Origin of the sequence: Xylanimonas oleitrophica, assembly GCF_003244315.1 — a bacterium.
GTDB lineage: Bacteria > Actinomycetota > Actinomycetes > Actinomycetales > Cellulomonadaceae > Xylanimonas_A > Xylanimonas_A oleitrophica.
Genome location: NZ_QKWH01000002.1, coordinates 341,921 through 399,591 on the forward strand (window position 1 = coordinate 341,921; position 57,671 = coordinate 399,591).

Genomic DNA, 57,671 nt, shown 5'->3' on the forward strand with positions numbered 1-57,671 from the left:
GGCGGTGTGGACCGCCGTGCCGTTCATGCAGGGGATGGGGCGTCCGGACCGTATGCCCCAGACCTGGGACGCGGTGTTCCACCTCAACGCGGCTCGGTGGGTCCTCGACCACGGGGACGCCTCGTCCCTCGCGCTCGGCGGCATGACCAGCCCGGTCACCGGCAGCGGGTTCTATCCCGCGGCCTGGCACACGCTCGTGGCGCTCTCGACCACCTCCTCCGTGGTGGTGTCCACGAACGCCGTGGTGATCGTCGTGGCAGGGCTCGTGTGGCCGCTCGGCGTGGCTGCGCTGGCCCGTGCCACCCTGCCGCGCTGGTCCTGGTTCCCTCCCGTCGCGGCGGTCGTGAGCGTGGGCTTCACGGCGTTCCCGACCGGCCTCGTCACGTGGGGCACCGTGTGGCCCAACGCCCTGGCCTACGCGCTCGTCCCGGGAACGGTCGCCGTCACGATGCGTGCGCTGGCGCCCGGGCGTGGCCGGGCTGCCGCAGCGCTCACGGCCGTGGCGGGGACGGGGGCGATCGCGCTGAGCCAGCCCAGCGCCCTGCTGGTCTACGCGTCGATCGCGACCTTCCCGGTGCTCACGGCCTTCGGGCGCACGCTGGTCCGCGGTACGCCGCTGCAGCGTGCCGCTGCCCTGGGCGGCATGGTCGTCTGGTCCGGAGGGTGGCTCGTGGTGTGGCGGACGTTCGCCTCGGCGATCCGCACCACGGCGTGGCACGGCTCGGCCGGGTTCACCACGGGTGCTCTCAGCGCGCTCGGTGACCGGTATGCGCCGACGCCGCCGGAGACCGGGGTGGTGGCGCTCGTCGTGGTGGGTGTCCTGGTCTCCTTCGCCGTGCGCGGGGCGCGGTGGGTGCCGCTCGCGCTCGCGGGCCTCCTCGCGCTCGTCGGGGTGGCGCAGCAGGAGTCCGCCTGGTCCTGGTGGGTGCATCCCTTCTTCGCCGACCCGGCACGGCTCAGCGGTGCCGTGCCGCTCGTGAGCGCGCTGCTCGTCGCGCTCGCGGTGTGCGGGTGCGCCGTCGGCCTCGGTCGGCTCGTCGGGGGAGCTGGCCGACGGCCGCGCGGCGCGGTGCTCGGTGCGGTGACCGCGTTGGCGCTGCTGGGTGCCGTCGTCGTCACGGGCGGGCTCCAGCAGGCTGACCGGTCAGGGGTCCTGCGTGCGTACTACGTCGACGCGGCAGCCCCCGAGCTTCCCGACTCCTTGGTCTCTCCGGGGGAGATGGAGATGCTGGAACGGCTCGGGGAGGAGCTGGGGCCCGGCCAGGTCCTGCTCGGCAGCCCGTTCAGCGGAGCGGCGCTCGCCTACGCCGTCGCCGACGTCGACGTCGTGTTCCCCCACATGCGGGGGGCATGGTCCCCTGCTGCGCGGTTCCTCGGCCAGCACTTCGGCAGCATCGGGGAGGACCCGCGGGTCTGTGACGCCGTGCGCGAGCTGGGGGTCGGCTACTACTACGCCGACACCGACGTCTACTTCCCGACCCACAGGGACCACGCGCTCTACGAGGGGCTCACCCCTGACGTCCCCTCGGACGGCTTCGAGCTGGTCGACTCCGGCGACACCGCCGCGGTCTACCGCATCACGGCGTGCGGCTGAGACGGTGTCCGAGCACCGCCTGCGGGTGACTCCGGGCAACCGGGCCGCCGCTACACTCGCGCCGACGTCTGGCGGCAAGGAACGAGAAGGGCTTCGACGATGAAGAGACTGTTCGGCGCGATCAAGGACGAGCTGCCTGGAGCGGTCCGGCGTCAAGGTGGCGGGCGCACGGTCTACATCGTCGCGACCAGCGGACATCCCAACTACGGCGACGAGATCATCCTCCGCCGCTGGCTGCGGCTGCTCGCCAAGACGGAGCCGGACGCCACGGTCTGGGTCGACAGCCCCGCTCCGGGGCCCACGGCGGCGCTCATGCGTGACGAGCACCCGGGGCTGCGGACGACGGACACGCTCTACCGCCTGTCGTGGGAGGCGCCCAGCGACGACTCGCGGGAGGTCGCCGAGTTCGTCCGTGGCGCTCTCGACGACCCGGGGTCGGCGCCTCGCTGGATCCCTGGCATCGAGGTGCTGCGCGGTCTCGGCGCGGGCGACGTCCTGCACGTGGTGGGCGGTGGTTACGTCAACTCGGTGTGGCCTCGCCACCTGGGACTGGTCGCCGGCGCGGCGTGGGTCGCCGAGCGCACCCGCGCCTCGGTGGCAGTGACCGGTCTGGGCCTGCTTCCCGCCGACGACGCCGCGCGGGAGGTCTGGAAGAACGCGGCCCGCCGGATAGGTGTCCTGACGGTGCGCGACCAGGCGTCGCTGGAGGTCGTGCGTGCCAACCCTGACGCGGTGGTCGCCCCGGACGACGCGCTCCTGGGTGGTGCGGCCGGCCTGCTCGCGCGGGACGCCGCGACCGCGCCGGACGTGATGGTCTGCGTCCAGACGGACATGCTCGCGGTGCCGTTCGACGACGTCGTCGAGACCGTGCGCTCGACCCTCGCGGGGTGGGGCGTGACCTCGGGGGCGCAGGTGGGGTTCGTCGAGTGCATCCCGCGCGTGGACCGCGCCATCTACGACGCCCTGTCGGACGAGCTGCCGGGCGCGCGGTTCTACTCCCTGTGGGAGATCCTCCGTGACGGCCTGCCCGCACGGCCCGGTCAGCGCTGGATCTCCTCCCGGTACCACCCGCACCTGGTGGCGGCTGCCGCGGGAGCGTCGGGCGTGGCGCTGAGCGTGAGCGAGGACTACTACGCGGTGAAGCACGGCGCCGTGGCCGCGCTCGGTTCCGGTTGGACGCAGGCGCGGGTCGGGGACCGTGGTCTGGTCGCGGGCGACGCGGGCTCGCTCCCCGCTCGTGCCCAGGATCACGGAGTGCGTCTGCTGGCGACCGCGCGGCGAATCTACGCCCCTCACGCACGCTAGGCTGGTCGGCGCTGTCCCCCAGTCTCGAGGAGTTGTGTACGTGGACGCGGATCTTGTGGTCGTGGGTTCGGGCTTCTTCGGCCTGACCGTCGCCGAGCGGATCGCCGAGGAGCACGGCCGGAAGGTTCTCGTCATCGACCGGCGGTCGCACATCGGCGGCAACGCCTACAGCGAGGCCGAGCCGACGACGGGGATCGAGGTCCACCGTTACGGCGCTCACCTGTTCCACACCTCCAACGAGCGGGTGTGGGAGTACGTGAACCGCTTCACGCAGTTCACGAGCTACGTGCACCGGGTGTACACCACGCACAAGGGCGAGGTGTTCCCGATGCCGATCAACCTGGGCACCATCAACCAGTTCTTCCGCGCGGCGTACGGCCCTGACGCGGCGCGCGAGCTCATCAAGGAGCAGGCGGCCGAGCTGGGCGGCAAGAAGCCGGAGAACCTCGACGAGCAGGGCGTGAACCTCATCGGCCGCCCGCTGTACGAGGCGTTCATCCGCAACTACACCGCGAAGCAGTGGCAGACGGACCCGACGGAGCTGCCGGCGTCGATCATCTCCCGCCTGCCCGTGCGCTACACGTACGACAACCGGTACTTCAACGACAAGTACGAGGGCCTGCCGGTCGACGGCTACACCGCCTGGATCGAGCGGATGGCCGACCACAAGAACATCGAGGTGCGGCTCGGCGTCGACTTCTTCGACGAGTCGCAGCCCGTGAGCAAGAACAACGTGGTGGGCAACGTGCCGGTGGTCTACACGGGCCCGGTGGACCGCTACTTCGACTACGCCGAGGGCGACCTGTCGTGGCGCACCATCGACCTGGAGGAGGAGGTGCTCCCGGTCGGTGACTTCCAGGGCACCTCGGTGATGAACTACGCCGACGCGGACGTCCCGTACACCCGCATCCACGAGTTCCGTCACTTCCACCCCGAGCGTGACTACCCGACGGACAAGACGGTCATCATGCGCGAGTACTCGCGCTTCGCCGAGCACGGCGACGAGCCGTACTACCCGATCAACACGGCCGAGGACCGCGCCCGGCTCCTGCGGTACCGCGACCTCGCCGCCAACGAGAAGGACGTGCTGTTCGGCGGCCGTCTGGGCACGTACAAGTACCTCGACATGCACATGGCCATCGGTTCGGCCCTGTCGATGGTCGACAACAAGCTCGCGCCGTACTTCGGCAAGGGCGAGGCGCTGGTGAGCGGGGGAGTGGACGCGTGAGCACGACGGTGAGCACGGGCAGCCGGGTCCTGCAGCGGGTGGTCCTGCCGGTCGACCCGGACCAGGACATCCTGCCGCTGTACGTCGAGGGCGAGCTGGGGCAGCCGCCCGTCGTCGCCGAGGACGTGACGACGCCGGTCTCGGCCCCCGCCGAGCACCAGGACGTCGCACAGGTGCTCTCGCGCCGCTCGTTCGGCGTCGAGCCGCGCTCCCGCGCGTCGTTCGGCACGTACTTCAACGCCTTCCCTGCCGCGTACTGGCGCAAGTGGACGGTCGTCGAGCAGGTCACGCTCGCCACGAAGGTCTCCGGCACCGGTCAGGTGCTCGTCTACCGCTCGAACGCGCGGGGCAACATCTACCGCGTCCAGGGCGAGGCGTTCGAGGGTGCCGCGGGCCAGACGTTCACGTTCACCCTCCCGCTGTCGTCGTTCGCCGACGGCGGCTGGTACTGGTTCGACGTCGTGGCCGGTGCCGAGGGCGCGACGCTCGACGAGGCTCACTGGGAGGCGGAGTCCGACCGCCCGCAGGGCACCGTCACGGTGGGTGTCACGACGCTCAACCGTGCCGACGACGTCGTCGTCCTGCTCAAGCAGCTGGCGAGCGACCCGGCGCTGCTGGAGATCCTCGACCGCGTGACCGTCGTCGACCAGGGGACCCAGCACCCCGAGGACGCCGACGGCTTCGCCGCCTCGGAGGCCGGCCTCGGGGGCCGGCTCCGGATGATCCGCCAGGCCAACCTCGGCGGCTCGGGCGGGTTCTCCCGCGGGATGAGCGAGACGCTCGACGAGGGTGTCAGCACCTACCACCTCATCTCGGACGACGACGTGCGCACCGAGCCCGAGGGCATCCTGCGGGCCGTGACGTTCGCCGACCTCGCGCGCCGTCCCACGATCGTGGGCGGTCACATGTTCTCCATGTTCGACCGCTCCTACCTGCACTCGTTCGGTGAGCGCATCAACCCGTGGCGCTTCTGGTGGGGCCCCGTCCTCGACAAGTACGAGGGCCACCACCTGGACCAGGGGTCGCTGCGCGGGACGGCGGCGCTGCACCGTCGCATCGACGTGGACTACAACGGGTGGTGGATGGAGCTCATCCCCACCGACGTCATCCGCGAGGTGGGTCTGTCGCTGCCCGTCTTCATCAAGTGGGACGATGCCGAGTACGGCCTCCGGGCGCGCGAGCACGGTGTCCCGACGGTGTCGCTGCCGGGTGTCGCCGCCTGGCACGTGCCCTGGACGGACAAGGACGACTCCCTCGACTGGCAGGCGTACTACCACGAGCGCAACCGGTTCGTGGCGGCCCTGCTGCACTCCCCGTTCGAGCACGGTGGGCGCCTGGTGCGCGAGAGCATGTACCACCAGCTCAAGCACCTGCTCGCCTCTCAGTACTCGGTGGCGGAGCTGCGCCTGCAGGCGCTGGAGGACCTGCTTTCCGGGCCGGAGCACCTCCACGCGCAGATCGACACCCGTCTCGCGCGGATCCGGGAGACCCGTGCGCGGTACGACGACGCGCGGGTCGAGCGGACGCCGGGGGCGTTCCCGCCCGTCAAGCGCAAGAAGGTGTCCAAGCGGGGCGACGGGTACGCGCTGCCCGGCGGACGCCTCGGCAACTACCTCGGCGCCGCGCTCGGCATGGTCAAGGCGGTGCGCCCGCCCAGCGACCTGAGCCGGGAGCACCCTGAGGTCGAGATCGCCGCCCAGGATGCCCGCTGGTTCCTGCTCGCGCGCTTCGACTCGGCGGTGGTGTCGCTGGCCGACGGCTCCGGTGCGAGCTGGTACCGGCGTCAGCCCGCTGAGTTCCGCCGTCAGCTCACCCGCTCGCTCGAGCTCCACAAGCGGGTGCTCGAAGAGTGGCCCGAGCTCTCGCGGCGCTACAAGGCAGCGATCGACGACCTGGTGGGGCAGGAGGCCTGGAAGGCCACGTTCGCCCGCACCGAGGCCGACGACAGGTGAGCGCCGCGGCCGGCCTCCCCCTGACCACGCCGGGTCAGGGGAGGGGCCTGCTCGACGTGCTCGACCGGCGTTACCTCCTGCGGCTGATCGTCCGCAAGGAGCTGCGCGTCCGCTATCGCGGCTCCGTGCTGGGCATGGCGTGGACGTACGTGAAGCCGGCCATCCAGTTCGGCGTGTACTTCCTCGCGCTCGGTGTGTTCCTGGGGCAGCGGGAGGCGGTGCCCGACTACGCGGTATACCTGTTCTCGGGCATCATCGTGATGAACTTCTTCGGCGAGGGGTTCGGCAACGCGACCCGCTCGATCCTGTGGAACGCCCCGCTGGTCAACAAGATCTACCTGCCGCGCGAGCTGTTCCCGGTCGCGTCGTTGTGGGTGTCCGCCGTCCACTTCTTCCCGCAGTTCCTCGTGCTGCTGGTCGCTGCGGTCGTTGCCGGCTGGCGGCCGACGCCCGCGGAGCTCGCCGCCGGCGTGGTGGGCTTCGTGATCGTGGCGCTCCTCGCGCTGGGGCTGGGCCTGCTGTTCGGCGCGGTGAACGTGTTCTACCGGGACGCCGAGAACTTCGTGGACCTCATCGTCATGGTCGCGACGTGGGGTTCCCCGGTCCTCTACACGTGGAACCTGGTGCACGCCGCGCTGCCCGAGTGGCTGTGGCGGATCTACCAGGCCAACCCGCTCACGGCCGCGGTGGAGCTGTTCCACTACGCCTTCTGGTACGGCGGCACGGGGCGGCCCCAGTCGCTGCCGGCCGGCGGTGCTCCGCTGCCGCCGGACCTGTGGACGTGGGCGGGCATCGCTCTCGTCGTGTCGCTGGTGGTCGTCACCGTCGGCCAGATCGTCTTCCGGCGCCTCGAGGGGCGCTTCGCGCAGGAGCTGTGAGCATGTCCACCACCGTCATCGAGGTCTCCGACGTCGCGAAGCGGTTCACGCTGCGGCACAACCGCTCGCTCAAGGAGCTCGCCGTCGCCGCGTTCCGCGGCCGCCCGACGGGGGACACGTTCCTGGCGCTGGACGGCGTCTCGTTCGACGTGGCCGACGGCGAGTCGGTCGCGCTGCTCGGGTTCAACGGCTCCGGCAAGTCCACGCTGCTCAAGCTCATCTCCGGCGTGCTCAAGCCGGACGTCGGGGCCATCCGCACGCGCGGCCGCGTCGCGGGCCTCATCGAGGTGGGCGCCGGGTTCCACCCGGACCTCACCGGACGCGAGAACGTCTATCTCAACGGCGCCATCCTCGGGATGAGCGAGCAGCAGATCGCCGCCCGCTTCGACGAGATCGTCGCGTTCAGCGAGATCGAGCGCTTCATCGACACCGAGGTGAAGTTCTACTCCTCGGGCATGTTCCTGCGCCTGGCGTTCGCGGTGGCAGTGCACTCGGACCCTGAGGTCTTTCTGATCGACGAGATCCTCGCGGTCGGGGACGAGCCGTTCCAGCGCAAGTGCATCGACCGCATCAAGCAGCTCAAGGGGGAGGGCCGCACGCTCGTGATCGTCAGCCACGACCTCGACATGGTGGCGCGCCTGTGCGAGCGGGGGATCCTCCTGGAGAAGGGGAAGATGGTGGCGGACGGCACCGCGACCGACCTTGTGAGCCGGATGCGCGGTGAGCACGAGTGACCGAGCTGCGCCCGGCGGACTGGCTCCCCTTGGTCCTGCCGGTGCTCGTCGCCGTTGCGGTGCTGGTGCTTCCTGGCCTGGCGGTCATCGCTGCGACGACCCGCCTGCGCCCGTGGCTGGTGGCGGTCGCTCCGGCGGTCAGCGTCGGTCTCGTCACCGTCAGCGCGATCCTCTGGGGGTTCCTCGGGTTCTCGTGGAACCTCGGGGCCGTCGCGGTCATGACCCTGGTGGTCGCCGCCGTCGCGTATCTGCTGCGGCGCGTCCTGCGCGCCGACGGCGGTGAGCCCCCCGCCTCGCGCGCCCAGTGGCTGTGGCCGGCGGGCGGTCTCGTCGTGGGCGGGCTGATTCTCGCCGCCCAGACGGTCCGGGCCATCGGCGCACCGGACAACGTCTCCCAGACGTTCGACGCCATGTTCCACCTCAACGCGGTGCAGCACATCCTCGAGTCGGGGAACGGTTCCGCGTTCGGCCTCGTCGACTTCACCGGCAACACGTTCTACCCGCTGGGGTGGCACGACGTCGTCGCGCTCGTCGCCCAGCTGACCGGCCTGGGCGTACCGGAGGCGACGACGGCGGTCAACGTCGCGGTCGCGGCGCTGGTGTGGCCGGCCGGGGCTGCTGCCCTCGCCGCGGTGATGCTCCCCGAGCGCGCATGGACCGGGGCGGTCGCCGCGGTGGTCTCCGGCGCGTTCGCGGCGTTCCCGTTCCGGCTGCTGGAGTTCGGGGTGCTGTACTCCAACTTCCTCAGCTTCGCGCTCCTGCCGGCCTGCCTCGCTCTGGTGGTGCGCGTGCTGGGGCTGCCTTTCAGCGCTCCTCGGACCACGCGCGGCGAGCACACGGTGCGCGTCCTGCTGCTGCTGGTCGGCGCCTCGGGTCTGGCGCTGGCGCAGCCCAACGGCCTGATGTCGCTCCTGATCATGTCGGTGCCGCTGCTGCTGTGGTCGGCCACGGTGCGCGTGCGCCGGCTCCTCGGCCAGGGCAGGCGCCGCGCCGCGGTGTGGGTCGGTGCCCTCGCCCTGGTGGCCGTGGCGCTCCTTGCAGTCGTGTGGGACGTGGTGCGTCCTCCGGAGGAGGCGGCCGGCTGGCCTCGGTACCACTGGGGCGGGCAGGCGCTCGGCCTGGCGCTGACGGTCTCCCCGTGGTCGGGCATCACGGCGTGGGTCGTCCTCCTGCTGATGGGGGCCGGCGTCGCCGTGCTGTGCCGGCGACCGGAGCGGCTGTGGGTCGCGGGGCCGTACGCCGTGGCCACCCTCCTCTACGTGGTGGCCAGCTCGCGCCCGGTGGAGTCCGAGCTGCGGCTGTACCTGACGGGCGTCTACCTCAACGACACGCAGCGTCTCGCGGCGCTCCTGCCGATCGGCGCGGTCGTCGTGTGCACCCTGGGTGCCGTGGCGCTCCTGGACGGGACCCTCGCGCTCATGCGCCGCGTGCGGCCGGGGCTCGACCCCCGGCTCTCGCAGGCGGGTGCTCTGGTGCTGGGCGTGCTGCTCGTCGTCGGGGTCGCCACGAGCGCGAGCACCGACGAGGGAGTCCACAACACCCGCGGGACGTACGAGCCGGGTGCCCTGCTCACCGCGGACGAGCGGGCGCTGCTCGAGCGGCTCCCGGAGCTCACGCCGCCGGACTCCGTCATCGCCGGCAACCCGCTCACGGGGGCGTCGCTGGCGTACGCGCTCGGTGAGCGCAGGGTCACGGAGGTGCACGGCTTCACCGAGGTGCCTCGCGAGGTGCTGTACCTCGACGCGAACCTCGACCGGATCGACGACGACCCGCGGGTGTGCCGTGCGGTGGACCAGGCCGACGTCGACTACGTGCTCGACTTCGGGACCGATCTCGTGCTCGGCTGGTCGCCTGCGGGGATCGACTACTCGGGCTACGAGGACCTGCGTCCGGGCAACCACCTCGAGCTGGTCGACCGCGAGGGCAAGGCCGCCCTCTACCGCATCGTGGGTTGCTGAGACGCATCGTGGGCTGCTGAGACGCGGGTCCAGTCAGAAGAGCGTCGGCTCTGCCTGACCGGCTCCTGCCGCTCGGCCTTCTGACTGGCGCCTGGTTCAGCCTTGTCCCCGGTCCAGCCTTGCCATCGGCTCAGCCTTGTCGCCGGCTCGGCCCTTCTGGCCGCTCGGCCCTTCTGGCCGGCGTCCGATGTTCAGCCGAGCTGCTCGTCGGCGCCGGGGCGCGGCGGTACGCCTGCAGGGTCGGCCGGCGGGCGCAGCGTCGACGCCTCGACCTGGAGGCGGAGGATCGCCACCTCCTCGGTGAGGGTGCGCACCTTCTCGTCGAGCTGCGAGACGCCGACGCTCAGCTGGATGCACACGACCAGGAGCGTGACGATCGCTGTCGCGAAGACCAGGTTGGCCGGCACCTCGACGCCTGCGAGCCGGGAGACGCGCACCGCGAGCTGGGGGAACGCGCCGAGGACGGCGACCCCGACGGCCAGCACGATCCAGATGCCGGCGTACTTCTCGCGGATCCAGCGCCGCCGCAGCAGCTGGAGCAGGAACACGACGAGCAGCACGCACATGGTGAGCGCGAAGACGTAGCCGCTCACGAGCGGGCCCCCTCGCCGGCCGGCTCGGGCAGGGGTTCCGACGGTCTGGACAGGGAGATCACGAGCGCGAAGAGAGCACGCAGCAGGAACACTCCGGCCTTCCAGGGGTTGTGGGACGGCGTGCCGCCGGCGCGGGGGCGCATGGCGACCCCGACCTGGCGCACGCTCAGGCGCGCTCGGGAGGCGATGACGAGCGCCTCGACCGTGTCGCCGAGGTACTCGGCGGGGTAGTTGGAGGCGAAGACCTCGAGCGCGCGGGCGTTCATCAGCTTGAACCCCGACGTGGTGTCGGTGAGCCGGGTGCGGCTGACGCGGGAGAGCACGGTGGCGAGCAGGCCCATGGCCCACTTGCGGGGGCCGCGCACGCTGTAGTCGCCCTCTCCGGCGAACCGGGCGCCGATGACGATGTCGGCGCGCTCCTGCTGCATGGTCTCCCAGAGCCGGAGCACGTGACGGGGGTCGTGCTGCCCGTCACCGTCGATCTGCACGACGGCGTCGTACCGCTCCCGCAGGGCGTACTTGAAGCCGGCCCGCATCGCGCCGCCGACGCCGAGGTTCAGGGGCAGGTCGAGGACGGCAGCCCCGGCCGCGCGCGCGACGTCGGCCGTGCGGTCCGTCGAGCCGTCGTTGACGACGAGGACGTCGGCGCCCGGCACCTCCTGCTGGACCTCGGCGACCACCGCGGCGATCGTCGACTCCTCGTTCCATGCCGGGACCACGACGAGCAGACGGGGCAGTTCCGCGGTCATGCCGGCGATCCTACCCGCGCGGGTGCTCGCCTCGGTGCGGCCGGAGGGGCGGGCAAGGCCGGTCGGGGGCGCCGTGTGGGCTAGCATCGAGGGTCGTCGCCGGCGGCTCGTGCCGGCGCGCCTGACCTGGATCCGGTGGGAGAGAATGCCGCTCGACATCATGCTGCCCTACTGGGGCGACCCGGCGATCCTCAAGAAGACCGTGGAGAGCGTCTTCGCCCAGACGTCGGACGACTGGCGGCTCACCGTCGTGGACGACGCGTACCCGGACCTGACGGTCAAGGAGTGGTTCGCGACGATCGACGACCCGCGGGTGCGGTACGTCCGCAAGGAGCAGAACGAGGGCATCACCGCCAACTACCGCACGTGCCTGGAGCTGGCGACGCAGGACTACATGATGTTCCTGGGGAGCGACGACATGCTCCTGCCGAACTTCGTGGAGGTCGTCACCGCGGCGGTGGCGGCGCACCCGGGCGTCGACGTGGTGCAGCCGGGGGTCCAGGTGATCGACGAGCACGACCGCGTGGTGCGCACCCTGGTCGACGAGGTCAAGCAGTGCGTGACGATGCCCCGCGGCTCGGGCACGCGGGTGGTCGGCGGGGAGAGCCTCGCCACGAGCCTGCTGCACGCCGACTGGATGTACTGGCCGTCGCTCGTGTTCCGGACGGAGACTGTTCGCCGGACGCCGTTCCGCGACGGGTTCCCGCTGATCCAGGACTTGGCCTTGGTCATCGACATGATCTTGGCCGGCGGCCGGATGCTGCTGCTGCCGGCCGTCTGCTTCTCCTACCGCCGTCACCAGGCGAGCGCGTCCTCGGCCACCCTGCTCGACGGGCGGCGGTTCCAGGGCGAGCGCGACTACTTCGCCTTCGCCGCGCAGCAGATGCGCGAGCACGGGTGGAGGCGCGCCGAGCGGGCCGCGCGTCTGCACGTCACCTCCCGCCTGCACGCCTTGACGCTCCTGCCGCGGGCCGTCCGTGAGCGGGGCGCCTCGCCGCGCCCGCTCCTGCGGCACGCGTTCGGCAGCTCCTCCTCCTGAGCGCGCAGCACCTCCTTCCACGAAAGGCAGCACCGTGTCCACAGTCCTCGTCACCGGCGGCGCCGGGTTCATCGGCTGCGCGATCAGCACCGCGCTGGCTGACCGGTACGACCGGGTCGTCGCGTTCGACAACCTGCACCCGCAGGTGCACCCCCAGCCCGTGCGGCCCGCTGCGCTCGACGCACGGGTCGAGCTCGTGGTCGGGGACGTCACCTCGGCCGAGGACTGGGACTCCCTCCTCGCCGGCGTGGCTCCGGACGTCGTCGTCCACCTCGCTGCTGAGACGGGCACGGGCCAGTCGCTGTCCGAGTCGACGCGGCACGGCGCGGTGAACGTGGTGGGCACGACGCAGATGCTGGACGCGCTGCGTCGCACCGAGCACCTGCCGGGCCGGATCGTGCTCACCAGCAGCCGCGCCGTCTACGGCGAGGGTGCGTGGCGCCAGGCGGACGGGAACCTGTTCTACCCGGGCCCGCGCCCGCACGCCATGCTCGAGGCGGGGCGCTGGGACTTCCCGGACGCCGAGCCGACGGCGATGCGCGCCGACCTCGTGGAGCCGCGCCCCGCGAGCGTGTACGCGGCCACCAAGCTCACCCAGGAGCACGTCCTGTCGGTCTGGTCCGACGCGCACGGCGTCGACCTGCGCGTGCTGCGCCTGCAGAACGTGTACGGGCCCGGCCAGTCGCTGTCCAACCCGTACACGGGCATCATGTCCCTCTTCTGCCGCATCGCGAAGCGTGGCGAGTCGATCCCGCTGTACGAGGACGGCGAGGTGCGCCGTGACTTCGTGCTGATCGACGACGTCGCGGACGCCGTCGTGCGTGCCACGACCGCCGAGCAGGTGGGGCCGGAGCCGATCGACATCGGTTCGGGGGAGACGCAGACGATCCGCACCGCTGCCGAGACCATCGCGGCGCGCTACGGCGCCCCTGCCCCGCACGTGACCGGGCAGTTCCGTGACGGAGACGTGCGCCACGCGTGGGCCGACGTCGCTCCGGCCAGGGAGCGGCTGGGCTGGGAGCCGCAGTTCTCCCTCAAGGACGGCGTCGAGCGCCTGGCGGCGTGGATCGACGACCAGCCCGGCGTCGAGTGATCGGCGCGCGCCGGCCGGCTCAGCCGGCCTGCGCGCGCACCGCCGTCGCGTCCGGTGCGGGCGACGTCGGGGCGGCGTCCACCTGGGCCGCCGTCTGACGGGTGCGTCCGGCGCTCGCCGCGCGGGTGGCCCGCATGACGGGGCGCTCCAGCCAGAACCAGCTGGCCGCGGCGAGCGCGAGAGCCGGCGGCAGCGTGACGGCCACGTGACCGGCGACGCCCAGGGCGCCCGCGCCGAGGAGCGTCGCCATCTGCTGGCAGGGGAACGCGTAGACGTACAGCCCGTACGAGACGTCGTTGCGCTGGAACCAGGCCGGCGAGGGCACCACGCGCCCGACCCACAGCAGGACGACGGCGACCAGCGGGGCGGTCAGCTGGCCGCCCCAGGACGGCGCCAGCCACACGGCGACCCCGACCACCGCTGCCGCGGGGAGCGCGACCTGCCACACGAGCGGGATCCGTTCGCGCAGCATGTAGACGATGGCGCCGCCGAGAAAGTACGGCAGCAGCTTGAAGAGCCAGTGCGCGTCGGTGTTGCCGCCGAAGAGCTGCAGCACGCGACCGTCGGCCACGTGGGCCGCCACGCTCAGCAGGAACATCGCGCCGAGCACCAGGGGGCTGCGGCGGGTCACGGCGGCGCAGGCCGCGACCCCGACGACGAGGTAGCAGAGGAACTCGAAGTACAGCGTCCACAGGGAGCCGTTCCAGGCACCGGCGTGCGGTACGTCCGCGAGCGTGCCCGCGACGCTGTAGTCCGACATCCGCAGACCCGCGTTGGCGAGCACGTAGTTCAGCGGGGTGTTGGCCGTGGTGAGGAAGCCTTCGAGCGTGCCGCGCTCGATGCGGTAGGCCACGGGTGCGAAGCCGAACGCCACGACGACGAGGCAGGCGAGGAAGGCCGGGAAGATGCGGGCCACGCGGTGGCCGAGGTACTCGGTGAACGTCGTGCGCAGACGGCTGCCCGTGATCAGGTAGCCGCTGATGGCGAAGAAGCCGATGACGGCCCAGCCGCCCAGGTGCTCGCCCGCGAAGCCGGGCCCGCCGCCGGCGCCGGCGATCGGGTAGGCGTGCGAGACGAGCACGAGCGCGGCCAGCACGAGCCGCACGAGGTTGAGGGAGTTGTTGCGGGGGTCCAACATCGTGACGCGCCCCGGGCGCAGCGACCCGGGCGTCGCGGTGGTGGCGCTCACCGGCCGGCTCGGTCGGCGCGCAGGCGGCGGAGCGCCAGGTGTGCGGTGGCGCGCAGGAGCCGCAGGCGCGAGCGCAGCACCTGGACGAGCCCCCGGGGGCGGTCGGGCGTCTGGTTGTCGCCGTGCAGCCGGCGCTCGAGCGACCGGATCTCGAGGTGCTGGATGCTGCCCGCGAGGTTGCCGTAGAGGCCGATCCACAGGTCGTGCGACTCGGTGAGGTAGGCGGGGAACGGCAGCACGACGTCGAGCGCCTCCCGCCGCAGCGCCATCGCGCACCCGAAGTACGGGCGGTCGCCCGCGAGCACCCCGACGACGTTGCGCAGGTGGTGGCGAGAGTCGCTCGCCCGCAGGTGCCAGTCGTCCCGGCCCCACGGGCCCGTGATGCGGTCCTCGCCGCCGAGCGTCGCGAGGTTGGTGGCGACGACCTCGTGGTCGGCCAGGGCCTCGACCATCGCCGTCAGGCGGCCGGGGCGCCACACGTCGTCCTGGTCGGCGAGGAAGACGTAGCGGCCTCGTGCCTCGGCCAGCGCAGCCCCGAACGTGCGCACGTAGCCCCGGTTGACGGAGGAGCGCACCAGCCGGACGCGGGGATCGCCCACGGACTCCACCCGGGCCACCGTGTCGTCCCGCGAGCAGTCGTCCACGACGACGACCTCGTCCGCGGGTCCCAGCTGCGCCAGGATCGACCGGAGCTGTTCCTCGACGAACCGCGACCCGTTGTACGTCGCCATGCAGACGCTGACGTCTGGCGCAGTCACACCACTACCTCCTGGTCAGAGCCTCGCAGGCCGGCCCGAGGGGCGGTCCCGGAACCTCCCGTAGTGTACGGGTGCAGCCGAGCGCCGTCGGAGACGGTGACGAGGTGGACGCGCGGGGTGCGCGGAGCAGTGACGAGACGGGGTGAGGCAGCATGACCGGCGACACGGCATCGCGCCAGGGGACGGGGCGACGCGTGGTCGCGGTGGTCTCGTCCTTCAGGCCGAGCACGGACCTGGTGCACAACGCGCGACTGGTCGCGCAGCAGGTCGACGAGCTGGTCGTGGTCGACGACGGCAGCGGCCCCGAGCACACCGACGTGCTCGACGCCGTGCGTGCCGCCGGCGCGCAGGTGGTGGCCCTGCCGGAGAACGTCGGCATCGCGGCGGCGCTGAACGCCGGCCTGCGGGCGGCCGACCCGGCGCCGGAGGACCTGGTGGTGACCTTCGACCAGGACAGCGCCGTGCCCCAGGGGTTCATCGCCGCCCTGGTGGCCCAGTGGGACGACGCGGTGCGCGCGGGCGTCCCGGTGGGGATGGTCTCGCCGGCCACGTTCGCCGGGGTGCCGCAGACCATCGGCGAGCCGGACGAGCGCGGCCTCCTGCGCTCCCGCGAGCCGATCCAGTCCGGGTCGCTCGTCTCGGGCGAGGTGCTCGCCACGGCGGGGCTGCTCCGGGAGGAGCTGTTCATCGACCTGGTCGACATCGAGTACTTCCTGCGGCTGCAGCGCGCAGGCCGGGCCTGCCTGGCGGTGCCTGGCCTCGACCTGCCGCACGAGCTGGGGCGGACCTACCCGTTCACGCTGCTGGGCACGAAGGTGCGCTGGCGGGGCCGGAACCTCAAGCTCAGCCTCAGCACGCCGTTCCGCTACTACTTCCGGGCACGCAACCGCGTGATCATCAACCGCGAGTACTGGCGCAGCTCGTGGCGGCTCCTGGCACGGGACACTGCCATGGAGGTGCGGCACCTGGTGTTCGTGCTCATGTACGCCCGGCCTCGGGGCGCCGCCCTGCGGGTGGTCGTGCGAGGGCTGCGGGACGGGCTGCGGTCGCGCACGGGCGCGATCCCGGCCGACGTGGCGCAGACGGCCTCGCGGATCAGCTGGCGGATCGACCCGCTGTAGCGTCCGTCGCCGGGGGTGTGGTGCTGCGACGGGCAGGCATCCGGCGCAGGGCCGGGACCAGCAGCAGGGACACGAGGAGCACCTCGGACGCCGCGAGCCCCATGGCGATCGCCTGCCCGTCTTGGCGGGCGGCACCGAGCGCCATCAGCGCCAGGCCGACCACCGAGGACGCGAGCGTGAGCGTCAGCACCATGCGACCCTGGCCGGCCGGGATGAGCAGGTTGCGGATGAGCGGCGTCGAGAGCGAGATGAACAGGAAAGCGACGCCGTACCAGGTGGCCGTCGCGCGCTCGGCGGCGACGTCCGCGCCGAAGACCAGCGCGGTCGTCCACGGGCCGAGCAGAGCCAGGAAGGCCAGCCCGACGAGCCCGGCGACGGCGTGCGTGCCGATCGCCGTCCACTGCCGGCGCCGGGCGTCGGCGGCGGTGGGGTCGAGCACCCATCCCTGGAACGCGTTGCCGAGGGCGGCGACCACCACGGTGGTGCCGACCCGGTAGAGCCGGTCCGCGGACCCGTACGACGAGCTGTCGACCGCGGGCAGCGCGGCGGCCGCGACGGGCACCGGCGTCGAGCCGTAGGCGTTGCCGGCCGCGTCGATCCCCGCGGTCGCAGCAGTCTGACGGATCCGTGACCAGAGCGAGCGCGGCGGCTCCGCGGAGCTGTCGTAGCCCGCGAGCACGCGGCGGCTGAACAGGACGATCGGTAGCGCCAGCGCCACGATCGTCAGCACGGGGTACGGCCAGATCTCGCCGGTCAGCAGGAGCAGCGGCAGGGCGACGACGGTGGCCGCGACCCGCGGCACGACGTCGTACCGCGCCATCAGCATCGGCCTGCCGATGCCGATGCAGTACCACGTGGGCAGCATGCCCGTGAGGGCGAGCGAACCGGCCAGCAGCAGCGAGTCGAGCAGGTGCGCCGGGCCCACCACGGCCCAGGTGATGAGCAGGCAGAGCGGGAGCACGACGAGCGACGCCAGGCCGCGCACCACGAGGCTGTCGCGGTAGAGCCGCTGCCGCACGTGCTCCGACGTCGTCTGAGCCACGGCTGGGGGACCGTAGATCCCCCAGCCGAACGTCAGCGCGATGGCACCGAGCGTGCCGATGGCCTGGGCGGCGCTGATGTCGCCCCAACCCTCCGGTCCTGCCAGCCGGGAGATGACCGGCAGGACCAGGAACGGGGCGGCGGCGCTGAGGAGCGGGATCCCCAGGAACGCCCCGACCCGCGGGACGAGGTTCATCGGCGGGCGCTCGGGTGCGTCGTCACTGGCCCTGGGCCGCGTACTTCGCCTCGACGGCGGCCTTGGCCGGACGCCACCAGCCCTCGTTGGCCTTGTACCACTCGACGGTGGCCTCGAGGCCGGAGCGGAAGTCGGTGTACCGCGGCGTCCAGCCCAGCTCCTCGCGCAGCCTGGAGGCGTCGATGGCGTAGCGCAGGTCGTGGCCGGGGCGGTCGTTGACGTGGTCGAAGTCGTCGGCCGGGCGGCCGAAGATCTCGAGCAGCGTCTGGACGACCTCGAGGTTGTTCTTCTCGCCGTCTGCGCCGATGAGGTACGTCTCGCCGATGCGGCCCTTGTCGATGATGGCCCACACCGCGCTGTTGTGGTCCTCGACGTGGATCCAGTCGCGGACGTTCTGCCCGGCGCCGTACAGGCGCGGACGCACCCCGTCGATCAGGTTGGTCACCTGGCGCGGGATGAACTTCTCGATGTGCTGGTACGGCCCGTAGTTGTTCGAGCAGTTCGAGATCGTCGCCTGGACGCCGAACGAGCGCACCCATGCACGCACGAGCAGGTCCGAACCCGCCTTCGTGGAGGAGTAGGGCGAGGACGGGTTGTACGGCGTGCTCGGCGTGAACTTCGCCGGGTCGTCCAGCTCCAGGTCCCCGTACACCTCGTCGGTGGAGATGTGGTGGAACCGCACGCCGTGCTTGCGCACCGCCTCGAGCAGCGTGAACGTGCCCACCACGTTCGTCTGCACGAACGGCGACGGGTCGTTGAGCGAGTTGTCGTTGTGCGACTCGGCGGCGAAGTGGACCACCAGGTCGGACTCGCCCACCAGGCGGTCCACGAGCGCGGCGTCGGTGATCGAGCCCTCGACCAGGGTGACCTTGTCCGCCACCGGCGCCAGGGACGCGCGGTCGCCCGCGTAGGTCAGCGCGTCCAGGACGGTGACGTGGACGTCCGGGCGCTCACGCACGGTCTGGTGGACGAAGTTGGAGCCGATGAAGCCGGCTCCACCGGTGACGAGTACCTGCACGGTTCCTCCGGTGCTCGGGACGGGACTGCGGACAATCTACAGCCTCCGCGTCGCCTGCCGATCAGGTGGACGAGGGCTGCCCGGACGCCGTCCGCGGCCCCTGCGTCGCGTCGTGCCGCGCCCAGAGCGGCGGTCCGCGTGGTTCGCACGACTCGTACTTATCCTGACCGGGGCCGGCGCGGTGCTCGGTCTCCGAAGGAGGGGATTCCCATGAACCGGCAGCTGTCCAGGTCCCGCCGCATCTCGGTGGCGGTCGCGTGCTTGATCGGGGCGAGCGCCCTGACGGGCTGCGCGGGGCTCGGCGACGCTCCGGGAAGCGCTGCGGGCGACCCGAGCGCCCAGGTGCTCGAGGAGGGTGCCACGGCCGAGCCGTCGCCCGAGCCGTCGCCGTCGGACGCCGCGTCCGCCGAAGAGCCCGAGGAGCCCGCCGCGGATCCTGCAGCGGAGCCCGGCGAGGCGTCCGAGGGCACGGAGACGGCCGGGGAGCCCTCGGCGCCCGCCGCGCCCGAGGCGACGCCGGCCGCGGACGGCCGCGGTGGCGTCGAGGTGGTCGCTCTCGGCACGCCCGACGGAGCGACGGTGCGGGCCGGAGGGTTCGTCTCGGACGCCGTCGAGCTGGGCGGCACCTGCACCTACACGCTGGTGCAGGAGGCAGGCAGCGTGCAGGGATCGGCTGCCGCGGAGCCCGACGCGACCGTGACGTGGTGCTCGGACGTCGACCTCGCCCTGCCCGCGCCGGGGGCGCCGTGGACGCTCGAGCTGCGCTACGAGTCGCCGATGTCGGTGGGCACCGGGGCCACGACGTCGGAGGGTGCTGCCTCGTGAGGGTGCTGCGTCCCCTGACCGTCGCCCTGGCCACCCTCGGGATGCTGGCCGCCGGGAGCCTCGCCGCTCCGGTGGCGGCGGCCCCGGTAGTGGCCGCTCCCGTCGCCGCAGCGGCCGACGCGAGCGGCTTCAACGCCGGCAACATCATCTCGGACGCCGTGTTCTACGACTCCGGCGCCATGACGGCCGCCCAGGTCCAGGCGTTCCTGAACGAGCAGGGCAGGAACTGCCGCCCTGCTTCCGGAGGCCCGGCGTGCCTGAAGGACTACCGGACGACCACGTCGTCCAGGCCCGCGGAGACCAACCTGTGCTCGGCGTACACCGGCCGCAGCGAGAGCGCTGCCGAGATCATCGCCCGGGTGGGGCAGGCGTGCGGCATCAACCCGCAGGTGCTGCTCGTGCTGCTGCAGAAGGAGACGTCGCTCGTCACCAAGACGGCGCCGACGACCAGCAACTACAACCGGGCGACGGGCTTCGGCTGCCCGGACACGGGCCCGGGCAACACGGCCAACTGCGACACGCAGTACTACGGGTTCTTCAACCAGCTCTACCGGGCCGCGCGCCAGTACAAGGTCTACCGGGCCAACCCGACGCGCTACAACTACCAGGCGGGGCGGGTCAACCAGATCCAGTACCACCCGAACACGAGCTGCGGGCGCTCCGGCGTCTACATCGAGAACCAGGCGACGGCCGGGCTGTACATCTACACGCCGTACCAGCCCAACGCCGCCGCCCTGCGGAACATGTACGGCACGGGCGACTCCTGCTCCGCCTACGGCAACCGCAACTTCTGGCGCCTGTTCACCGACTGGTTCGGCTCGACGCAGGTCTCGGGGTCGGTGCTGCAGTACCGAGCCCACGTGCAGAACGTCGGCTGGCAGGGGTGGCTGGCGCAGGGCAACACGGCAGGCACCACCGGGTCCGCGCTGCGCGTCGAGGCGATCCAGTTCAACGCCCCGGGCCGCGCGGGCGAGGTGCAGTGCCGCGCCCACGTGCAGAACGTGGGGTGGACCGGCTGGGCCAACGGGCCGGGCACCTGCGGCACCGAGGGTCGCGGCCTGCGCGTCGAGGCGATGCAGCTCAGGCTCTCCGGCAGCCTCGCCGCCCAGTACGACATCTGGTACCGGCTCCACGTGCAGAACATCGGTTGGATGGGCTGGGCCAGGAACGGTGCCACGGCGGGCACGGCCGGTCTGGCGCTGCGGGTGGAGGCCGTCCAGGCCGTGCTCGTCCCCCGCGGAGGAGCGGCTCCCGGCAGCACCGCCAACGCCTCGGTCACCATCCCGTCAGCCCGCTACCGCGCCCACGTGCAGAACGTGGGCTGGCAAGGATGGGTGGGCCAGGGCGGGCTCGCCGGCACGACGGGCCGGTCCCTGAGGGTCGAGGGGCTCCAGATCGAGAACCCCCGGACCGTGTGGTCGGGCGGCATCGAGTGCCAGGCGCACGTGCAGAACGTGGGCTGGACGGCCTGGACCGGCGGTGGGGGCACGTGCGGCACGACGGGCCGCGGCCTGCGTGTCGAGGCGGTCACGCTGCGCGTGACGGGCAACCTCGACCAGCTCATCGACGTCTGGTACCGGGTCCACGTGCAGGACGTGGGCTGGACGGGCTGGACGAAGGACGGCAGCGGCGCGGGAACGACGGGCCGTGGCCTGCGCATCGAGGCCATCGAGATCAGGATCGACCACCAGGGATCCCGCCGGCCCTCCTGACGGGGGCGGCAGCAGCGCGGCCCCGGGGCTCTCGCCCCGGGGCCGCGCTGCGTCGTCCGGTCCGTGCCCGCCGGGGGTCAGCCCTTCAGCGAGGCGACGTACTCCTGGACGGCGTCCCACGTGGGCAGGAGGCCCTGCTCGCGCGCCTCGGCGAGCGACGGGGCGACCTCGTCCTTCTCGGACAGCTGCGGGGTCAGCGGGGACCCGTCGCGGCCCGTCGTCGGCCACTCGATGCCGATCTCCGGGTCGAGCGGGTGCACCCCGTGCTCCCGGCCCGGCGCGTAGGGGGCCGAGCACAGGTAGGTGACCGTCGAGCCGTCCTCGAGGGAGAGGAACGCGTGGCCCAGGCCCTCGGAGAGGTAGATGGCGCGGCGGTCGACGTCGTCGAGCAGCACCGAGTCCCACGCGCCGAACGTGGGGGAGCCGACGCGGATGTCCACCACGACGTCCAGCACGGCGCCCTTGACGCAGGTGACGTACTTCGCCTGGCTCGGCGGGACGTCGGCGAAGTGGATGCCGCGCAGCACGCCGGCCGCGGAGACCGACAGGTTGGCCTGGCGCAGGTCGAGCCGGTGGCCGACGGCCTCGACGAACCGCTCGTCCTTGAACCACTCGAGGAAGACCCCTCGGTCGTCGCCGAATTGGCGCGGGGTGATCTCCCACGCGCCGTCGACCTGCAGTGCTCGGATGTCCACTGGGCTGATGCTCCGTCCGTGTCGTCGTCCTTGCGGCGGCCCGCGCCGAGGCCGGCCGGGCACCGCTGGCAAGGGTAGTCGCCGCCGCGGCCGGTAGGCTCGTGGGCCGGCGCCGCGCCTCGCGGCGCGCACGGGACGCGACGACGACCGCGCCGGCCACGGCGGGGTGAGAAGGAGACACCGGGACCATGCGCTGGTTCGTCACCGGAGGCGGCGGGATGCTCGCCACGGACCTGCAGGCCACGCTCGCCGAGCGCGGGCACGAGGTCGTGACCGCCACGCGGCAGGACCTCGACATCACCGACGCCGACGCCTGCGCCGCCGCCGTCGCGGGCTTCGACGTCGTGGCCAACGCCGCGGCGTGGACGGACGTGGACGGCGCGGAGGACCAGGAGCCGCAGGCTTTCGCCGTGAACGCCGTCGGTGCCGCCAACCTCGCCCGTGCGGCCTCGGCGACGGGCGCGCGCCTGGTGCACGTGTCCACCGACTACGTGTTCGCCGGCGACGCGACCGAGCCCTACCGGCACGACGCACCGGTCGCCCCGCGGTCCGCGTACGGCCGCACCAAGGCGGCGGGGGAGTGGGCGGTGCTCGCCGCCGGCCCGGAGCACCTCGTGGTCCGCACCGCGTGGCTGTACGGGGCCACGACCGGCAAGTTCCCCCGCACCATCGCGCGCGTGCTGCGCGAGCGCGGCGCGGCCACCGTCGTCGACGACCAGGTGGGGCAGCCGACGTGGACGGCCGACCTCGCCGACCTCATGGTGCGGCTGGTGGACGCCGGGGCTCCCGGCGGGATCTACCACGGCACCTCGGGCGGGCAGTGCTCCTGGTTCGAGCTGGCCCAGGAGGTCGCCGTGACGATCGGGCTGGACGCCTCCGCCGTGAGCCCGACGTCGAGCGCCGCGTTCGCGAGCAAGGCTCCGCGGCCCGCCTACTCGGTGCTCTCGCACGACTCGCTCGAGGCGGCCGGGGTCGCCCCGATCGGGGACTGGCGCGAGCGGTTCCGCGCGGCGGCGCCGGTGATCGTCGGCTGACGCACCCGCGCCCGCACCTGCCTGCACCTGGACCTGTGCCCGGCCTCCGCCCGGGCCGGGGACGACCGACGGGACGCCACCCCATGAGGGGTGACGTCCCGTCCGTCGTGCTGCGGGCAGGGCCCGCGGCCGTCAGTGGATGTCCGGGCCGTTCGGCAGGTCGTCCAGCGCGCCCTGGGAGACCCAGGTGAGCGGGGGTGACATGCCGAGCAGCCGCTCGAGCGCACCCCACGAGCGCACCCAGCGCTTGCGGCCGTCCTGCACGAAGTAGACGCGGTCGGTGCTGTGCGAGGTCACCGCGCGGGAGAGCCGGGGGCCTTGACCGAGCCTGTCCCACTCGACGGGTGCGAGGAGGGGTATGGCCTCCGGGGTGCACGGGACGCCGAACTGCCGTACGTCCTCGCAGATGGTGGCGTGGTACAGCAGGTTGTTGTCGACGAACGCGACCCTGCCGCTGCGGTCGTCGCGGACGAACCGCCGCATCTCCGGGCCGTTGGCGAGCTGGTTGGTCACCCGCAGGTCGGCGTAGAGCAGACGGCCGAGATTGCTCAGCGACGTGAGCGTGTTGTAGTTCTTGATGTGGTACTTGGTGGTGCCGTTGACCAGGTAGACCTGCGGCGCCCCGGCACCCTGGATCAGGAACGTGGTGCCCTGCCCGAAGATGTGCTGGTACCGGCCCTGCTCGGCGGCCACGCGGGACCTGATCTCGCCCAGGCGGTTGTAGAGGGAGGCGCCCGGGCAAGACGTGGCCGCGAGGTCTCGGTGCCCGACGATGGTGTTGATGGTCCGGCCGTTGATCGACACGGTCGAGTTCGCGCGGATGCCCTGCAGCGACATCTTCCAGCCCAGCAGGCGCACGATGGCGTCCACCGCCTGGTTGGTGACGGTGGCCGTCTGGTAGTTGCCCAGCACGGAGACGCCGACGGAGTTCGTGTTCCAGCCGGAGACGTGGGCGCCGATGGTCTCCATCTCGATGCCGCCGACGCGGCCTTCCCAGATGCGGCCGAACTTGTCGACGAGGAAGTTGTAGCCGATGTCGCCCCAGCCGAGCTGCTGCGCGTGGTACGCGTAGATGCCACGGAGGATCGCGGGCACCTGGGCCGCGCTGTAGTCGTTCGTCCCCGCCGTGTGGTGGATGACGGCAGCCTTGTAGTCACCCTGCGTGGGGCGCCAGGTGGCGAGGCGCTCGTCGGCCCCCCAGTCCGCGCGCGAGAGCACGGTGGGCCCGCCGGTGAACTGGTCGGCCGGGGCGGCGGGCACGGCGGAGCGGCCGGCCGGCGAGTAGCCCGGGCCGGAGGTCGAGGCGGCGCGGGCGTCGACGGCGCCGGTGCCGGGGTCGATGACCGACAGGCGCACGTCGCGCAGACCGGCGGCCTCGGCGCCCTCGATCTTCGCCTCGGCGTGCGCGACGTCGCCGACCACGAGCGGTGCGGTGCCGCCGGTGCTGCCGCCCTCGGGACCCGGCTCGATCTCGAGGTCGGTCCACTCGCCCCACGTGCCGTCGGCGTCGGCGGTCCGCACGTGCACGGCCACGTCGGGGGTGCTGGGCCCCTCCCAGACGACGCCGACGGTCGCGAAGCCGGTCACCTCGCTGGAGGCGACGACCACGTCGGTGTCCGTCGTCGTGGCGGTGCCGTCCGCGGCCGGGCCCAGGTCCAGGACCTGGGCCTCGGTGGGTGCCTCCGCCTCGACGGCGGTGACGCTGGGCTCCACCGGCGCGACAGGCTCCGCTGCCGCCGCCTCCTGCTCCGCGGTGACCTCGGCGGCGCCGTCGGGCTCGGTGCCCGGGTCGGCTGCGGCGCCGGGTATCGCGGCGACGAGGAGCGCCGTCGTCGTCAGCGCGGCGGCGAGGGCGCGAGCGTTCCTGTGGTTTCTGCGTGGTGCTCTGCGGGTCATGGGCTGGCCCCCTGGGTCAGTGGTCCGGGCGGAACGACGCAGCCACGCTAACCCGCGTTCGCGGAGAGCCGAAGCACCTTCCCCGGCGAGGCCGGAGGCCGGGGGGTTACTTCTCGAGCAGCCCCAGCAGGTAGCTGCCGTACCCGGACTTCACGAGCTTCTCGGCGCGCTCGCGCAGCTCGTCGTCGGTCAGGAACCCCCGGCGCCAGGCCACCTCCTCCGGCGAGCCGATCTTCAGGCCCTGGCGGTTCTCGATGGTGCGGACGAAGTCGGAGGCCTCGAGGAGCGAGTCGAAGGTGCCGGTGTCGAGCCAGGCGGTGCCGCGGGGCAGCACCTCCACCTGAAGCTTGCCGCGCTCGAGGTACACACGGTTGACGTCGGTGATCTCGTACTCGCCGCGGGCCGAGGGCTCGAGGTTCTTGGCGATCTCGACCACGTCGTTGTCGTAGAAGTAGAGCCCCGGCACGGCGTAGCTCGACTTGGGCCGGGCCGGCTTCTCCTCCAGGGAGAGGGCCTTGAAGCTCTCGTCGAACTCGACCACGCCGTACGCGGTGGGGTCGGAGACGCGGTAGGCGAACACGGCACCGCCGTCGATGTCCTCGAACCGGGTGAGCTGGGAACCCAGGCCGGGGCCGTAGAAGATGTTGTCGCCCAGGACGAGCGCGGCGGCGTCGTTGCCCACGAACTCCTCACCGAGCACGAAGGCCTGCGCGAGCCCGTTGGGCTCCGCCTGGACGGTGTAGGAGATGGAGACGCCGAACTGCGATCCGTCGCCCAGCAGGCGCCGGAACTGCTCCGCGTCGTGCGGCGTCGTGATGACGAGGATGTCCCGGATGCCCGCGAGGATCAGCGTCGACAGCGGGTAGTAGATCATCGGCTTGTCGTACACGGGCACGAGCTGCTTGCTCACGCCGAGGGTGATCGGGTGCAGCCGGGTGCCGGAGCCGCCGGCGAGGATGATTCCGCGCATGCCGCGGATTCTTCCACGGATGCCGCCGCGGGCCGTAGCGAGCCGGCGCGGGCCACGAGCCGGCTGGGCGGGCCGACCGGGAGCGTGAAGAGCGCAGGTCACGACAGACTGTCCCCATGCGCCCACCAGGCCACCGCCTCCTCGACGTCCTGCTGCCGGTGCTCGTGGCCGGGGTCGCTGCCACGTGGGCGCTGCTGACCCCGCCGCTACAGGCGCCGGACGAGCCGCAGCACCTGAACTCCGTGGTGCGGCTGGCCTACGGGGGCGGCTGGCCGGCCCCGGGTGCGGCGGCGCTCGGCCCGGCGGTCGCCGACGCGCGCGAGGAGGTGGCCCTGGGCGACGACGTCCCGGGCCGCTACGCCGACCGGCCCGACGTGCCGCAGCTCGTGGACGCGACGCCGGTGCCCGCCGCGGAGCGCACCCGCGTGGACGCCGCCACCGCCCTCCCGGACGGCTCGCGGCCCACCCCGGACGACGTCGACCAGATGACGCAGCACCCGCCGCTGTACTACCTGCTGGGTGCCGCGGTGCTGCACGCGACCGGCCTGGCCGAGGGCCGCTGGGACCTGCAGCTGCTGGCGCTGCGCCTGCTCGACGTCGCGCTGCTGGTGCCGGTGGTGCCGCTGGCCTCGTGGTCGGTGCGGCGCCTGACCGGGTCGACGGCGGCCGGCATGGTGGCCGGGACGTTCACCCTGTTCCTGCCACAGGTGGGTCACATCCTGGGCTCGGCCACCAACGACGCGCTCGTGACGCTGGTGGGTGCCGTGGTCACCGCCCTGTGCGTGCGCGTGCTGACGGGCGACCGGTCGTGGCGGACGGCCGCGGTGATCGGTGCCGTGGTGGGCGTGGGCCTGCTGACCAAGGTGATGTCGGCGTTCCTGCTGCCGGTGGTGGCGATGGCGTACGTGGTGACGCCCGGAGGCGCCGCGGGGCCGGCGGCCAGCCTGGACGCGCCGGGCCGCTGGCGCGCCCTGCTGGGGGACGCGCGCCGGGTGCTGCTGATGGGTGGGGTGGCCCTCGTGGTGGGCGGCTGGTGGTGGGTGCGCAACCTCGTGGTCCTGGGCACCGTCCAGCCCGTCGGCCTCGAGCGCGACCTGCCCCCGCTGCGCCCGCGGGGGGCGCTGGTCTACGTGGAGCTGGCGTGGCAGCGGCTCGTCCGCTCGTTCTTCGGTGACCTCGGCTGGCTCGACCTGCGCACGCCCCCGGCGTTCTGGGTGACGGGCATCGTGGTGCTCCTGGCGCTGGGCGCCGTGGCCCTCGTCGTGCCCGGGACACGGCGGGCGGCGGCGGTGCTGCTCGCCCTGCCGAGCCTCCTGACCGTGGCGGTGCTCGCCAACGGCTGGGACTACTACGCGCAGACCGGCTACCTGGTGGGCCACCAGGGCCGGTACCTGTTCTCGGCGCTGGTGGCGCTCGCGGTGGTGCTCGCCCTCGCCGTGCGGGGGATGGTGGGCGGGGCGGAGAGCCGGGTGCGTGCCGCCCTGCCCGTCGTCGTCGCCGCAGGCACCTCCGTGGCGGTCTACGGCCTGGTCTTCGGGTTCACGGGGTTCTACCGCGGGCCGGGGGAGTCGGTGGCGGACGCCGTCTCCCGCTGGGAGGCGTTCAGCCCCGTGGGGCCGGTGTGGCTGGTCGCGGTGCCGGCGCTCACCGCGCTGACGGCTCTGGTGGTGCTGGGTCTCGCGGTGCACGCGGCGCTGCGGCCCCCGCGCGCAGCAGCCTGACGACGGCGGTGCAGGCCGCCGCGGCGAGCGCGACGGCGGCGACGGCGCTCACCCAGGCGGGGCCGGTGAGGGCCGGGTAGCCGACGGGCGTGTCGGGCGGCCGCGTCATGGCGGCGCCGGCGGACCCGCCCTGGCCGGTCGCGAGCCACAGCGCGAGGTCGAGCAGGACGACGGCGGTCCACGCGGGCAGCACCCAGCGGCGCCAGGCCCTTCCGCCGCGGCCGGGCCCGCCGACAGTGCCGACAGTGCCGACAGTGCCGACCGCGTCGGCGGCGTCGGCGGTGCGGGGAGCTGTGAGCGCGGAGAGGCCCGCGGCGACGGCGATCGCCAGCGGGGCGACCACCGGCAGCATGTACCGGGGGTACAGCCCTCCGCCGGAGGTGGCGTACGTCGTCTGGACCCCGACGGCCACGAGGGCCGCGACGAGGGGGACCGCCACGGGCAGCACCTGGCGCACCGGCCCCCGCAGCACCCGCCGGTGGGTGACGGCGGCGACCACCAGGGGCACCCCGAGCAGGAGCAGCGTGCCCACGGGCCGGGGCACCACCGGCCCCCACCAGAACAGGTTGGGCAGGCGGTCCCACGTGACCGGGTCCAGGAGCACCTGGGCGAGCGACCGGGCCTCGCGGCCCTGGTGGGTCAGCGCCCACTGCGGGTTGCCGCCCGTGACCGTCCCGGTCAGGCGCACGTTGCGCGCGTAGAACCAGCCCGCGGTGGCGGCGACGGCGGCCAGGGTGGCGGCGGTCAGCGCGGCGGTGCGCAGCAGCTGGCGGTGCACCAGCCCGCCCAGCCCGGCGCCCACGAGGCACACGGCGGCGACGATCATGGAGGAGGTCCGTGCCAGGGCGCAGGCGGCCGCCGCGACGACGAGGCCGGCAGCCAGGGGGCCGGACAGCCCGTGGCGTGCCACGCGCACCGCCAGGCCCAGGAGCGTCGTCGTCAGCACCGCCGCGAGCACGTCGTTGAGCACCGTGCCCGCCGCCTGGGCGACGACGGCGCTGCACGCCGTGACGTAGGCGGCCACCAGGGGGAGCGGGGAGCCCGGGCGGGCGACGCCTGCGGCCGCCCAGCGCACGGCGAGCACGAGGACGCCCGCCAGGACGGCGCCGAGCAGGCGGGCCGCGTACATCGCGCCCACCGGGTGACCCGCGTCGGCGAGCGGACCGACCAGCGGGGCCAGCAGCAGGTAGAACAGCGGGGGATGCTGGGCCGTCCACTGGACGGGAGGGATCCACGCGTGCTCGGGCCGCAGCGTCAGGCCCTCCTCGAACACCGGCAGGCGCCCGTGCCACACCTGCCACGCGTAGTCGAGGTGCGCCACCTCGTCGCCGGCCGTGAACGGGGCGACCGCCAGCGCCTGCGTCACCGCGAGGGCGACGGCGACGGCCACGCTGAGCCCGAGGGCGTGGCGCGAGGGCGCGCCCACCGTGGCTATCGTGTGCCTCACGAACTCAGCCTAGGGTGCGCCGACGTGGCGCCCGGGCCCCGAGCGAACGGAGCACCTCCCGGTGAAGCTCTTCGTCCAGATCCCGTGCCTGAACGAGGAGGCGACCCTGCCCCTCGTCCTGGCATCGATCCCTCGGGAGATCCCCGGGATCGACGAGGTCCACGTCGTCGTGGTCGACGACGGCTCGACCGACCGCACCGTGGAGGTCGCCCGGGCGCTCGGGGTGCGTCACATCGTGCGCCACACCCGCAACATGGGCCTGGCCCGCTCGTTCCGCGACGGCGTGGACTACGCGCTGCGGCACGGGGCGGACATCGTGGTCAACACGGACGGGGACAACCAGTACCCGCAGGAGCGGATCGGCGACCTGGTGGCCCCCATCCTGCGGCACGAGGCCGACGTCGTGGTGGGTGACCGCCAGACGGCCACGATCGCCCACTTCTCCCCGTTCAAGAAGCTCATGCAGCGGGTCGGGTCCAAGGTGGTGAGCGTCGCTGCTGGCACCTCTCTGCCGGACGCTGCCAGCGGGTTCCGCGCCTACTCCCGGGCGGCGCTGCTGCGCCTGACGGTGCTGACGCAGTTCAGCTACACCATGGAGACGATCATCCAGGCCGGCAATAAGCGGATGCGCATCGTGTCCGTGCCGATCACGACCAACCCGCGCACGCGCGAGTCGCGCCTGTTCAAGAACATCTGGCAGCACATGGGCCAGTCGGGGCGCGCGATCGCCCGCAGCTACGTCATGTACCGGCCCTACGGCGTGTTCCTCACGCTCGGCGGGCTGTTCGGCGTGGCGGCGGTGCTGCCGCTCGTGCGGTTCCTCGTCAAGTGGTTGCGGGGCGAGGGCGCGGGCCACGTGCAGTCCGTGGTGTTCGGCTCCTCGATGCTGGTGGGCTCGCTCCTGTGCTTCGCCCTCCTGGTCATCGCCGACCTGCTGCGGACCAACCGCACCCTGGCCGAGGAGATCCTCGAGCGCACCAAGGCGGTCCAGTACGGCGTGGGGCGTGCCGGCCACGACGACGTCGTCTCCGCCGACGCCGCTGCCGAGGACACCACGCTCACCGTGCCGGGCTCCCCGCAGGCGTCCGCGGTCGACGGAGCCGGTGCGCCCGGGACGCAGGACGCGCCGGACGGGCACGCGCCGGACGCGCACGTGCCGGACGGGCGCGCCGGCGCGGTCGCCGTCGGTGACGGGCCGGCCCGCACGGCGAACGACGGGTGACCCGAGGGTGATCGCCGCCTTCGGGACCTACGACGCCGCCCGGCACCCGCGTGTCGGCGTCCTCGTGGCCGGCCTGCGCGCCCACGGTCACGAGGTACGCGAGGTCAACCACCCTCTCGGGCTGTCCACCGCGGAGCGGGTGCGCATGCTCCGCCAGCCGTGGCGCCTGCCGCTGCTGGTGCTGCGTCTCCTGCGCTGCTGGGCGCTGCTGGTGGCCGGCTCGGTGCGCCTGCGCCTGCGTCACGGCGCGCCGCGAGTGGTGCTCGTGGGCTACCTCGGCCACTTCGACGTGTTCCTCGCCCGCCTGCTGCACCCGCGTGCCCTCCTGGTGCTCGACCACCTCGTGTTCGCCGCCGACACCGCCACCGACCGCGGCGCACGCGGGCTGCGGGTGCGCCTGCTCGCGCTGCTCGACCGGGCCGCCACCCGCACGGCCGACGTCGTCGTGGTGGACACCGAGGAGCACCGCGACATGCTGCGCGACCCGGCGCAAGGCGTCGTGGTCCCGGTCGGTGCGCCGGACGCCTGGTTCGAGGCGGCCGCCGAGCCCGCGCCCCCAGGGCCGGGCTCGCCGCTGCGGGTCGTGTTCTTCGGCCTCTTCACGCCGCTGCAGGGCGCCCCGGTGATCGGCCGGGCCCTCGCGCTGGCCGCGGCGGCGGGCACGCCGCTGCACGTCACGATGGCCGGTGCCGGCCAGGACCTCGACGCCACCCGCGCGGCGGCCCCCGCGGCCGGCGAGGGCGGCGTCCACGTCGAGTGGCACGAGTGGGTCGATCCCGCCGAGCTTCCCGCGGCCGTGGCCCGCCACCACGTCTGCCTCGGGATCTTCTCCGAGACGCCCAAGGGCCTGCGCGTCGTGCCGAACAAGGTGTACCAGGGGCTCGCGGCCGGGTGCGTCGTCGTCACCTCGGACACCGCCCCGCAGCGCCGGCTGCTGGGGGAGCACCTCGAGCTGGTGCCGCCTGCGGACGCCGAGGCGCTCGCGGCCCGCCTCGCCGATCTCTCGGACCCGGCGCGGTACGCCGCTGCGCGGGCACGAGCGGCGCAGGGCCGGGACGCCGTGCGTCCCGCCGCCGTCGTCGAGCCGCTCCTGCACGCCCTGCCTCCCGCGCCCCAGGCGGCTGGCGGTCGGGGCGGCGGGGCCGGCGAGGCGAGGGCCGACGGCACCGCCGAGGACGCCGGGGCGCGGCCGTGAGCCTCGTGCCCCGCACGCTCGCGCTGCTGCGCTCGCCGGTGGTCCGCTGGGCGTTCCTGCTCGCCGCGGTGGCCCTGGCCGTCGTCGCCGTCGCCTCGTCCTGGGACGAGGTGCGGGCCGCGGCGGCCGGCATGCCCGCGGCGCACCTGGCGGCGGCCGCGGCGGCGGCCGCGGTGTTCGTGTGGTGCACGTTCCAGTCGTGGCGCGCCCTGCTGGCCGACCTCGGCTCGTCGCTGCCGCTGGGGCCCGCCGTGACCGTGTTCGGCGTCAGCCAGGTGGGCAAGTACGTGCCCGGCGGCGTCTGGAACGTGGTGGCCGCGGCGGAGATCGGCGCCGACCACCGGGTGCCGCGTGCCCGCTCCCTGGCCGCCATGGCGCTCAGCGTGCTGGTGGGCGTGGTCTCCGGCTGCGTCGTGGCCGCCGTGAGCCTCCCGCTCGCCGGGGCCGGTGCGCTGGGCCGCTGGGAGTGGCTCGTCTGGTGCTCCCCCCTGCTCGTGGTGCTGCTGCTCCCGCCGGTGCTCGGCAGGCTCGTGGGCCTGGCCCTGCGGCTGCTGCGCCGCGGCGAGCCCGAGCGCCCGCTGAGCTGGGGCGGGCTCGGGCGCGCGGTGGGGTGGGCCGTGCTCGGCTGGGTGGTGGCGGGCCTGCACGTCTGGGCGCTGGCGAGCGGTCTCGGCCTCGCCCCCTCCGTGCGGTCGGCGGCGCTCGCCGTCGGCGGGTACGCGCTGGCGTGGGTGGCGGGCTTCGTCGTCGTGCTGGTGCCGGCCGGCGCCGGGGTGCGTGAGGCGGTGCTGCTGGCGCTGCTCGCCGGCTCCCTGCCGCACGCCCAGGTGCTGCTCGTCGTGCTGCTGTCCCGGGTGCTGCTCACCGCCGTCGACCTCGCCTTCGCCGTCGCGGGGCTGGCCGTGCGCCGTGACCGGCGGCGGCGTCCGCCCGTGGCGGCGGCCCCCGAGGGATAGGCTCGCCGCCGCACCCGTCCCGCTCTGCGGCGTCCTCGCCCTGCCAGATCCCTGCCAGATTCCTGCCAGATTCCTGCCAGATTCCCTGCCAGCCTCCTCTGCCGTCCGACCCCCCGGAGACCTGACGTGCCGATGCCTCCCCTGACCCCGTACGCCCACCTGCGCTGGGACGTGGTGTCCCGCGTCCTGGCCCAGCACCTGCCGTCCTCCGGCGCGCGTGTGCTCGAGGTCGGGTGCGGGCAGGGGGCCGTGGGCGTGCGGCTGGCCCGCCGCCACCGCTACACCGGGGTCGAGCTCGACGCGCGCAGCCTGGAGGTCGCGCGCGGGCGCGCGGAGGCGGCCGGGGTGGACGCCACCCTCGTCCAGGGGCAGCTCGCCTCGCTCGACGACGACGGGTTCGACCTGGTCTGCGCGTTCGAGGTCGTGGAGCACATCGAGGACGACGCGCAGGCGCTCGCCGAGTGGACCGCGCGCCTGCGGCCGGGCGGCCTCCTGCTGCTGTCCACCCCGGCCTGGCAGTCGCGGTTCGGCCCGATGGACGAGGCCGTGGGCCACTTCCGCCGGTACGAGCCGGACGCGCTGGCGGGGCTGATGCGCGACGCCGGGCTGCGGGACGTGCAGACCCGGCTGTACGGGATGCCGCTCGGGTACGTGCTGGAGGCGGTGCGCAACCGCATCGCCGCCGGCCGCCCTGACGTGCGGGAGGAGGCGGTCGAGGACCGGACGGCCCGCAGCGGGCGTCTCTTCCAGCCGTCGTCGGCGCTCCAGGGCGCGGTCATCGCGGCCGGGACGTGGCCGTTCCGGGTGGCGCAGCGGGCGTTCCCCGGCACGGGCACCGGGCTCGTCGCCTGGGGCACGGTCCCGCGGTAGCGGGCGACAGGCAGCAGCGGTCCCGGCGCCCGCCGCCCTGCTACGCCCCGCCGCCCTGCTACGCCCCGCCGCCTCCTCACGCCCCGTCGCCTTGCTCCCGCGTCGTCGGCTCAGGCGGTGACGCCTTCCTGCTCGGCGATGCGCCGGCGCCGCTCGGGGTCGGCCTCGAGCGCGGCAGCGGTGCCGGCCGAGGTGAGCACCACCGACCCGCCGACGGCCCAGGCGGCCAGCGTCCGGCGGAGCGCCTCGACGCCGGGCAGCCGCCCGTCGACGAGCACGCGCGCGTGCTCGGCGGGGGCGTCCCGCAGCGCCCAGGGGAGCAGGTCGCCGTGCAGCACCGCGCTCACGGGGGCGGGCTCGGCGGGGGCGAGCAGCGCGGGCTCTCCGAGGTCGGTCTCCGGGGCGAAGAGCACGGCGTCGGCGTAGGTCATCACGGCGGAGGCGGCGTCGAGGGCGCCGGGGGGCAGGTCGTCGCCGAACCGGCGGGCGAGAGCCGGCAGGGCGACGGCCACGACGTCGTCCGCGACGGCGGCGAGCTCCGCGGGGCGGGTGGTGATGGCGACGTCGACGGGCCGTCGGTCGGGGGCGGTCGCGGGCGGTCCGGGGGGCGCGGCAGAAGGCAGCACCACGGTGGCGCCGCAGCGCCAGGAAGCGAGCGCCCACACCGCGGTGCGCCAGTGCACGGGAAGGTCCAGCAGCACACGGCTGCCCGGTGCGGCGTCGAACTCCTCCACGAGCAGGTTGGTCGTCTTGCTCATCCAGTTCTCGAGCACGGATCCGGAGAGCTCTACACGCTCGCCGTCGTCGCCGTACCACGTCAGACGGGGACGTCCTGGCTCGCTGACCAGGGCATTCATCATCTGCGTGAGGGTCGTGGGCGTTCGGGGTGCGGCATTCACGATGCCAGGGTATAAGGCCCGTGGATTGTCTGGGTGAAATCGGTGAATCACCCGGTCTGGGCGTCCGGGTAGCACATTCTGGCTTGACGCCTCCGAAAGACACGCGTGTAATTCCACGTATGCAGTTTCCGTAACATCGTGGAGGGGCACACATGTGGAACTTGCTGGACGGGGGCGAATTCCCGTCTGACGTGGAGGTCGGCGCGGAGCGCGTCGCACCCGTGCTGCCGTTGTTCGGTCAGGGGGCCGACGACGAGACGCTGCTCGGGTGGCAGGAGCGGGCGCTGTGCGCCCAGACGGACCCGGAGGCGTTCTTCCCGGAGAAGGGCGGCTCCACCCGCGAGGCCAAGAAGGTCTGCGCGAGCTGTGAGGTCCGTTCCGAGTGCCTGGACTATGCGCTGGCCAACGACGAGCGCTTCGGTATCTGGGGCGGTCTGTCGGAGCGCGAGCGCCGCAAGCTCAAGCGCCGGGCAGTCTGACCGCACCGTCTCTCGCCCCGGCCGTCTCCGCGGCGTCGGCGAGAGCGGTGCGCACCGTCCACGTGCCGACGGCGGCGAGGAGGGCGGCGGCTGTCAGCGCCAGCGGGGCCAGCACGACGGCCCCGAACGCGTGCAGCCGCACCATCGCGTCCACCGAGGCGACGGCGGCCGGGAGGCCTGAGGCTCCGGCGGGTGCCCAGAGCACCCACCAGGCGTCGATGTGGAACGCGGTGTGGAGGGCCAGGCCCAGCGTGAGCACGGCAGCGGGCACGGCCTGGCGCAGGCCCGGCCGCAGCACCGCGGCCCCGGCGACGGCCGTCACCAGCATGCCCACGGCACCCATGTACAGGTAACGGCCCTGCTGCGCCGCGGCGACGTTCCCGAACGCCGTGAACTGCTCGTAGGAGCCCTTGGCGACGATCGCCAGCAGGCCGGCGGCGGGCACGAGCAGCACGACGGCGTCCAGCCGAGGCACCGTGCGCCGCACGAGCGTGACGACGAGCCCGGTGACGAGGACGACGAGGGCCGCACGCGCTGCCCACCACGACGCGTCCTGGCGCATCAGCGAGGCCTGGTCCTGGACGAAGAACAGCGTCACCATCCGGTCCCCGAGGCGGGCCAGCCACTCCGCGCCGCCGTCGGCCCAGCGGTAGGTCGCGCCGGCCTGCGCGAGGTAGGTCTGGTCGGTGCGGGTCCCGTGCGGCTGCAAGGTGCCGTGCACCACCACGTTCCGCACCCACCAGGCCAGGCCGGGCAGCATGGCTGCTGCCGACACGAGCGCAGAGCCGGCGGCGGCGGGGCTGCGTCGACGCCACGCGGCCACGGCGTACACGAGCAGCACCCAGGCAGGCAGCAGCAGCGCGAACCCCTTGGTGAGCAGGGCCAGCGAGGTCACGGCGCCCAGCGCCGCGCCGGTGCGGAGCGTCAGGTCCCCGGTGAGCACGCGCACGCCCAGCCAGGTCGCCACCGCCCCCAGCAGCACCACGAGGTTGTCGTTGTTGACGGCCGAGGCCAGGTGCGCCATCTCGGGCACGGCCACGACCGCGAGCGCGGCGGCGACCGGCAGCGGGTCGGGCAGGCGCAGGCGCCGTGCGGTGGCCCACGCCAGGAGGGGCAGCGGCACCACGAGCAGCGCACCGACCCATCGCAGCACCATCCACGTCCGGTCGAAGGGGACGTCGAGGCGGTCGGGGACGGCCTGCGCGACGGTGGCGCCCAGGAGGTAGTAGAGGGGCGGGTGCTGCACGAGCTGGTTGAGCAGCGGCGCACCGCCCCGGCCGGGCCACGGCTCCGCGCCGCCGGCGTCCGTCCAGGAGGGGCGCTGGTCCCGGGGGAGCGTCTCCTGGTCGGCGAGGTGCGCACGCCCGCGCAGCCGGTCGGGCGGCAGCACGGTGCCGGCCTGGACCCCGGTGGACGTGACGGCCTCGCCCGGCCCGGGCCACGGCCAGGCGCGGCCGTCGGCGACCTGGAGCACCAGGTCGACCTGCTTGGCCTCGTCGGGCGAGCGCCCGTGCGGGAACACGGCCGTCTGCAGCAGGCAGACGGTCAGCTGCAGCGCCACGACCAGCCAGACGACGGCGGGCACGCCGTCGGCCCGCACCGCCCGGAGCAGGGCGCGGGCGGAACGGGCGGGGCGGACCGCGCGGCGTCCGGCGCCCAGGGGGCCACGGCCGCGCGACAGGAGGGTGGGGGTGGCCGTGCGCACGCGAGAAGACTACGGGCAGGCGACCCGCCGCAGGCCCGGAAATCCGACGATCCGCGGCGGGGGCACCGCATCATCGTGGGGCGATGACTGCTCCCGACACCACCCAGGTCCGCGGCCTGCCGCAGGACGGCTCCCCGTCCGGCGGTGGCGCCCTCGACGTCGTCCACGCACTCACCGGGGCGATCCCCCAGGTGGTGAGCGTGACAGCGGTCGTGGTCACCCGCGGACGCAGCGCCTTCCTGCCCGCGACGCTCGCCGCCCTGCGCGGCCAGGAGCGCGCGCCCGACGACGTCGTGGTCGTGGACGTGGACGCGCCCCGCTCGACCGGTTCCACCCTGGGGCTGCGGCTCGACGACGCGCGCTTCGTGCCGGCGTCGGGCGCGCGGACGTTCGGCGAGGCCGTGGACGTGGCCCTGGCGGCGGGCGCCGTGCGCCCCGACGGGTGGCTGTGGCTGCTGCACGACGACTCGGCGCCGGCGCCGGGCGCGCTCTCGGCGCTGCTGCGCTCGGTGGAGCACACCCGGGCGGTGGCCGTCGCCGGGTGCAAGCAGCGCCGATGGCCGGTGGGGGAGGACGGCACGCCGCTCGACCCGCAGGCGGGCCGCGGCCTGCTCGTGGAGGTCGGGTCGACGGTCTCGCCGCTGGGCCGGCGCATGACGGGCATCGACGACACGGAGATCGACCAGGGCCAGCACGACGCGAAGGAGGACGTGCTGGCCGTGGGTCTGGCCGGCGCGCTCGTGCGCACCAGCGTGTGGACCGAGCTGGGCGGCACGGACCCGGAGTACGGGGCGTTCGGCGACGGGCTCGACCTGTGCCGCCGGGCCCGCCGCGCCGGCCACCGCGTCGTGGTGGTGCCCGACGCCGTGGTGCACCATGCGCAGGCGTCCCTCCTGGGCCTGCGTGACGAGCCCGGAGCGCAGCCGGACGAGGGGGCGTCGTACGGTCCGCGCCGGCGCAGCCAGCTCCACCACCGCCTGGTGCACGTGCCGCTCGGGCTGCTGGTGCCCGCGATGATCGGCATGGTCCTGTGGGCGCCGGTGGCCGCGATGTACCGGCTGGCCCTGAAGAACCCGGGCCAGGCCCGGCACGAGATCACGGCCCCCTTGTGGAACGTGCTGCGCATCGTGCCGCTCGTGCGGGCGCGCCAGCAGGCCGCGCGCACCTCCACGCTCCCGCGCCGGGTGCTGCACCCCCTGCTGGCCACGTGGCGGCAGGTCTACTCGGAGCGCCGGGACGTGCGGCTGGCCCGGGCGGAGGCCAACCGCACCCGGTGGGCGCCGAGCGAGCTGGAGCGCACGGAGCTGCGCCGTCTAGCGCTGCGCCGCCGGGCGGGCCTGACCTTCGCCCTGCTGGCCGCGGCAGCCCTGGTGCTGGCCGTGTTCGGCCCGTGGTTCGGCGTGCTGGCCCAGGGCGGCCGCATCGTGGGCGGGGCGTTGCTGCCGGCCCCGGGCACCCTGGGGGACGTGTGGGACGCCGCCACCTCCGGCTGGGTGGCCGACGGGCTGGGCACCCGGGCCGCCGCGGACCCGCTGCTGCTGCCGCTGACGGCACTGACGGCGCTGGTGGGCGGCTCGTTGCAGACGGCGGTGCACGTGCTGGTGGTCGGCGCCGTGCCCCTGGCTGCCCTCGGGGCCTGGTTCGCCGCCGGCGCCCTGACCCGTTCGCCGTGGGCCCGTGTCGCCGCCGCGCTGGTGTGGGCCGCCTCGCCCGCCCTGCTGGGCACGCTGCAGACCGGTCGCCTCGGGGCGCTCGTCGCCCACCTGGTGCTGCCGTGGGCCGCGCTGGCCCTGGTGCGCTCCGTGGGCGCCCAGGCCCGCGACGAGCTGGGCCCGATCGAGCCGCGCGACGAGGACGTCGAGGAGCCCCGCCGCGGCCCGCGCCCCTCGCGCCGCGCCCGCGCCCGCCGCGGCTCGCTCGGCGCTGCCGGCGCCGCCGGCCTGCTGCTCACCGTCGCCGTCTGCGCCGCACCCGTGCTGCTGCCGGTGACCGTGGCCGCCGTGGTCGTCGGCGTGCTCGCCGCCCCCCGCGACCGCCGCAACCTCGTCGTCGCGCTCCTGCCGCCCCTCGTCGTCGCGGCCCCCTTCTGGGTGCACGTCGCGCGCACCTGGGACCAGGGCGGCTGGCGGCTCCTGCTCGCCGACCCCGGCGCGGTCACCGGCACCGGCCCGGCGCCCGCAGGCTGGCAGCTGCTCCTGGGCCACCCGGCCGTGCCCGGTGCCTGGTTCGGGCTCGACGGCGCCCGCGGCCCGCAGGCCCTGGCGCTCCTCGGCGCCGTGGGGCCCTGGCTGCTGGGTGCGTTCGTCGTCGCCCTCGCCCTCGTCGCCCTGGTGCCCCGGCGCGTCACCGCCGGGACCCGCACCGCCTGGGCGCTGGCCGGTCTCGGCGTCCTGGTCGGCCTGCTGGCCGAGGAGCTGGGGGCCTGGCCTGGTGTCGGCGCCAGCCTCGTGCTGCTCGGCCTCGGGGGCGCGGCCCTCATGGGCCTGCCCGCCGCCGGCGACGTGCTCGCCCCCACCGCCCGGCGCTCTGGCCGTCGCACGGCGCTCGCGGTCGCAGGGGTCGTGGCCTTCCTCGCGCTCCCGGCCGCGGGGGCGACGTCGTGGGCGCTGGAGGCGGGCCGCGGCGACGCCGTCGGTGATCTGCGCGCCAGCGCGGCCGGTGTCGTGCCGGCGGTCGGACGGCAGATGCAGGACTCGGAGCGTGCCGCCCGGGTGCTGCAGGTCGCGCGGGACGACGACGGCGTCGTGGGCTACGCGCTGCTGCACGCCGACGGTTCCGCGCTGACCGACGCGTCCGTGGCCGTGCGCGGCCGGGACGCGGGCACCGTCGAGGCGCCCGAGCGCTCGGGCCGCGCCCGCCTGGACGCGCTCGCCGCCGACCTCGTCGTCGGGCAGGCGCCCCGGCTGGCCGAGCGGCTCGCCGACGTCGGCGTCGGCGCCGTCGAGGTGCCGCCGGGCGCCGACCCGGACCTGGTGACCACGCTCGACATGGTGCCCGGCCTCAGCCGGGTCACCGAGGGCGACGGCCCGCTGCTGTGGCGCGTCGACGTCGGTGACGAGCCGCCGCCCTCCTGGGCACGGCTGACCGACGGCCCGCCCGACGGCGGGGACCGTCCCACCACGCTCGCCGTGGTGGCCTCCGACGGCCGGCGCGTGAACGGTGACGTGACCGTGGCGCAGAGCCCGGACCAGCAGCGCACCCTCGTGCTCGCGTCGGTGGCCAGCAAGGGCTGGCGTGCCACGCTCGACGGGCAGCGGCTGCCCGTGGTCGAGGCCGGGGGCCTGCAGGCCTTCGCCGTGCCGCCGGAGGGCGGCTGGGTGCGCGTCGAGTTCGTGGACCCGGCCCGCCCGCTGTGGCTCGCCGGCGCCGGCTTCGTCCTGCTCGTGTACGTGCTGCTGGCCCTGCCCGTCGGGCGCCGGCGGGGGAGGTGACCATGAGGCGCAAGACTCGCCACGAGGACGGCGCGGCGGACCGCGCCGGCGACCCGGCGCCGCGGCAGGTGCCGGAGCAGGTGCCGGACGGCGCGGCCGGGCAGGCCGCCCGGCCGGGCGCCGCGGCGGACCCCTCCGAGGCCGGCACACCGGCCGCCGACACCGCCTCCGCTGAAAATCCGACGCGGGCCGTCCGCGGCGCCCGGACCCGCTCGGGGCGCGGTGTCGCGCGGACCGTCGCCGCCGCCACCACGGGGGCAGTGGTGGTCGCCGCGGTGGCCGCCGCGACCGTGCTGGCCCAGCCGTGGGCGAGCGCGCTGGCCGGCCCCGGGCGCGGCGTGGACGCGGACACCGTCCGCTCCGTCGACGTCGACCCCGCCCCCGCGCAGCTCGTGTGCCCGCTGCCCGCGCGCCTGCCCGAGGGGGCGGACGTCGGCGACGCCCAGTTCTCGGCGAGCCCCGTCGAGACCACGTCGGGCTACGTGCTCGGCCTGGTGGGAGCGGAGCGCGGTGAGGTGGCGGCCGGGCCCCTCGGCGGTGAGACGGCCGGGCTGACGGAGGGCTCGGCGGCCGCCGTCGTCGCGGGCGACCCGGCCGACCTGGCCGACCGGGGGGTGCTGCTGCAGGCGCAGCCGCTGCGCGAGGCCCCCTTCCGCGCGGCGGGCGCGCTCGCGTCTGCCACGACGGCGGGCGACCTGCGCGGCCTCGCGGCCGCGGCGTGCACCGCCCCGGCCATCTCGCACTGGATCGTCGGGGGCGGCACCGAGGTGGGGGCCAACGCCCTCCTGCTCGTGCAGAACCCCACCACGCGCACCGCGACCGTCGCGCTCGACGTGTACGGCCCGGCGGGCCAGGTGGCCCTGGGAAGCCGTGGCGCGTTCGTCGTCGGGCCCGGCGAGGCCGTCCAGGTCCGGCTCGAGGCCGTGGCCCCCGACCAGCGGCGCACCGTCACCCACGTCCGCTCCACGGGCGCCCGCGTGACGGCGAGCCTGCAGGCTCACGCCGTCGACGGGCTGGTGCCGCTCGGCACCGACCTGCTGGCGGCGGGGGCCGAGCCGTCCACGTCCGTCGTGGTGCCCGGCATCCTGTCGGCGGGCGAGGCGCTGGAGGACCCGCAGGCCCCCGCGCTGCGCCTGCTCGCCACCGGCGACGAGCCGGGCACCGCCCGGGTCAGCGTGTACGGCCCCGAGGGGCGCGTCTACCTGCGGGGCGGCGAGACGCTGGACCTGGAGCCCGGCGCCGTGACCGACCTGCCGCTGGGCGGTCTGCCCGCCGGTGCGTACGCGGTGGCCGTCGACGCCGACGTCCCGGTCGTGGCCGGGGCCCGCTACGCCCGGCAGGGATCGGCGCCGGCGGGCGGGGTCGTGGCGGGCACCCCCTACGACGCCGCCTGGGCCTCGGGCCAGCCCGCGGCAGGCCCGAGCGCGGGCCAGGCGGCGGTCCCGGCCGGCACGCACGCCGTGCTGACCCTCGCCGCGGTCCCTGACGACCGGGGCGAGGACGCCCGTCCCAGCGGCCGGACGACGGCCACGGTGACGTTGTACGACGCCGCGGGCGAGCAGGTCGCCACCACCGACGTGCCCGTCGAGGCCGGCGCGACCGCGCGGGTCGATCTGAACCAGCTCGCCGGGGAGCGCACGCCCGTGCTCGTCACCGTGGACGGTGGTGACGGACCCGCCCTGGCGTGGGCCGTCAACCTGGGCCACGAGGACGACGAGAGCCTCGTCGCCGTGCTCGCGCCCACCCCCGCCGTGGCGGCCCCGGGCAGCACCCAGGTGCGCGAGGTGCAGGCCGTCGACTGACCGGCGGCTTCGGCCACGCCCCCGCGACCCCCTACACTTCCCGGCGTGCCCGCGCGCCGTGGGCACGCCCCACGACGCCCCACGACGAGGAGCCACCAGGTGAGCGCGGAGACCGCCGGGAACAGCACGGACGACGCCGCGCAGGCTCCGTCGCACCGGTCGGACGTGGCCGTGGTCGTGGTCACCTTCAAGCGCCAGGACCTGCTCGCGCGCCTGTTCGACTCCTTCCGCGCCATGGGTGAGCAGCCCACCAGGATCGTGGTCGTCGACAACGAGGACTCCCCGGCCACGGCGGAGCTCGTGAGCGCCCTCCGGGCCGACCTGGCCCCTGCCACCGACGTCGTCTACGCCCCGCAGGAGACCAACACCGGCGGTGCCGGCGGGTTCTCCGCGGGCAGCCGGATCGCGTACGACTCCGGCGCGGACTGGGTGTGGCTCATGGACGACGACGTCGTCGTGCTCCCCGGTGCGCTCGAGCGCATGCGCCGCTGGACCGACAGGGTCGACGCCGACCTCGCGGCCGGCGTGCCGCTGGAGCGCACGCACGGGGTGCTGCAGGGCTCGCGCCGCAACTTCGACGGCAGCGCCTTCTACTGGCAGTACCACTTCTGGACCCGGCTGGGCATCCCCAACCCTGTGGCGCCGCGGCCGTTCGGCGACGACGAGCACGGCTCGCGCTCCCGCCCGATGAACACCGCCTGCTTCGAGGGCGGCCTGGTGCACCGGTCGGTGATGCAGCGCGTCGGGCTGCCGGACCCGCGGTTCTTCATCTACTGGGACGACACGATCTACGGGTACCTCGCCAGCAAGGTCACGCAGCCGCTCATCGTGTCCGACCTGATCCTCCAGCGCACCCGCGAGCTCGCGCACCACCGCATCGGCACCACCCGCAAGCTCAACTCCACGAGCGACCTGGCCAGGTACCACATCCTGCGCAACCGGGGCTACATGGCCCACTACCTGCGCACCCACGGGGACTACAACCCGCTGCTGTTCGGCCTCGGCACGGCGGCGACCCTGGCCAAGGAGGTCATCCGCCTCTCGCTGGCCGAGGACCGCCGGGCAGGGCTGTCGGAGATCCTCCGCGGCCGGCGCGACGCGCGGAGGCTGTGGCGCGACCGCACCTGGCAGCCCATGCCGCCGCTCGGTGAGACGACGAGCACGCCCCGCGGCTGACCGCTCAGCGGCCCTCGAACCCCGGGTCGATCTCCTCCGGCGTGCGCGCCAGGAGGTGCGCCACCTGCTCCACGACGACGTCGTGCACCAGGTCGGCGAGATCCTCCTCGTCCTGCGCACGCAGCTCGACCGGCCGGCGGTACACCACGACACGGGCGGGCTGGCCCGAGTCCGCGGGGAAGCACCTGCCCAGTGGCACCCCGCCGTCCTCCCACGGCGCCGGGTCCGACGGCGGCACGTCCTCCACGGCGAACTCCGTCCCGGCCATCTGGCGGGCCCAGGTGCGCTCGAGGTCCTCGACCGCGTCGAGGACGAGGTCGTCGAACTGCTCGGCGCGCGTGCGGTGCGCGGGCATCTGCGGGGGCATCAGCGGGCCGCGCAGACCACGCCCTCGCCGGTCGCGCCGGCGGCCGGGGACGACCGCGGGGGCGGCCGCCTGGACCGCGCCGTCGGCGGGACCCGGCGCGGCGTCGGGGGCGAGCGGCCGCGCGGGCTCGAGGTCCGGCACCGGCAGCGAGCCGGAGCGCTGGCGCCGCGAGCGGCCGTGCGGGCGCGGGGCCGGGGACGAGCCGCGCGACGAGCCGAAGATTCCCACCGCTCGACTCTATCCCCGCCCTCGACACCAGGGTCGCGGTACCGCTCGTGGGCGTGCCGTGGGTCACGGTGGGGTCACGGTGCGGCGTGGATCGCAGGTCAGAGGGTCGCGGGGGCGTAGGGTCACCGCGTGAGATCGGTCAGGCAGTGCTCCCGCACGGCATGCACGCGTGCAGCCGTCGCGACGCTCACCTATGTCTACGCGGACTCGACCGCCGTGCTCGGGCCGCTGGCCCAGCACGCCGAGCCGCACAGCTACGACCTGTGCGCCGACCACGCCGAACGCCTGACGGCGCCCCGCGGGTGGGAGGTCGTCCGGCTCTCGCCGCAGTTCGTGGAGCGAGGGCCGTCGCCCGACGACCTGTCCGCCCTGGCGGAGGCCGTGCGCGAGGCCGGCCGCGTGACCCCGGCCGCGGCGCCGGAGCCGGCGTCCGTCACCGAGACGTCCCGGCGCGGGCACCTGCGCGTGCTGCGCGCCGACGCCGACTGAACGCCCGGGCGTGAGAGAGGGGCCCGGCAGCCGATGGCTGCCGGGCCCCTCTCGCGTGCAGGGGCGCGCACCGGCCCGGTGGTGCGAGGTGTGGTCCGGTGTGCGCGGCGCGGGACCGGTCAGGGCACCCAGGCGCCGACGGCGCGGCCGTTGCCGACGAGCTCGACCGGCCCGGCGGCGTGGGTGACGAACAGCGAGCGGCCGCGAGGCAGCGGGCACGTGCCGCCGCCGTGCCGCAGCGCGAGGTCGCCGTCGAGGGCGAGCACGATCCGGGGGCCCGAGTCGTGCCACGGCACGGGCTCCGACGCCTCGACGTCGGCGAGCGCGAGGGCGAACTCCTGCACGGGGGCGCGGTAGGTGGTCAGGCGGCTGCGGGTGCCGCGGACGGAGACGGCCGGCGAGGCGGGGTGGCGCGGCTCGAACGAGGCGCACTCCACGAGCGCGGGCTCGTCGACGTGCTTGCTGGTGAGCCCGGCGCGGAGCACGTTGTCGGAGCTGGCCATGACCTCCACGCCCAGGCCGGAGAGGTAGGCGTGCACCTCCCCGGCGGGCACGTAGATCGCCTCGCCGGGCCGCAGCACCACCCGGTTGAGCAGCAGGGACACCAGCGCGCCCGGGTCGCCCGGGAACTGCTCGGCGAGCTGGACCACGGTGGCGTCCTCGAGCGGGTGGGGGGACCCGGCGTCGAGCCGGCTCCGTACGGACCCGACGGCGGCGGCGACGTCCTGCGCGCAGCGTGCCGCGCCGCGGACCCCGACGAGGGTGGTGAACGCGGCCCGTACGCCGCGGGCGGTGCGGTCGTGCCGCAGCGCCGCGCGGACCTCGTCGAGCAGCCGCCCCTCGAGCCCGTGCAGGAGGCGCAGGGCCGACCGGGGGGTGCGGAAACCCGCGAGCGCGTCGAACCGGGTCAGGGCGACGAGCAGCTCGGGCTTGTGCTGGTCGTCGTGGAAGGAGCGCACGGGGGAGCCCGGCGCCACCCCTTCGCGGTTCTCCCGGTTGAAGCCCGCGCGCGCGGCGTGCGGGCGGGGGTGGACCTGCAGGGAGAGCGCCTGCTGCGCGGCGAGGACCTTGAGCAGGTAGGGCAGGCGGGGGCCGAACTCGGCGGAGACCCGGTGACCCAGCGCGGCGCGCGGGTCGGCGCGCACGAGGTCGTCGAGCCGGGCGGCCTCGGCGTGCGGTGCGGGGGCGTGCGGTGCGGGGGCCGGGGTGGCGAGGGCGGGCGTGGCGAGCGAGGGTGCGCTGGGGTGGGCGCCGAGCCACAGCTCGGCGGCGGGGCGCCCGTCCGGCACGGTGCCGAGGAGCTCGTGCACGGCGGTGGGCGAGCCCCAGTCGTAGTGCTGGACGGTGTTGTCCAGCGTGAACACCCCCACGCCCACCGTCCACCTCCTCGCCGTGCCGTGTGCTCCGGTCGGTGCGCCTGCGCGGGCACCCGCTCACCAGGCGTCAGCCTCCCACACCGCCCCCGCACCGTAGGCTGTCCGGGTGACGCTCGACCTGTCCTCGATCATCAAGGCCTACGACGTGCGGGGCACCGTCCCGGACCAGCTCTCGCCGCAGGTGGCCGAGGCGATCGGCGCGGCGTTCGCGCGCGTCGTCGTGCTCCCGGAGGCGCCGGCAGGCGCCCGGCCCCGCGTCGTCGTCGGCAACGACATGCGCGAGTCGGGACCGGAGCTCGTGGAGGCCTTCGCCCGCGGGGTCACGGCCGCGGGGGCCGACGTCGTGCGGATCGGTCTGTGCTCGACCGACGGCCTCTACTTCGCCTCGGGCTCCCGGTCGGTCCCCGGGGCGATGTTCACCGCCTCGCACAACCCGGCCGAGTACAACGGCATCAAGCTGTGCCGTGCCGGGGCGCGGCCCGTGGGCCAGGAGACGGGGCTGACGGCGGTGCGCGAGCTCGCGCAGACCTACCTCGAGCAGGGGCTGCCCGCTGCGGCCGAGGAGCCGGGGACGCTCGCCGACGAGGACCTGCTGGCCGGCTACGCGGCGTTCCTGCGCGGCCTGGTGGACCTCTCGGGGATCCGCCCGCTGAAGGTGGTGGTCGATGCCGGCAACGGCATGGGCGGCCACACGGTCCCGGCGGTGCTGGGCACCGGCGCCGGCCTGCCGGAGCTGCCGCTCGAGGTGGTGCCCCTGTACTTCGAGCTGGACGGCTCGTTCCCCCACCACGAGGCCAACCCGCTGGAGCCGGAGAACCTGCGCGACCTGCAGGCCGCCGTCGTGGAGCACGGCGCCGACCTGGGCCTGGCGTTCGACGGCGACGCCGACCGCTGCTTCGTCGTGGACGAGAACGGGCGTGCCGTCTCGCCGTCGGCCATCACGGCGCTGGTGGGCCTGCGCGAGGTGCTCAAGGAGAAGGAGGCCGGCCGCGGGGCCACGGTGATCCACAACCTCATCACCTCGCGCGCCGTGCCGGACCTGCTCGAGGCCGCCGGGGCGAGGACGGTGCGCACCCGGGTGGGCCACTCCTTCATCAAGGCGCAGATGGCCGAGCACGAGGCCGTGTTCGGCGGCGAGCACAGCGCCCACTACTACTTCCGCGACTTCTTCTTCGCCGACACCGGCATGCTCGCGGCGATGCACGTGCTCGCCGCCCTCGGGTCGCAGGACCACCCGCTGTCCGCGCTGGCGGAGATGTACGAGCCGTACGTCGCCTCGGGGGAGATCAACTCCCGCGTGAGCGACGTCGCCGCGGCGCGCGCCCGAGTCCTGGAGGCGTACACCGCCGCGTACCCGGGCATCGACGTCGACGAGCTCGACGGGGTGACCGTGTCCCACTGGGACGGCCACCCGCAGTGGTGGTTCAACCTGCGGGCCTCGAACACCGAGCCGCTGCTGCGCCTGAACGTCGAGGCGGCGGACGAGGACATCATGGAGAAGGTGCGCGACGACGTGCTGTCGCTCGTGCGTGAGGTGGCCGCCCCGGCCACGGAGACGGAGCAGCCATGACCGGCATCGACATCGACCCCTGGGTGCGCAGCGTGCTGCGCTGCCCCGTCACCGGCGCCGAGCTCGTCGACGGCGTGGGCCCTGACGGCCAGCCGGAGCTGCGCTCCACCGACCCGGAGCGGCCGCTGGCCTACCCGGTGCGCGACGGCGTGCCTGTGCTGCTCGAGTCGGACGCGCGGCCCCTGCGCTGATCTGGGCTGACCGGGCTGACCGCGCGCTGACCTGCGCCGGCCGCGTGGTGGTTCAGCGGCCCGCCGCGTAGCCCTGCGCCCCGCGCGGGTTGGCGGCGGCGCCCAGCAGCCCGGTGCCCGGGTCGCGCGTGACGGCGGACAGCCGCCCCAGCGCCCAGTCCCCGGCGAGCGTCACCTGGTGGCCACGGGCCACCAGCCCGGCCACGACGTCGGCGCCCAGGCGGTCCTCCACCACCGCACCGGCCGGCGTCCACGTGCGGGGCCAGAACGAGCCCGGCATCGACGTCGTGTGCAGGGCGGGGGCGTCGATCGCCTCCTGCGGGGTGTACCCGCCGACCAGGACGCGCAGCAGCATCAGGAGCTGCCACTGGTCCTGCTGGTCCCCGCCCGGGGACCCGAGCGCCATGACCGGCTGACCGTCGCGCAGCACGAGCGTGGGTGTCAGGGTGGTGCGCGGGCGGGCACCGGGTCGCAGCGCCGACGGCGACGACTCGTCCAGCCAGGTCATCTGCAGGCGCGTGCCCAGGCAGAAGCCCAGGCCCGGCACGGTCGGGGAGGACTGCAGCCACCCGCCGGACGGGGTCGCGCTGACCATGTTGCCCCACCGGTCCACGACGTCGATGTGGCAGGTGTCGCCCCGCGTCGCCCCCAGGGCGTCGGGCACGGGGTCCACGGCGGCGTCCACGGGCACGGCCGCCACGGTGGGCTCGCCCACGCTCGTGACGGTGGGCTCCCCGACGCCCGGAGCACCCGGCAGGGAGCCGGGCGCCGCGGTGAGCGCGGACGACGTGCGCAGCGCAGGCAGGGGCGGCGTGGGCCGTCCGGGGACGGACCCGGGGCGCACCTCGGCCGAGGCACGCTCGCCGATCAGGGCACGGCGCTCGGCCGCGTACCCGTCGGAGAGCAGGTGGGCCAGCACCACCGGGTCGGCGCCCTCCCCGTACCAGGCGTCACGGTCGGCCATCGCGAGCTTGAGCGCCTCCAGCACCGTGTGCGCGCCGGCCTCGGTGGACGGGTCCAGCAGGGAGTCGTCGAGGCCCTCGAGGATCTTCAGCGCCTGCAGCAGCACGGGCCCCTGACCCCAGGGGCCGGTCTTGGCGACGGTGTGGCCACGGAACGTGACCGTCGTGGCCTCCTCGAACGAGGCCGAGAACGCAGCGACGTCGGCCGCCGTCATCACGCCCGCGTGGTCGGCGCCGTCGGAGTGGCGGTGCGGGGTGCGCACGAACTCCTCGACGGCGGGCCCGACGACGTCGCGCCACGCGTCGCGGGCGGCGTCGATCGCCGCGGCCCGCGACGCGCCGTCGGCCAGGGCCCGCCCCTCCGCCTCCACCAGAGCCTCCAGCACGCCGGCGTACTCCGGGTCGGTGACCATCTCACCGGGCTCGGGCACCCGGCCGTCCGGCATCCACCGCTGTGCCGAGGTGGGCCAGTGCTCCCGGAACAGGCCGGCCACCGAGCCGATCGTCGCGGCCACCCGCCCCAGCAGCGGGTGCCCGTCACGCGCGTACCCGATCGCGAACCGCAGCACGTCAGCCACCGACCACGTGCCGTGGTCGCGCAGGAGCAGCAGCCACGCGTCCACCGCGCCCGGCACGGCGGCGGCCAGCGCCCCTGAGCCCGGCACCAGGTCCAGGCCCTGCGCGCGGTAGTGCTCGATCGTCGCACCGGCGGGGGCCGGCCCCTGCCCCGCCAGCACCACGGGACGCCCCGGGTCGTCGGCCGTGGCGAACACCCCCGTCATGTCCCCACCCGGCCCGTTGAGGTGCGGCTCCACCACGTGCAGCACGAACGCCCCCGCCACCGCGGCGTCGAACGCCGTGCCGTCCCGCTCCAGCACGGCCTGGGCGCTCGCGGTCGCGAGCCAGTGCGTCGAGGCCGCCATGCCGAACGTGCCCCGCAGGTCGGGTCGCGTCAGGTGGGCGGGGGCGGGGACGAAGGCGCTGGTGGGGCTGCTCACGGAAGACCTCGCTCGGGGAGACGGTGCGGACAGGGGGAGACGGGGAGCAGGAGGAGACAGGGACCAGGAGAGCACAGGGCGGGTGGGTCAGGCGGGCCGGTCCTCCGAGCCGTGGCCCAGCACGGCCACGACGGCGGTGATGAGGGCCGACAGCGCGACGCCCCACGCCAGGTGGAGCTGCAGCAGCAGGGCTCCGGCCGCCGCGCCCGCGCCGATCAGCAGCACGGCCAGCGCCCGGCGCGCCCACGGCTGCCCGACGCCGCGGCCCAGCCACGAGTCGGCCGCCAGGCCCGTGATCGTCGACGTCACCACCACGGTGGTGACGTCCTTGACGGCCACGTGACGGGCCGCCGCGGCCTGCGCGCCCATCGCGAGCGCCAGCCCGGCGGCCAGGGCGACCTCCACGGAGCGCAGGTAGCCGCTGTCGGTCTCGCCCGGCCCGCTCGTGGCGGCCGTCGGGTCGGCCAGCACGAGGGCGAGGGCCACCAGCGCGTGGGCGACGGCGACGGCGGCCAGCAGCGCCGTCGTGCGCGCCGACCACCCGGCCGCGGTGCCGCGCAGCACCCGCCCGGCCACCGCAGCCCCGAGCATGAACGCCGCGAGAGCCACCAGGGGGCCGGTGACGGGCAGGTCGTCGGCACCGGCGATCCCCATGCCGAGGATGACCACGTTGCCGGTCATGTTGCCCGTGAAGACCCGGTCGAGCCCGAGGTAGCCGACGGCGTCCGCGATCCCGGTCGAGAAGGTCAGGGCCAGCATGAGGACCAGGTGGAGGCGGTCGCGGGAGAGGCGGTTCAGCACGAGGCACAACCTAACCGGCGGTCCGTCCGCCGAGGCAGCACGCGGGCCGCCGGGTCCGGACGGTGGTCCGGACCGGGCGGCCCTGGTGCGTGCACGGAGGTCAGACGCCCGCCGCCGCCTTGAGGTCGTCGACGAACGTGGGGTTCTGCTCCAGCCACGCGCGTGCGGCCTCGTCCTCGGAGGAGTACTCGTCGGAGTTGAACATCATGTTCTCCAGCGAGAAGAGCTGGTCGCTGGACATCTCGAACGCCCCGATGAGCTTGGTGAGCGTGGGGTAGCGCTCGGTGAAGTCACCGGTGCCGTACGTGCGGATGTCCTCCGCGTCGCCCAGAGCGCCCTGCGGGTCCTCCAGGTCGCGCACGGGGTACTCGTCGTACGCCCAGTGCGGGCGCCACAGCGTCACGGCGATGTTCTCGCCGGACTCGGTCGCGCTCTCCAGCTCGGTGAGCATGGCCGAGGTCGAGGAGATCACGTAGTCCATGCCCTCGAGCCCGTAGGTGGGGATGACGGCGTCCTGCGTGACCTCCGTGAGGCCGGCCCCGGCCTCGATGCCCACGAGGCGGTTGCCGTACTCGCCCGCCATGGTGGCGAGGTCCTCGAGCGACCGGGCGGGGGAGTCCTCGTTGACGGCGATGGTCAGCTTGGCGTCGTCGTACCAGGTGCCGAGCTCGGTGATCTGGTCGCCGTAGGTCTCGAGGTAGCTCGCGTGCGTCAGCGGGAGCCAGGCGTCGAAGTAGACGTCGAAGTCCCCGCCGGCCAGGGCGGTGTAGATGATCCCGTTGTCGGCGCCGTCGCGCATGTCGACGTCGTACCCCTCGTCCTCCAGGATCTGCTTCCAGAGGTAGGAGACGGCGATGCCCTCGTCCCAGCCCGACGGCGGGACGGCCACCGAGATCGAGGTCTCGTCCTCACCCGTCGAGGACTCGCCGTCGGCGGCGTCGCTCTCGGTGCCGCAGGCGGCCAGGCCGAGGGCGAGGGCCAGGGCGGCCGGGGCGACGACGGCGCGGCGCAGGCCGCGGCCGGTGGTCGGGCGGGGACGTGCGGTGCGTACGGAGGTCATGCCTGCCTTTCGTGCCCGGCGCTCGGCCGGACGGGGTAGGGGATGGGGTGGTGGCCCGGGCGCGCGTGCGCCCGGGCGCAGGGGATGCTCACGACGGTTCCCGCGAGGGCGCTCATGACCGGGCGGCGGCCAGGGCGCGCGCGACCGGGGCGCGGTCGGCGAGGGCGGAGGTGACGCGGTCCAGGTACATGGCCAGCACCACCACCGACAGGCCGGCCTCGAAGCCGAGCGCGATGTCGATGCGGCCGAGCGCTCCGAGGACCTGCTGGCCGAGGCCGCCGGCCCCCACGAGCCCGGCCATGACGACCATCGACAGGGACAGCATGATCACCTGGTTGACGCCGGCCATGATGGTGGGCATCGCCAGCGGGAGCTGGACCTGCCGCAGGATGCGGGCCGGTGTCGCCCCGAACGCCTGGCCGGCCTCGACGACCTCGGCGTCGACCTGCCGGATGCCCAGCTCGGTGAACCGGACGCCGGGCGGCAGGGCGAACACGATCGTCGCGATGATCCCGGGCACGGGGCCCGTGAGGAAGATGAGCACGACGGGGATCAGGTAGACGAAGGCGGGCATCGTCTGCATGAGGTCGAGGACGGGTCGCACGGCCCGTGAGACGCGGTCGTCGCGGGCCGCCCAGACGCCCAGGGGTACCGCGACGGCCAGCGCGATGCAGGAGGCGACGAGCACCAGCGCGAGGGTGTCCATCGCGGCGCCCCACTGGTCGACACCCGCGATGACGACGAACCCGACGAGCGAGCCCAGGGCGAGCTTCCAGCCCTTGGCGAGCAGCGCCAGCACGGCGAGCAGGATCGCCACGACCCAGAAGGGTGGTGTCGCCAGCACGGTGTCGAGGCCGTCGTAGACCGCGCCGAGCACGTCCTTGACGACGTCGAAGAGCGGCTTGAACGTCGTCCTGACCCAGGTGACGAACGCCTCGATCCAGGTGCCGAGCGGGATGCGGGGGACGAGGGCGTCGGTCATCGCGCGCCTCCTTCGGCGGGGGCGGGCGCCGCGCCGTCGTCGGCGTGCTGCTCGGGGGGCACCATCGCGGTGAGCAGGGTGACCCGGGGCACGACGCCGACCAGGCGGCCCTCGGCGTCGGTGACGGGCACCGGCAGCGGGGACTCGGCCGCGGGCGCGAAGATCTCCGCGAGCGGGGTGTCGGGGGACACGGCGGTGAGGTCGTCCCGCACCAGGCCGTCGAGCGTCTCCTTGCCGTCGCGGAGGGCGGCCACGGCGTCCTCGTCGCGCACGTGGCCCTGCAGGCGGCGCTGGCGGTCGACGACGTAGGCGGCGGACACCTGGGCGTCGCGCATGGTGCGGCTGGCCTGACGGGGGCCGCCGGTGCCGGGCACCACGGCGGCCGGGCGCACCATCACGGAGGAGGCGGTCAGGACGCGCGTGCGGTCGACGTCGGCGACGAACTGGGCCACGTAGTCGTTGGCGGGGTCCGAGAGGATCTGCTCGGCCGTGCCGATCTGCACGGTGCGCCCGTCGCGCATGACGGCGATCCGGTCACCCAGGTACATGGCCTCGTTGAGGTCGTGGGTGATGAAGACGATGGTCTTGCCGAGCGTCTGCTGCAGCTCCAGGAGCTGTTCCTGCATCTCGCGGCGGATGAGGGGGTCGAGGGCGCTGAAGGCCTCGTCCATGAGCAGCACGTCGGTGTCGGCGGCCAGGGCGCGGGCGAGGCCGACGCGCTGGCGCATGCCACCGGAGAGCTGGGACGGCAGGGAGTCCTCCCAGCCGCCGAGGCCGACGAGCTCGAGGGCGGTGCGGGCCTTCTCGCGGCGCTCTGCCTTGGGCACGCCCTGGATCTCGAGGGGGTAGGCGGCGTTGTCGAGCACGGTGCGGTGGGGCAGGAGCGCGAAGTGCTGGAACACCATGCTCACGTTCCGGCGGCGCAGCTCGCGCATGTGCTTGGCGTCGGCGGTGGCGAGGTCGGCGCCGTGCAGGAGCACCTCGCCCGCGGTCGGCTTCCACAGCCCGTTGAGCATGCGGATGAGGGTCGACTTCCCGGAGCCGGACAGGCCCATGACGACGAAGATCTCGCCCGGTGCGACGTCGAAGGTGGCGCCGATGACGGCGGCCGTGCCCAGGTGCTTGATCTCGTCCCGGGTGGCGCCGTCGCGCAGGCGCCGCACGGCTTCCTCGGGGCGGGGGCCGAAGACCTTGTAGACGTCGCGGACGGACAGCGCGGGCCGCGGGGCGGCCTCGGCGGTGCCGGGGGTGGGGCCGCCGGCTGCGGCGCCGGTGGTGGCGCCGGCCGCGGGGGCGGTGGTGCTGGGTGCCGTCATGGGGTGCGATCCCTGCCTCTCGTGTTCCGGACGCCCTCACCATGGCACCGTCTCGAGGGGTGAAGCGGTGCCGGGCGGGGGGTGTTCGGGTCTGGTCATGACCATTCCTTGGTGGGAGACCGTTGAGAACCCGCGGATCCATGCCAACCCATGATCGTTACCGGAGTGTGACGTTGCTTCATGGGGGCGGGGTCTGGTATTCGCGGGCGCGCAGGCGCGGGCCGTCGGGGGTGACCTGGATCACTCGAGGCTGTGTAGCCTCGGGCACATGACTGCGGACGACGGTGTCGGTACGGCGCGGCTCGAGGACGAGACGCCCGCCCAGAAGCTGCGATGGAAGATCGTCGGACCGGGCCTCGTGGTCGCCGCCACGGGCATCGGGGCGGGCGACCTCGTCGCCACCCTCGTGGCGGGCAGCCGGTTCGGCTACGGGCTGCTGTGGGCGGCGGTGCTCGGCGTGCTGATCAAGATCGCCCTCGTGGAGGGCGCCGGCCGCTTCTCCCTCGCCACGGGGCGCACCATCTTCGACGGGTGGAAGTCGCTCGGTGCGTGGGCCACCGTCTACTTCGGCGTCTACATCGTCGTGTGGGGCCTGAGCTACGGCGCCGCCGCGATGTCCAGCTCTGCCCTGCCGCTGGCGGCGCTCTTCCCGCAGGTCGACCTGGTGTGGTTCGCCATGGCCTCGGGCCTGATCGGGGCCGCGGTGGTGTGGCTGGGCCGGTACGCCGTCTTCGAGAAGATCGTGGCGGTGCTGGTCGGCGTCATGTTCGTGACCGTCGTCGGCGCCGCCGTGCTGACCGTGCCGAACCTCGCCGAGATCGCCCGCGGTCTGGTGCCGCGCTTCCCCGAGGGCTCGGTGATCTACACCCTGGGCCTGGCCGGTGGCGTCGGCGGCACCATCACCCTGGCCGCCTACGGGTACTGGCTCAAGGAGAAGGGCTGGTACGCGCCCGGCTGGATGCGGGTGATGCGCATCGACAACGCGATGGCCTACGTCGTCTCCGGCGTGTTCGTCGTCGCGATGCTGGTGGTGGGCGCCGAGCTGCTCTACTCCAGCGGCGTCACGGTCGCCGACGGCGAGGGCGGCCTGGTCGACCTCGCCGGGGTGCTGGCCGAGCGCTACGGCGCCGTCATGGCCCCGGTGTTCCTGGTGGGGTTCTGGGCCTCGTCGTTCTCCTCGGTGCTGGGCGTGTGGAACGGCGTCTCCCTGATGTTCGCCGACTTCGTGGCCACCGCGCGCGGGCTGCCGCAGGACGACCCGCGCCGCCGCTCCGGCGGCCTCTACTACCGCGCCTACGTGCTGTGGCTGACTTTCCCGCCCATGCTCCTGCTGCTGCTCGACCGCCCCATCGCCCTGGTGGTCGCCTACGGCGCGCTGGGCTCGCTGTTCATGCCGTTCCTGGCGATCACGCTGCTGTTCCTGCTGAACTCCGAGGCCGTACCGGTGCGGTGGCGCAACCGTGCGTGGCTCAACGTGGTGCTCGTGCTGGTCGCGGGGGTGTTCGTGGTGCTCGGCGTCAACGAGCTGGTCAAGGCCGTGGCCCCGCTCTTCGGGTGACCGTCACGGGCGGCAGGGGGAGGGGTCAGAGAGCGATGCCGGCCCGGCGGCGCGTGGTGCGGTTGGCGTGCACCGTCCACCGGGGCGCCCACCGCGCCAGCGCGGCCGCCGCGGCCGGGCCGAGCAGGCCCGCCGCCCAGATTCCCGCGGCCAGCGAGCCGAGCGCCGCGCCGGCCGACACCACCAGCGGGCCCGCCGCCGCCCCCGTGTCCTGCAGCACCCGCCACAGGCCGAGGAACTGGGCGCGACCCTGGGCCGGCGAGGCGTCCGACCCGAGCGTCATCAGCACGCCCGACCCCATGCCGTTCCCGAGCCCCAGCAGCATCGCGACGACGGCCAGCGACGGTGCCGAGTGCGTGAGGGGCAGCGCCACCAGCGCCACGCCCATCAGCAGCATGGACGGCACCCCGATCCACAGCCGGCCCATACGGTCCATGACCTTGCCCGCCGGGTAGAACAGCAGCATGTCCACACCGCCCGCCACCCCGACGACGAGCGAGGTCACCGCCGGGTCCAGGCCCAGGTGCACGCCCCACAGCGGGATCACCGTCTGGCGCGCCCCGCGCACGGCGCCCACCAGCAGGCACGCCACGCCGAGCGTGGAGAACAGGCGCCGGTGGTCCCGCAGCACGGTGCGCAGCGTGGGGGAGCCCGGGGCGGCCTGCGCGCCGGTCGCCACCGGGCGGGCGGAGGGGCGCGCGGCGCCAGTCTCGCCCGGTGCCGTGACGTCGTCCCGCACGACGGCGACCGTCACGGTCGCGGCCAGGGCGACGGCGGCGCCCAGCCAGTAGACGGCGTGGACGTCGCCCGTGCGCAGCACCAGCGCCCCCGCGAACGGGCCCACGAACTGCCCGATCCGGTGCACGCCTGCCAGCGTGGACAGCACGCGGGCCCGCTGGAGCGGCGGGGTGATCTCGGTGAGGTAGCTGTGGCGTGCGAGGTTGAAGACCGCCGCGGCGGCACCGATGGCGAGCACCGCCGGGGCGAGGGTCGCGAGGCTGGGGGCCAGCGCCGCCCCCGCGAAGCCCAGGGCGGCCACGACGCCGGCCACCAGCATCGCCCTGCGGTCGCCCAGGCGTGCGGCCAGCGCGCCGGCGGGGAGGTCGGCGAGGATCTGCCCGGCCGGCAGCAGGGCAGCCACGAGCCCCGCCACCGCCAGGGTGGAGCCGAGGTTCGTCGCCGTCGGGGCGATCACCGGGATCGCGGCGCCCACGCCGACGTCGAAGACGAACGCCGGGACGAACGCCCCGAGCACCACGGTGCGCAGCGGGAAGAGGCGGGCGGGCGGCGTCGTCGGAGAGGGCATCGGCACCATCTTGCCCCGCCGGGGCGGCCCCGGTTCAGCGCACGGGTGCCGAGGAGGCGTACGGGCCGGCGTCGGTGCGGGCCCGGGCCCCGGCGACGGCGCGGGCCCCGTCGGCCGCCGTCCGCGGCCGGCGCCGGGTGGTGAGCGCACGCTCGACGGCCTTGCGCAAGGGCCGGTTCGCGCGCTTCTCGACCGCGTGGTGGATGGCGAACGAGAGCGCGGTGCTCACCGCGAGCGCCGCGGCCAGCGACACCCAGGGGGAGACGCCGGTGCCCAGCAGCTCGATGGCGGCGTACCCGAACTGGGTGTGGACCAGGTACAGGGGATAGGTGATCGCGCCGGCGACGGTCAGCGCCGTGGCCAGCCACGGCGTGCGCACCACCGCGCGGGGGCCGGACGCCCACCACACGGCGGCGACGGACAGTGCGAAGACCGTCACCGAGACCGGCACGCTGACGGGGACGTCCTGGAGGCGTGCCGCGTGCTCCGCGCGCGGCACGAGGTGGTGCACGCCCATGGCCACGGTCGCGGCCAGGGTCGCCAGGAGCCGGCCGGTGACGCCGTCGCGCCGCATGAGGTACAGGATCATGCCGACGCCGAAGTAGGGGGCGTACGAGGCCACGAGCATGCTGGCGACGCCCGACCAGCCCAGCGCCTGGGCGCCCATGCCGGCCAGCGGCCACAGCAGCGCGAAGGCGACGACGCGGCGCGGGGTGAACCCCCCGAGCGCCACGACGACGCCCACGAGCACGTAGAACTTGAGCTCCACGAGCAGGGTCCAGAACACGACCTGCACGGGCACGGCGCCGAACAGGTCCGGTGCCATCGTGAGGTTCAGGAGGGTGTCGGCCAGGCTCGGCTGCCGCCCGCCGGGCCACCAGGCCTGGAGCAGGGCGGTGATCGCCACGGCCGCCCAGAACGCGGGGTAGAGCCGGCCCACCCGGGACCCGACGAACTGCGCGAGGTTGCGCCCCTGCGCGGACATGAGGATGACGAACCCGCTGAGCACGAAGAACAGCTCGACGGCGAGCCAGCCGTACCGGGTGACGCCGCTGATGGCGGCGAACTCCTCGTGGGGCCGCCCGCCCAGGTAGGCGCCCGCCGTGGGGGTGGCCGTGAAGTGGTAGACCACCACGGCCACCGCTGCGGCGAACCGCAGGGCGTCCAGCAGGAGGAGGCGGTGGGCCGCTGCTTCCCGCGTCCCCGTGGCCGCCGGGTCCGTCCTCGTGTCGCTCATTCGCTCGACCATAGGTCACGGTTCGGTAACGGCACCACCGGAGCCGGTCGGCGAGCGCCAAAGCCCCCGCCGGGCCGGGCGGAGCCGGGGCACCTAGCCTGGCAGGAGCACGGGCAGGCGAGGGGGCGGGAGCCCCCGGCGCTCAGCAGGCCGCAGACCGTTCCCGGCGGACGACGGAGGATCGACGTGACCACCACCGCGCAGGCCCCCACGGCCCCCGGCTTCGACGAGCAGCCGGGGAGGTACAAGATCCGCTCCCTCGCGCTCGCCGAGGCCGGCCGGCACCAGATCCGGCTCGCCGAGCACGAGATGCCCGGCCTCATGGCGCTGCGGGACGAGTACCGGGAGACCCGGCCGCTCGCCGGCGCCCGGATCGCCGGCTCGCTCCACATGACGGTCCAGACCGCAGTGCTCATCGAGACCCTCGTGACCCTGGGCGCCGACGTCCGCTGGGCCAGCTGCAACATCTTCTCCACGCAGGACGAGGCCGCCGCAGCCGTCGTCGTCGGCCCGCACGGCAGCCCCGGCGACCCCCAGGGCGTCCCCGTGTTCGCCTGGAAGGGCGAGACCCTCGAGGAGTACTGGGCCTGCACCGAGCAGGTCCTCGTCTGGCCCGGGGACGACGGGCGCACCGGGCCGAACATGATCCTCGACGACGGCGGCGACGCCACCATGCTCGTCCACCTCGGCCTCCAGTACGAGCGCGCCGGCGTCGTGCCGCCCGACACCCTCCCGGGCGAGCCGGACCA

The 57,671-nt window shown here is 74.3% G+C and carries 48 protein-coding genes (2 of these 48 running past the window's edge); 27 read left to right on the forward strand and 21 right to left on the reverse strand.

The annotated features are described in order from the left end of the window. The 7 genes from DNL40_RS16365 to DNL40_RS05450 all read left to right on the forward strand — a co-directional run. Positions 1-1,594, forward strand: partial view of a DUF6541 family protein gene (locus DNL40_RS16365; protein WP_179950949.1) — the 3' portion only. The gene continues 368 nt to the left of window position 1, outside the view; 1,594 of the gene's 1,962 nt are visible here — the last part of the coding sequence; its start codon lies off the left edge, out of view; the stop codon is at positions 1,592-1,594. A 99-nt stretch (positions 1,595-1,693) separates the two neighbouring features. After that, positions 1,694-2,899 (forward strand): polysaccharide pyruvyl transferase family protein, encoded by a 1,206-nt coding sequence (locus tag DNL40_RS05425; protein ID WP_111250196.1) that lies wholly within the window; start codon positions 1,694-1,696, stop codon positions 2,897-2,899. Positions 2,900-2,939: 40 nt separating this feature from the next. After that, positions 2,940-4,127: a UDP-galactopyranose mutase gene (gene glf, locus DNL40_RS05430; protein ID WP_111250286.1), complete on the forward strand. Its 1,188-nt coding sequence runs from the start codon at positions 2,940-2,942 to the stop codon at positions 4,125-4,127. Beyond that, positions 4,124-6,079 carry a glycosyltransferase gene (locus DNL40_RS05435; protein WP_245885683.1) on the forward strand — a complete coding sequence of 652 codons (1,956 nt, stop codon included), beginning with the start codon at positions 4,124-4,126 and terminating at the stop codon, positions 6,077-6,079. The genes glf and DNL40_RS05435 overlap by 4 nt, the downstream gene beginning before the upstream one ends. Then, positions 6,076-6,957 (forward strand): ABC transporter permease, encoded by an 882-nt coding sequence (locus tag DNL40_RS05440; protein ID WP_111250197.1) that lies wholly within the window; start codon positions 6,076-6,078, stop codon positions 6,955-6,957. The genes DNL40_RS05435 and DNL40_RS05440 overlap by 4 nt, the downstream gene beginning before the upstream one ends. A gap of 2 nt (positions 6,958-6,959) precedes the next feature. Continuing rightward, positions 6,960-7,691, forward strand: a complete 732-nt coding sequence (locus DNL40_RS05445) for an ABC transporter ATP-binding protein (protein WP_111250198.1) — start codon at positions 6,960-6,962, stop codon at positions 7,689-7,691. After that, positions 7,688-9,649 carry a DUF6541 family protein gene (locus tag DNL40_RS05450; RefSeq protein WP_111250199.1) on the forward strand — a complete coding sequence of 654 codons (1,962 nt, stop codon included), beginning with the start codon at positions 7,688-7,690 and terminating at the stop codon, positions 9,647-9,649. The genes DNL40_RS05445 and DNL40_RS05450 overlap by 4 nt, the downstream gene beginning before the upstream one ends. A 191-nt stretch (positions 9,650-9,840) precedes the next feature. Here DNL40_RS05450 and DNL40_RS05455 read toward each other — a convergent pair whose 3' ends face one another. Together DNL40_RS05455 and DNL40_RS05460 are read right to left on the reverse strand one after the other, a co-directional pair. Then, entirely contained in the window at positions 9,841-10,242 is a 402-nt protein-coding gene (locus DNL40_RS05455; protein ID WP_111250200.1) for a DUF2304 domain-containing protein, read from the reverse strand. Further along, complete coding sequence (locus DNL40_RS05460) at positions 10,239-10,991, reverse strand: glycosyltransferase family 2 protein (RefSeq protein ID WP_111250201.1); 753 nt, start codon at positions 10,989-10,991, stop codon at positions 10,239-10,241. The genes DNL40_RS05455 and DNL40_RS05460 overlap by 4 nt, the downstream gene beginning before the upstream one ends. 145 nt (positions 10,992-11,136) lie before the next feature. Between DNL40_RS05460 and DNL40_RS05465 the strand changes: the two genes are divergently transcribed. Together DNL40_RS05465 and DNL40_RS05470 are read left to right on the forward strand one after the other, a co-directional pair. Next, a complete protein-coding gene (locus DNL40_RS05465; protein WP_111250202.1) occupies positions 11,137-12,030 on the forward strand; it encodes a glycosyltransferase family 2 protein in 894 nt (297 codons plus the stop codon). A 34-nt stretch (positions 12,031-12,064) separates the two neighbouring features. After that, on the forward strand, positions 12,065-13,123 hold the full coding sequence (locus DNL40_RS05470) for an NAD-dependent epimerase/dehydratase family protein (protein WP_111250203.1): 1,059 nt from the start codon (positions 12,065-12,067) through the stop codon (positions 13,121-13,123). 19 nt (positions 13,124-13,142) lie between these two features. Here the strand turns inward: DNL40_RS05470 and DNL40_RS05475 are convergent, their stop codons facing one another. Continuing rightward, entirely contained in the window at positions 13,143-14,312 is a 1,170-nt protein-coding gene (locus DNL40_RS05475; protein WP_111250204.1) for an acyltransferase family protein, read from the reverse strand. After that, complete coding sequence (locus DNL40_RS05480) at positions 14,309-15,070, reverse strand: glycosyltransferase (protein ID WP_111250205.1); 762 nt, start codon at positions 15,068-15,070, stop codon at positions 14,309-14,311. The genes DNL40_RS05475 and DNL40_RS05480 overlap by 4 nt, the downstream gene beginning before the upstream one ends. Before the next feature lie 236 nt (positions 15,071-15,306). Here DNL40_RS05480 and DNL40_RS05485 point away from each other — a divergent pair, with 236 nt between their 5' ends. After that, the gene (locus DNL40_RS05485) at positions 15,307-16,191 is read left to right on the forward strand and encodes a glycosyltransferase (RefSeq protein WP_179950950.1); all 885 of its coding nucleotides are present in this window, start codon (positions 15,307-15,309) and stop codon (positions 16,189-16,191) included. Here the strand turns inward: DNL40_RS05485 and DNL40_RS05490 are convergent. After that, the gene (locus tag DNL40_RS05490) at positions 16,166-17,428 is read right to left on the reverse strand and encodes a lipopolysaccharide biosynthesis protein (RefSeq protein WP_111250207.1); all 1,263 of its coding nucleotides are present in this window, start codon (positions 17,426-17,428) and stop codon (positions 16,166-16,168) included. The genes DNL40_RS05485 and DNL40_RS05490 overlap by 26 nt on opposite strands. Before the next feature lie 22 nt (positions 17,429-17,450). Further along, the gene (rfbB, locus tag DNL40_RS05495; protein WP_111250208.1) at positions 17,451-18,446 is read right to left on the reverse strand and encodes a dTDP-glucose 4,6-dehydratase; all 996 of its coding nucleotides are present in this window, start codon (positions 18,444-18,446) and stop codon (positions 17,451-17,453) included. A 210-nt stretch (positions 18,447-18,656) separates the two neighbouring features. Here rfbB and DNL40_RS05500 point away from each other — a divergent pair, with 210 nt between their 5' ends. Together DNL40_RS05500 and DNL40_RS05505 are read left to right on the forward strand one after the other, a co-directional pair. Then, the gene (locus DNL40_RS05500) at positions 18,657-19,271 is read left to right on the forward strand and encodes a hypothetical protein (RefSeq protein WP_111250209.1); all 615 of its coding nucleotides are present in this window, start codon (positions 18,657-18,659) and stop codon (positions 19,269-19,271) included. After that, a complete protein-coding gene (locus DNL40_RS05505; protein WP_146252024.1) occupies positions 19,268-20,983 on the forward strand; it encodes a hypothetical protein in 1,716 nt (571 codons plus the stop codon). The genes DNL40_RS05500 and DNL40_RS05505 overlap by 4 nt, the downstream gene beginning before the upstream one ends. 77 nt (positions 20,984-21,060) lie before the next feature. Here the strand turns inward: DNL40_RS05505 and DNL40_RS05510 are convergent, their stop codons facing one another. Then, complete coding sequence (locus DNL40_RS05510) at positions 21,061-21,678, reverse strand: dTDP-4-dehydrorhamnose 3,5-epimerase family protein (RefSeq protein ID WP_111250211.1); 618 nt, start codon at positions 21,676-21,678, stop codon at positions 21,061-21,063. Between the two features lie 188 nt (positions 21,679-21,866). Here DNL40_RS05510 and rfbD point away from each other — a divergent pair, with 188 nt between their 5' ends. After that, positions 21,867-22,712: a dTDP-4-dehydrorhamnose reductase gene (gene rfbD, locus DNL40_RS05515; protein WP_111250212.1), complete on the forward strand. Its 846-nt coding sequence runs from the start codon at positions 21,867-21,869 to the stop codon at positions 22,710-22,712. Positions 22,713-22,844: 132 nt separating this feature from the next. Here the strand turns inward: rfbD and DNL40_RS05520 are convergent, their stop codons facing one another. After that, positions 22,845-24,608 (reverse strand): peptidoglycan recognition protein family protein, encoded by a 1,764-nt coding sequence (locus DNL40_RS05520; RefSeq protein ID WP_111250213.1) that lies wholly within the window; start codon positions 24,606-24,608, stop codon positions 22,845-22,847. 106 nt (positions 24,609-24,714) lie between these two features. Further along, complete coding sequence (gene rfbA, locus DNL40_RS05525; protein WP_111250214.1) at positions 24,715-25,578, reverse strand: glucose-1-phosphate thymidylyltransferase RfbA; 864 nt, start codon at positions 25,576-25,578, stop codon at positions 24,715-24,717. 116 nt (positions 25,579-25,694) lie between these two features. Between rfbA and DNL40_RS05530 the strand changes: the two genes are divergently transcribed. Beyond that, positions 25,695-27,299, forward strand: a complete 1,605-nt coding sequence (locus tag DNL40_RS05530) for a DUF2142 domain-containing protein (protein ID WP_111250215.1) — start codon at positions 25,695-25,697, stop codon at positions 27,297-27,299. On the opposite strand, the gene DNL40_RS05535 is transcribed toward DNL40_RS05530, so the two are convergent. Further along, positions 27,223-28,746: a hypothetical protein gene (locus DNL40_RS05535; protein ID WP_146252025.1), complete on the reverse strand. Its 1,524-nt coding sequence runs from the start codon at positions 28,744-28,746 to the stop codon at positions 27,223-27,225. The genes DNL40_RS05530 and DNL40_RS05535 overlap by 77 nt on opposite strands. A gap of 61 nt (positions 28,747-28,807) precedes the next feature. Here DNL40_RS05535 and DNL40_RS05540 point away from each other — a divergent pair, with 61 nt between their 5' ends. The 4 genes from DNL40_RS05540 to DNL40_RS05555 all read left to right on the forward strand — a co-directional run bounded on the left by DNL40_RS05540 (position 28,808) and on the right by DNL40_RS05555 (position 32,989). Continuing rightward, positions 28,808-29,968 carry a glycosyltransferase family 2 protein gene (locus DNL40_RS05540; RefSeq protein ID WP_111250217.1) on the forward strand — a complete coding sequence of 387 codons (1,161 nt, stop codon included), beginning with the start codon at positions 28,808-28,810 and terminating at the stop codon, positions 29,966-29,968. 7 nt (positions 29,969-29,975) lie between these two features. Beyond that, positions 29,976-31,163, forward strand: coding sequence for a glycosyltransferase (locus DNL40_RS05545; RefSeq protein WP_111250218.1), 1,188 nt, complete (start codon positions 29,976-29,978; stop codon positions 31,161-31,163). Continuing rightward, on the forward strand, positions 31,160-32,119 hold the full coding sequence (locus tag DNL40_RS05550; protein WP_245885684.1) for a lysylphosphatidylglycerol synthase domain-containing protein: 960 nt from the start codon (positions 31,160-31,162) through the stop codon (positions 32,117-32,119). Before DNL40_RS05545 ends, DNL40_RS05550 begins: the two co-directional genes overlap by 4 nt. 132 nt (positions 32,120-32,251) lie before the next feature. Continuing rightward, positions 32,252-32,989, forward strand: coding sequence for a class I SAM-dependent methyltransferase (locus DNL40_RS05555; RefSeq protein ID WP_245885697.1), 738 nt, complete (start codon positions 32,252-32,254; stop codon positions 32,987-32,989). A gap of 110 nt (positions 32,990-33,099) precedes the next feature. Here the strand turns inward: DNL40_RS05555 and DNL40_RS05560 are convergent, their stop codons facing one another. Next, on the reverse strand, positions 33,100-33,888 hold the full coding sequence (locus DNL40_RS05560) for a TIGR03089 family protein (RefSeq protein ID WP_342766632.1): 789 nt from the start codon (positions 33,886-33,888) through the stop codon (positions 33,100-33,102). Positions 33,889-34,040: 152 nt separating this feature from the next. Here DNL40_RS05560 and DNL40_RS05565 point away from each other — a divergent pair, with 152 nt between their 5' ends. Continuing rightward, on the forward strand, positions 34,041-34,367 hold the full coding sequence (locus DNL40_RS05565) for a WhiB family transcriptional regulator (RefSeq protein WP_111250220.1): 327 nt from the start codon (positions 34,041-34,043) through the stop codon (positions 34,365-34,367). Here the strand turns inward: DNL40_RS05565 and DNL40_RS05570 are convergent. Then, the gene (locus DNL40_RS05570) at positions 34,348-36,072 is read right to left on the reverse strand and encodes a glycosyltransferase family 39 protein (protein ID WP_111250221.1); all 1,725 of its coding nucleotides are present in this window, start codon (positions 36,070-36,072) and stop codon (positions 34,348-34,350) included. The genes DNL40_RS05565 and DNL40_RS05570 overlap by 20 nt on opposite strands. Before the next feature lie 83 nt (positions 36,073-36,155). Between DNL40_RS05570 and DNL40_RS05575 the strand changes: the two genes are divergently transcribed. From DNL40_RS05575 to DNL40_RS05585, 3 genes are all read left to right on the forward strand, one after another. After that, complete coding sequence (locus DNL40_RS05575) at positions 36,156-39,503, forward strand: glycosyltransferase (protein ID WP_111250222.1); 3,348 nt, start codon at positions 36,156-36,158, stop codon at positions 39,501-39,503. 2 nt (positions 39,504-39,505) lie between these two features. Next, complete coding sequence (locus DNL40_RS05580) at positions 39,506-41,305, forward strand: DUF5719 family protein (protein ID WP_111250223.1); 1,800 nt, start codon at positions 39,506-39,508, stop codon at positions 41,303-41,305. Between the two features lie 99 nt (positions 41,306-41,404). Beyond that, complete coding sequence (locus DNL40_RS05585) at positions 41,405-42,481, forward strand: glycosyltransferase (protein ID WP_111250224.1); 1,077 nt, start codon at positions 41,405-41,407, stop codon at positions 42,479-42,481. Positions 42,482-42,485: 4 nt separating this feature from the next. Here DNL40_RS05585 and DNL40_RS16945 read toward each other — a convergent pair whose 3' ends face one another. After that, positions 42,486-43,076 (reverse strand): metallopeptidase family protein, encoded by a 591-nt coding sequence (locus tag DNL40_RS16945; RefSeq protein ID WP_342766633.1) that lies wholly within the window; start codon positions 43,074-43,076, stop codon positions 42,486-42,488. A 129-nt stretch (positions 43,077-43,205) separates the two neighbouring features. Here DNL40_RS16945 and DNL40_RS05595 point away from each other — a divergent pair, with 129 nt between their 5' ends. Then, the gene (locus tag DNL40_RS05595; RefSeq protein WP_111250225.1) at positions 43,206-43,565 is read left to right on the forward strand and encodes a DUF3499 domain-containing protein; all 360 of its coding nucleotides are present in this window, start codon (positions 43,206-43,208) and stop codon (positions 43,563-43,565) included. 119 nt (positions 43,566-43,684) lie between these two features. Here DNL40_RS05595 and manA read toward each other — a convergent pair whose 3' ends face one another. Next, positions 43,685-44,941 carry a mannose-6-phosphate isomerase, class I gene (gene manA, locus DNL40_RS05600; protein WP_245885685.1) on the reverse strand — a complete coding sequence of 419 codons (1,257 nt, stop codon included), beginning with the start codon at positions 44,939-44,941 and terminating at the stop codon, positions 43,685-43,687. 106 nt (positions 44,942-45,047) lie between these two features. Here manA and DNL40_RS05605 point away from each other — a divergent pair, with 106 nt between their 5' ends. Together DNL40_RS05605 and DNL40_RS05610 are read left to right on the forward strand one after the other, a co-directional pair. Next, complete coding sequence (locus DNL40_RS05605; protein ID WP_111250226.1) at positions 45,048-46,511, forward strand: phosphomannomutase/phosphoglucomutase; 1,464 nt, start codon at positions 45,048-45,050, stop codon at positions 46,509-46,511. After that, positions 46,508-46,702, forward strand: a complete 195-nt coding sequence (locus tag DNL40_RS05610) for a Trm112 family protein (RefSeq protein WP_111250227.1) — start codon at positions 46,508-46,510, stop codon at positions 46,700-46,702. Before DNL40_RS05605 ends, DNL40_RS05610 begins: the two co-directional genes overlap by 4 nt. A 52-nt stretch (positions 46,703-46,754) precedes the next feature. Here DNL40_RS05610 and DNL40_RS05615 read toward each other — a convergent pair whose 3' ends face one another. The 5 genes from DNL40_RS05615 to DNL40_RS05635 all read right to left on the reverse strand — a co-directional run bounded on the left by DNL40_RS05615 (position 46,755) and on the right by DNL40_RS05635 (position 52,821). Beyond that, complete coding sequence (locus DNL40_RS05615; RefSeq protein WP_111250292.1) at positions 46,755-48,587, reverse strand: gamma-glutamyltransferase family protein; 1,833 nt, start codon at positions 48,585-48,587, stop codon at positions 46,755-46,757. Between the two features lie 162 nt (positions 48,588-48,749). Then, the gene (locus DNL40_RS05620; RefSeq protein WP_245885686.1) at positions 48,750-49,463 is read right to left on the reverse strand and encodes a DUF1275 family protein; all 714 of its coding nucleotides are present in this window, start codon (positions 49,461-49,463) and stop codon (positions 48,750-48,752) included. A gap of 100 nt (positions 49,464-49,563) precedes the next feature. Continuing rightward, positions 49,564-50,523, reverse strand: a complete 960-nt coding sequence (locus DNL40_RS05625) for a glycine betaine ABC transporter substrate-binding protein (protein WP_111250228.1) — start codon at positions 50,521-50,523, stop codon at positions 49,564-49,566. 112 nt (positions 50,524-50,635) lie between these two features. Further along, positions 50,636-51,505, reverse strand: coding sequence for an ABC transporter permease (locus tag DNL40_RS05630; RefSeq protein ID WP_111250229.1), 870 nt, complete (start codon positions 51,503-51,505; stop codon positions 50,636-50,638). Next, positions 51,502-52,821 carry a quaternary amine ABC transporter ATP-binding protein gene (locus DNL40_RS05635; RefSeq protein WP_111250230.1) on the reverse strand — a complete coding sequence of 440 codons (1,320 nt, stop codon included), beginning with the start codon at positions 52,819-52,821 and terminating at the stop codon, positions 51,502-51,504. Before DNL40_RS05635 ends, DNL40_RS05630 begins: the two co-directional genes overlap by 4 nt. Before the next feature lie 268 nt (positions 52,822-53,089). On the opposite strand from DNL40_RS05635, the gene DNL40_RS05640 reads away from it, so the two are divergent. Continuing rightward, entirely contained in the window at positions 53,090-54,379 is a 1,290-nt protein-coding gene (locus tag DNL40_RS05640; RefSeq protein WP_111250231.1) for an Nramp family divalent metal transporter, read from the forward strand. 25 nt (positions 54,380-54,404) lie between these two features. On the opposite strand, the gene DNL40_RS05645 is transcribed toward DNL40_RS05640, so the two are convergent. Together DNL40_RS05645 and DNL40_RS05650 are read right to left on the reverse strand one after the other, a co-directional pair. After that, positions 54,405-55,685 (reverse strand): MFS transporter, encoded by a 1,281-nt coding sequence (locus DNL40_RS05645; protein ID WP_245885687.1) that lies wholly within the window; start codon positions 55,683-55,685, stop codon positions 54,405-54,407. A 34-nt stretch (positions 55,686-55,719) separates the two neighbouring features. Further along, positions 55,720-56,922 (reverse strand): acyltransferase family protein, encoded by a 1,203-nt coding sequence (locus DNL40_RS05650; RefSeq protein WP_179950951.1) that lies wholly within the window; start codon positions 56,920-56,922, stop codon positions 55,720-55,722. A gap of 186 nt (positions 56,923-57,108) precedes the next feature. Between DNL40_RS05650 and ahcY the strand changes: the two genes are divergently transcribed. Further along, a protein-coding gene (ahcY, locus tag DNL40_RS05655) for an adenosylhomocysteinase (protein ID WP_179950952.1) crosses the window boundary here: on the forward strand, positions 57,109-57,671 show its 5' end (the start). It continues 973 nt past the right edge of the window; the window shows 563 of its 1,536 coding nt (coding positions 1-563); its start codon is at positions 57,109-57,111; its stop codon lies beyond the right edge, outside the window.

Coding starts and splice junctions, on each gene's coding strand:
- DNL40_RS05425 (WP_111250196.1), top strand. CDS start 1,694: ATGAAGAGACTGTTCGGCGCGATCAAGGACGAGCTGCCTGGAGCGGTC.
- DNL40_RS05445 (WP_111250198.1), top strand. CDS start 6,960: ATGTCCACCACCGTCATCGAGGTCTCCGACGTCGCGAAGCGGTTCACG.
- DNL40_RS05460 (WP_111250201.1), bottom strand. CDS start 10,991: ATGACCGCGGAACTGCCCCGTCTGCTCGTCGTGGTCCCGGCATGGAAC.
- DNL40_RS05465 (WP_111250202.1), top strand. CDS start 11,137: ATGCCGCTCGACATCATGCTGCCCTACTGGGGCGACCCGGCGATCCTC.
- DNL40_RS05490 (WP_111250207.1), bottom strand. CDS start 17,428: ATGAACCTCGTCCCGCGGGTCGGGGCGTTCCTGGGGATCCCGCTCCTC.
- DNL40_RS05500 (WP_111250209.1), top strand. CDS start 18,657: ATGAACCGGCAGCTGTCCAGGTCCCGCCGCATCTCGGTGGCGGTCGCG.
- rfbD (WP_111250212.1), top strand. CDS start 21,867: ATGCGCTGGTTCGTCACCGGAGGCGGCGGGATGCTCGCCACGGACCTG.
- DNL40_RS05520 (WP_111250213.1), bottom strand. CDS start 24,608: ATGACCCGCAGAGCACCACGCAGAAACCACAGGAACGCTCGCGCCCTC.
- rfbA (WP_111250214.1), bottom strand. CDS start 25,578: ATGCGCGGAATCATCCTCGCCGGCGGCTCCGGCACCCGGCTGCACCCG.
- DNL40_RS05530 (WP_111250215.1), top strand. CDS start 25,695: ATGCGCCCACCAGGCCACCGCCTCCTCGACGTCCTGCTGCCGGTGCTC.
- DNL40_RS05555 (WP_245885697.1), top strand. CDS start 32,252: ATGCCTCCCCTGACCCCGTACGCCCACCTGCGCTGGGACGTGGTGTCC.
- DNL40_RS05565 (WP_111250220.1), top strand. CDS start 34,041: ATGTGGAACTTGCTGGACGGGGGCGAATTCCCGTCTGACGTGGAGGTC.
- DNL40_RS05575 (WP_111250222.1), top strand. CDS start 36,156: ATGACTGCTCCCGACACCACCCAGGTCCGCGGCCTGCCGCAGGACGGC.
- DNL40_RS05580 (WP_111250223.1), top strand. CDS start 39,506: ATGAGGCGCAAGACTCGCCACGAGGACGGCGCGGCGGACCGCGCCGGC.
- DNL40_RS05610 (WP_111250227.1), top strand. CDS start 46,508: ATGACCGGCATCGACATCGACCCCTGGGTGCGCAGCGTGCTGCGCTGC.
- DNL40_RS05615 (WP_111250292.1), bottom strand. CDS start 48,587: ATGGCGGCCTCGACGCACTGGCTCGCGACCGCGAGCGCCCAGGCCGTG.
- DNL40_RS05625 (WP_111250228.1), bottom strand. CDS start 50,523: ATGACCTCCGTACGCACCGCACGTCCCCGCCCGACCACCGGCCGCGGC.
- DNL40_RS05630 (WP_111250229.1), bottom strand. CDS start 51,505: ATGACCGACGCCCTCGTCCCCCGCATCCCGCTCGGCACCTGGATCGAG.
- DNL40_RS05635 (WP_111250230.1), bottom strand. CDS start 52,821: ATGACGGCACCCAGCACCACCGCCCCCGCGGCCGGCGCCACCACCGGC.
- DNL40_RS05640 (WP_111250231.1), top strand. CDS start 53,090: ATGACTGCGGACGACGGTGTCGGTACGGCGCGGCTCGAGGACGAGACG.
- DNL40_RS05645 (WP_245885687.1), bottom strand. CDS start 55,685: ATGCCCTCTCCGACGACGCCGCCCGCCCGCCTCTTCCCGCTGCGCACC.
- DNL40_RS05650 (WP_179950951.1), bottom strand. CDS start 56,922: ATGAGCGACACGAGGACGGACCCGGCGGCCACGGGGACGCGGGAAGCA.